At 69.4% G+C, this 55,056-nt stretch carries 54 protein-coding genes and 1 tRNA gene (1 of these 55 only partly in view); 28 read left to right on the top strand and 27 right to left on the bottom strand.

The window, feature by feature from the left end; genetic code table 11:
- From ACFW16_RS27400 to ACFW16_RS27385, 4 genes are all read left to right on the top strand, one after another.
- A protein-coding gene (locus ACFW16_RS27400) for a type ISP restriction/modification enzyme (RefSeq protein WP_380311100.1) crosses the window boundary here: on the top strand, positions 1–2,436 show its 3' portion. 969 nt of this gene lie to the left of the window's left edge; only the last 2,436 of its 3,405 coding nucleotides appear in the window; the start codon falls outside the window, past its left edge; it ends in the stop codon at positions 2,434–2,436.
- On the top strand, positions 2,423–2,665 hold the full coding sequence (locus ACFW16_RS27395) for a hypothetical protein (protein WP_380311098.1): 243 nt from the start codon (positions 2,423–2,425) through the stop codon (positions 2,663–2,665). Before ACFW16_RS27400 ends, ACFW16_RS27395 begins: the two co-directional genes overlap by 14 nt.
- A 98-nt stretch (positions 2,666–2,763) precedes the next feature.
- Complete coding sequence (locus ACFW16_RS27390; RefSeq protein ID WP_380311096.1) at positions 2,764–3,615, top strand: restriction endonuclease; 852 nt, start codon at positions 2,764–2,766, stop codon at positions 3,613–3,615.
- Between the two features lie 139 nt (positions 3,616–3,754).
- The gene (locus ACFW16_RS27385) at positions 3,755–4,474 is read left to right on the top strand and encodes a TerC family protein (protein ID WP_380311094.1); all 720 of its coding nucleotides are present in this window, start codon (positions 3,755–3,757) and stop codon (positions 4,472–4,474) included.
- Positions 4,475–4,700: 226 nt separating this feature from the next.
- Here the strand turns inward: ACFW16_RS27385 and ACFW16_RS27380 are convergent, their stop codons facing one another.
- Positions 4,701–4,940, bottom strand: a complete 240-nt coding sequence (locus ACFW16_RS27380) for a DUF2630 family protein (RefSeq protein WP_380311092.1) — start codon at positions 4,938–4,940, stop codon at positions 4,701–4,703.
- A gap of 202 nt (positions 4,941–5,142) precedes the next feature.
- A complete protein-coding gene (locus ACFW16_RS27375) occupies positions 5,143–6,516 on the bottom strand; it encodes a serine hydrolase domain-containing protein (protein WP_380311090.1) in 1,374 nt (457 codons plus the stop codon).
- A 241-nt stretch (positions 6,517–6,757) separates the two neighbouring features.
- On the opposite strand from ACFW16_RS27375, the gene ACFW16_RS27370 reads away from it, so the two are divergent.
- The 5 genes from ACFW16_RS27370 (at position 6,758) to ACFW16_RS27350 (ending at position 12,283) form a co-directional block, all read left to right on the top strand.
- Complete coding sequence (locus tag ACFW16_RS27370; protein WP_380311088.1) at positions 6,758–8,077, top strand: ABC transporter substrate-binding protein; 1,320 nt, start codon at positions 6,758–6,760, stop codon at positions 8,075–8,077.
- Between the two features lie 95 nt (positions 8,078–8,172).
- A complete protein-coding gene (locus ACFW16_RS27365) occupies positions 8,173–9,054 on the top strand; it encodes a carbohydrate ABC transporter permease (protein ID WP_380311087.1) in 882 nt (293 codons plus the stop codon).
- 3 nt (positions 9,055–9,057) lie between these two features.
- Entirely contained in the window at positions 9,058–9,885 is an 828-nt protein-coding gene (locus tag ACFW16_RS27360) for a carbohydrate ABC transporter permease (protein ID WP_380311084.1), read from the top strand.
- 12 nt (positions 9,886–9,897) lie between these two features.
- On the top strand, positions 9,898–11,505 hold the full coding sequence (locus tag ACFW16_RS27355; protein WP_380311082.1) for a GMC family oxidoreductase: 1,608 nt from the start codon (positions 9,898–9,900) through the stop codon (positions 11,503–11,505).
- A 22-nt stretch (positions 11,506–11,527) separates the two neighbouring features.
- Positions 11,528–12,283, top strand: coding sequence for an SDR family NAD(P)-dependent oxidoreductase (locus ACFW16_RS27350; protein WP_380311080.1), 756 nt, complete (start codon positions 11,528–11,530; stop codon positions 12,281–12,283).
- A gap of 6 nt (positions 12,284–12,289) precedes the next feature.
- Here ACFW16_RS27350 and ACFW16_RS27345 read toward each other — a convergent pair whose 3' ends face one another.
- The gene (locus ACFW16_RS27345; protein ID WP_380311078.1) at positions 12,290–13,348 is read right to left on the bottom strand and encodes a citrate synthase/methylcitrate synthase; all 1,059 of its coding nucleotides are present in this window, start codon (positions 13,346–13,348) and stop codon (positions 12,290–12,292) included.
- Positions 13,349–13,548: 200 nt separating this feature from the next.
- On the opposite strand from ACFW16_RS27345, the gene ACFW16_RS27340 reads away from it, so the two are divergent.
- Positions 13,549–14,733, top strand: a complete 1,185-nt coding sequence (locus ACFW16_RS27340) for a citrate/2-methylcitrate synthase (RefSeq protein ID WP_380311076.1) — start codon at positions 13,549–13,551, stop codon at positions 14,731–14,733.
- Here the strand turns inward: ACFW16_RS27340 and ACFW16_RS27335 are convergent.
- The gene (locus tag ACFW16_RS27335; RefSeq protein WP_380311074.1) at positions 14,730–16,679 is read right to left on the bottom strand and encodes an adenylate/guanylate cyclase domain-containing protein; all 1,950 of its coding nucleotides are present in this window, start codon (positions 16,677–16,679) and stop codon (positions 14,730–14,732) included. The two genes, ACFW16_RS27340 and ACFW16_RS27335, sit on opposite strands and share 4 nt — an antisense overlap.
- Before the next feature lie 167 nt (positions 16,680–16,846).
- Here ACFW16_RS27335 and ACFW16_RS27330 point away from each other — a divergent pair, with 167 nt between their 5' ends.
- Positions 16,847–18,082, top strand: coding sequence for an MFS transporter (locus ACFW16_RS27330; protein ID WP_380311071.1), 1,236 nt, complete (start codon positions 16,847–16,849; stop codon positions 18,080–18,082).
- A gap of 217 nt (positions 18,083–18,299) precedes the next feature.
- Here the strand turns inward: ACFW16_RS27330 and ACFW16_RS27325 are convergent, their stop codons facing one another.
- Positions 18,300–18,902 carry a sigma-70 family RNA polymerase sigma factor gene (locus tag ACFW16_RS27325; RefSeq protein WP_380311069.1) on the bottom strand — a complete coding sequence of 201 codons (603 nt, stop codon included), beginning with the start codon at positions 18,900–18,902 and terminating at the stop codon, positions 18,300–18,302.
- 126 nt (positions 18,903–19,028) lie between these two features.
- On the bottom strand, positions 19,029–19,268 hold the full coding sequence (locus ACFW16_RS27320) for a NepR family anti-sigma factor (RefSeq protein ID WP_380311067.1): 240 nt from the start codon (positions 19,266–19,268) through the stop codon (positions 19,029–19,031).
- Positions 19,269–19,462: 194 nt separating this feature from the next.
- Here ACFW16_RS27320 and ACFW16_RS27315 point away from each other — a divergent pair, with 194 nt between their 5' ends.
- Entirely contained in the window at positions 19,463–20,260 is a 798-nt protein-coding gene (locus tag ACFW16_RS27315; RefSeq protein WP_380311065.1) for a response regulator, read from the top strand.
- Between the two features lie 37 nt (positions 20,261–20,297).
- Complete coding sequence (locus ACFW16_RS27310; RefSeq protein WP_380311063.1) at positions 20,298–21,482, top strand: sensor histidine kinase; 1,185 nt, start codon at positions 20,298–20,300, stop codon at positions 21,480–21,482.
- A 274-nt stretch (positions 21,483–21,756) separates the two neighbouring features.
- Here the strand turns inward: ACFW16_RS27310 and ACFW16_RS27305 are convergent, their stop codons facing one another.
- Entirely contained in the window at positions 21,757–22,398 is a 642-nt protein-coding gene (locus tag ACFW16_RS27305) for an Lrp/AsnC family transcriptional regulator (protein WP_380311061.1), read from the bottom strand.
- Between the two features lie 35 nt (positions 22,399–22,433).
- Here ACFW16_RS27305 and ACFW16_RS27300 point away from each other — a divergent pair, with 35 nt between their 5' ends.
- Positions 22,434–22,952: a cysteine dioxygenase gene (locus ACFW16_RS27300; RefSeq protein ID WP_380311059.1), complete on the top strand. Its 519-nt coding sequence runs from the start codon at positions 22,434–22,436 to the stop codon at positions 22,950–22,952.
- A 24-nt stretch (positions 22,953–22,976) separates the two neighbouring features.
- Here the strand turns inward: ACFW16_RS27300 and ACFW16_RS27295 are convergent, their stop codons facing one another.
- Genes ACFW16_RS27295 through ACFW16_RS27275 form a run of 5 tightly spaced genes read right to left on the bottom strand, consistent with a single transcriptional unit; the run spans position 22,977 to position 26,922 of the window.
- Positions 22,977–23,939 (bottom strand): isopenicillin N synthase family dioxygenase, encoded by a 963-nt coding sequence (locus ACFW16_RS27295; protein WP_380311057.1) that lies wholly within the window; start codon positions 23,937–23,939, stop codon positions 22,977–22,979.
- Position 23,940: 1 nt separating this feature from the next.
- Positions 23,941–24,756 carry an amino acid ABC transporter ATP-binding protein gene (locus ACFW16_RS27290; RefSeq protein ID WP_380311055.1) on the bottom strand — a complete coding sequence of 272 codons (816 nt, stop codon included), beginning with the start codon at positions 24,754–24,756 and terminating at the stop codon, positions 23,941–23,943.
- Complete coding sequence (locus tag ACFW16_RS27285; RefSeq protein ID WP_380311053.1) at positions 24,756–25,421, bottom strand: amino acid ABC transporter permease; 666 nt, start codon at positions 25,419–25,421, stop codon at positions 24,756–24,758. Before ACFW16_RS27285 ends, ACFW16_RS27290 begins: the two co-directional genes overlap by 1 nt.
- Positions 25,418–26,071, bottom strand: a complete 654-nt coding sequence (locus ACFW16_RS27280; protein WP_380311051.1) for an amino acid ABC transporter permease — start codon at positions 26,069–26,071, stop codon at positions 25,418–25,420. Before ACFW16_RS27280 ends, ACFW16_RS27285 begins: the two co-directional genes overlap by 4 nt.
- A gap of 23 nt (positions 26,072–26,094) precedes the next feature.
- On the bottom strand, positions 26,095–26,922 hold the full coding sequence (locus tag ACFW16_RS27275) for a transporter substrate-binding domain-containing protein (RefSeq protein WP_380311049.1): 828 nt from the start codon (positions 26,920–26,922) through the stop codon (positions 26,095–26,097).
- A 252-nt stretch (positions 26,923–27,174) separates the two neighbouring features.
- On the opposite strand from ACFW16_RS27275, the gene ACFW16_RS27270 reads away from it, so the two are divergent.
- The gene (locus ACFW16_RS27270; protein ID WP_380311047.1) at positions 27,175–28,824 is read left to right on the top strand and encodes a long-chain-fatty-acid--CoA ligase; all 1,650 of its coding nucleotides are present in this window, start codon (positions 27,175–27,177) and stop codon (positions 28,822–28,824) included.
- An 86-nt stretch (positions 28,825–28,910) separates the two neighbouring features.
- Here ACFW16_RS27270 and proB read toward each other — a convergent pair whose 3' ends face one another.
- The 5 genes from proB to rplU all read right to left on the bottom strand — a co-directional run bounded on the left by proB (position 28,911) and on the right by rplU (position 32,765).
- The gene (proB, locus tag ACFW16_RS27265) at positions 28,911–30,026 is read right to left on the bottom strand and encodes a glutamate 5-kinase (RefSeq protein ID WP_380311045.1); all 1,116 of its coding nucleotides are present in this window, start codon (positions 30,024–30,026) and stop codon (positions 28,911–28,913) included.
- A 105-nt stretch (positions 30,027–30,131) separates the two neighbouring features.
- Positions 30,132–30,938 carry a hypothetical protein gene (locus ACFW16_RS27260; RefSeq protein WP_380311043.1) on the bottom strand — a complete coding sequence of 269 codons (807 nt, stop codon included), beginning with the start codon at positions 30,936–30,938 and terminating at the stop codon, positions 30,132–30,134.
- A gap of 23 nt (positions 30,939–30,961) precedes the next feature.
- On the bottom strand, positions 30,962–32,026 hold the full coding sequence (obgE, locus tag ACFW16_RS27255) for a GTPase ObgE (RefSeq protein WP_380311041.1): 1,065 nt from the start codon (positions 32,024–32,026) through the stop codon (positions 30,962–30,964).
- A 145-nt stretch (positions 32,027–32,171) separates the two neighbouring features.
- Positions 32,172–32,435: a 50S ribosomal protein L27 gene (gene rpmA / locus ACFW16_RS27250; RefSeq protein ID WP_380311039.1), complete on the bottom strand. Its 264-nt coding sequence runs from the start codon at positions 32,433–32,435 to the stop codon at positions 32,172–32,174.
- Between the two features lie 15 nt (positions 32,436–32,450).
- Positions 32,451–32,765, bottom strand: coding sequence for a 50S ribosomal protein L21 (gene rplU / locus ACFW16_RS27245; RefSeq protein WP_380311037.1), 315 nt, complete (start codon positions 32,763–32,765; stop codon positions 32,451–32,453).
- A gap of 262 nt (positions 32,766–33,027) precedes the next feature.
- Here rplU and ACFW16_RS27240 point away from each other — a divergent pair.
- From ACFW16_RS27240 to ACFW16_RS27230, 3 genes are all read left to right on the top strand, one after another.
- Positions 33,028–33,117, top strand: a tRNA-Ser gene (locus ACFW16_RS27240).
- Between the two features lie 278 nt (positions 33,118–33,395).
- Positions 33,396–34,373 (top strand): LysR family transcriptional regulator, encoded by a 978-nt coding sequence (locus ACFW16_RS27235; RefSeq protein WP_380311035.1) that lies wholly within the window; start codon positions 33,396–33,398, stop codon positions 34,371–34,373.
- 86 nt (positions 34,374–34,459) lie between these two features.
- Complete coding sequence (locus ACFW16_RS27230) at positions 34,460–34,708, top strand: hypothetical protein (RefSeq protein WP_380311033.1); 249 nt, start codon at positions 34,460–34,462, stop codon at positions 34,706–34,708.
- 58 nt (positions 34,709–34,766) lie between these two features.
- On the opposite strand, the gene ACFW16_RS27225 is transcribed toward ACFW16_RS27230, so the two are convergent.
- A complete protein-coding gene (locus tag ACFW16_RS27225; protein ID WP_380311031.1) occupies positions 34,767–35,663 on the bottom strand; it encodes an SDR family oxidoreductase in 897 nt (298 codons plus the stop codon).
- 98 nt (positions 35,664–35,761) lie between these two features.
- On the opposite strand from ACFW16_RS27225, the gene ACFW16_RS27220 reads away from it, so the two are divergent.
- Positions 35,762–36,601, top strand: a complete 840-nt coding sequence (locus tag ACFW16_RS27220) for a helix-turn-helix transcriptional regulator (protein WP_380311029.1) — start codon at positions 35,762–35,764, stop codon at positions 36,599–36,601.
- Positions 36,602–36,610: 9 nt separating this feature from the next.
- Here ACFW16_RS27220 and ACFW16_RS27215 read toward each other — a convergent pair whose 3' ends face one another.
- Together ACFW16_RS27215 and ACFW16_RS27210 are read right to left on the bottom strand one after the other, a co-directional pair.
- Positions 36,611–38,827, bottom strand: a complete 2,217-nt coding sequence (locus tag ACFW16_RS27215; RefSeq protein WP_380311027.1) for a molybdopterin cofactor-binding domain-containing protein — start codon at positions 38,825–38,827, stop codon at positions 36,611–36,613.
- Between the two features lie 3 nt (positions 38,828–38,830).
- On the bottom strand, positions 38,831–39,283 hold the full coding sequence (locus ACFW16_RS27210; protein ID WP_380311025.1) for a (2Fe-2S)-binding protein: 453 nt from the start codon (positions 39,281–39,283) through the stop codon (positions 38,831–38,833).
- Between the two features lie 187 nt (positions 39,284–39,470).
- Here ACFW16_RS27210 and ACFW16_RS27205 point away from each other — a divergent pair, with 187 nt between their 5' ends.
- Genes ACFW16_RS27205 through ACFW16_RS27190 form a run of 4 tightly spaced genes read left to right on the top strand, consistent with a single transcriptional unit; the run spans position 39,471 to position 41,722 of the window.
- Complete coding sequence (locus ACFW16_RS27205; RefSeq protein ID WP_380311023.1) at positions 39,471–40,457, top strand: AraC family transcriptional regulator; 987 nt, start codon at positions 39,471–39,473, stop codon at positions 40,455–40,457.
- A 36-nt stretch (positions 40,458–40,493) separates the two neighbouring features.
- Positions 40,494–40,727, top strand: coding sequence for an AbrB/MazE/SpoVT family DNA-binding domain-containing protein (locus tag ACFW16_RS27200; protein WP_380311021.1), 234 nt, complete (start codon positions 40,494–40,496; stop codon positions 40,725–40,727).
- On the top strand, positions 40,728–41,150 hold the full coding sequence (locus ACFW16_RS27195) for a type II toxin-antitoxin system VapC family toxin (RefSeq protein WP_380311019.1): 423 nt from the start codon (positions 40,728–40,730) through the stop codon (positions 41,148–41,150).
- A gap of 41 nt (positions 41,151–41,191) precedes the next feature.
- Positions 41,192–41,722, top strand: a complete 531-nt coding sequence (locus tag ACFW16_RS27190; protein WP_380311017.1) for an AAA family ATPase — start codon at positions 41,192–41,194, stop codon at positions 41,720–41,722.
- Here ACFW16_RS27190 and ACFW16_RS27185 read toward each other — a convergent pair whose 3' ends face one another.
- From ACFW16_RS27185 to ACFW16_RS27155, 7 genes are all read right to left on the bottom strand, one after another.
- On the bottom strand, positions 41,723–42,052 hold the full coding sequence (locus ACFW16_RS27185; protein ID WP_380311015.1) for a TfoX/Sxy family protein: 330 nt from the start codon (positions 42,050–42,052) through the stop codon (positions 41,723–41,725).
- Positions 42,053–42,067: 15 nt separating this feature from the next.
- The gene (locus ACFW16_RS27180; protein WP_380311013.1) at positions 42,068–42,817 is read right to left on the bottom strand and encodes a FadR/GntR family transcriptional regulator; all 750 of its coding nucleotides are present in this window, start codon (positions 42,815–42,817) and stop codon (positions 42,068–42,070) included.
- 92 nt (positions 42,818–42,909) lie between these two features.
- A complete protein-coding gene (locus ACFW16_RS27175) occupies positions 42,910–44,469 on the bottom strand; it encodes a HEAT repeat domain-containing protein (RefSeq protein ID WP_380311011.1) in 1,560 nt (519 codons plus the stop codon).
- A gap of 86 nt (positions 44,470–44,555) precedes the next feature.
- Positions 44,556–45,407 (bottom strand): carbohydrate ABC transporter permease, encoded by an 852-nt coding sequence (locus ACFW16_RS27170; RefSeq protein ID WP_380311009.1) that lies wholly within the window; start codon positions 45,405–45,407, stop codon positions 44,556–44,558.
- Positions 45,397–46,338, bottom strand: a complete 942-nt coding sequence (locus ACFW16_RS27165; protein ID WP_380311007.1) for a carbohydrate ABC transporter permease — start codon at positions 46,336–46,338, stop codon at positions 45,397–45,399. Before ACFW16_RS27165 ends, ACFW16_RS27170 begins: the two co-directional genes overlap by 11 nt.
- Complete coding sequence (locus ACFW16_RS27160; protein ID WP_380311005.1) at positions 46,335–47,552, bottom strand: ABC transporter substrate-binding protein; 1,218 nt, start codon at positions 47,550–47,552, stop codon at positions 46,335–46,337. Before ACFW16_RS27160 ends, ACFW16_RS27165 begins: the two co-directional genes overlap by 4 nt.
- Positions 47,553–47,637: 85 nt before the next feature.
- On the bottom strand, positions 47,638–48,951 hold the full coding sequence (locus ACFW16_RS27155) for an L-fuconate dehydratase (RefSeq protein WP_380311003.1): 1,314 nt from the start codon (positions 48,949–48,951) through the stop codon (positions 47,638–47,640).
- A gap of 222 nt (positions 48,952–49,173) precedes the next feature.
- Here ACFW16_RS27155 and ACFW16_RS27150 point away from each other — a divergent pair, with 222 nt between their 5' ends.
- The 5 genes from ACFW16_RS27150 to garD all read left to right on the top strand — a co-directional run bounded on the left by ACFW16_RS27150 (position 49,174) and on the right by garD (position 54,890).
- Positions 49,174–49,866: a FadR/GntR family transcriptional regulator gene (locus tag ACFW16_RS27150; RefSeq protein ID WP_380311001.1), complete on the top strand. Its 693-nt coding sequence runs from the start codon at positions 49,174–49,176 to the stop codon at positions 49,864–49,866.
- Positions 49,867–49,987: 121 nt separating this feature from the next.
- Positions 49,988–51,313: an MFS transporter gene (locus ACFW16_RS27145; RefSeq protein WP_380310999.1), complete on the top strand. Its 1,326-nt coding sequence runs from the start codon at positions 49,988–49,990 to the stop codon at positions 51,311–51,313.
- An 83-nt stretch (positions 51,314–51,396) separates the two neighbouring features.
- Positions 51,397–52,347: a LysR substrate-binding domain-containing protein gene (locus ACFW16_RS27140; RefSeq protein WP_380310997.1), complete on the top strand. Its 951-nt coding sequence runs from the start codon at positions 51,397–51,399 to the stop codon at positions 52,345–52,347.
- A gap of 52 nt (positions 52,348–52,399) precedes the next feature.
- Positions 52,400–53,338, top strand: coding sequence for a 5-dehydro-4-deoxyglucarate dehydratase (gene kdgD, locus ACFW16_RS27135; RefSeq protein ID WP_380310995.1), 939 nt, complete (start codon positions 52,400–52,402; stop codon positions 53,336–53,338).
- A 13-nt stretch (positions 53,339–53,351) separates the two neighbouring features.
- Complete coding sequence (gene garD, locus ACFW16_RS27130) at positions 53,352–54,890, top strand: galactarate dehydratase (protein ID WP_380310993.1); 1,539 nt, start codon at positions 53,352–53,354, stop codon at positions 54,888–54,890.
- The last annotated feature ends 166 nt before the right edge of the window (positions 54,891–55,056 follow it).

The following is a 55,056-nucleotide window of genomic DNA, read 5'->3' as shown; positions in this document are numbered from 1 at the left end:
GCCGACGCTTGGCTCTATTTCTACGAGCACTTCCTCGAAGTCTACGACAACACGCTTCGCAAGCGCACCGGGTCGTACTACACGCCGCCGGAAGTGGTGAACGCCATGGTGCGGCTGGTGGATGAGGCGCTGCGCAGTCCGCTATTCAACCGGCCGCAGGGTCTGGCGTCACATGACGTGACCATTGCCGACCCGGCTGTGGGCACGGGCACGTTCCTGCTGGGCGTGCTGCGCAAGATTGCCCAGACCGTGGGCGACGACCTCGGCCCCGGCAGCGTACCCGGCGCACTGGAGGCGGCGGCGGAGCGGTTGATCGGCTTCGAGTTGCAATTCGGCCCCTTCGCCGTGGCGCAGCTGCGGTTGCTGGCCGAATATGGCGAGCTGATAGAAGAGGCGGGCGCGCGGGGCGACCTGCCGGAGCCGAAACTGTTCATCACCGATACGCTGGGCAACCCATTCGTCGAGGACGATTACATTCACGCGATCTTTCAGCCGATCGCGCAGTCGCGGCGAGCGGCCAACCGGATCAAGAAGAACGACAAGATCACGGTGGTGATCGGCAATCCGCCCTACAAGGAGAAGGCAGAGGGACGCGGCGGCTGGATCGAGGACGGCTCGGACGGGCGGGAGGCGCCGATGGAGCGCTGGCGGCCGCCGGCCGAATGGCACGTGGGCGCCCACGCCAAGCACCTCAAGAATCTCTATGTCTATTTCTGGCGATGGGCGAGCCTGAAGGTTTTCGGCGCCGGGTGGCACGACGCCACCGGCCTCGCCGACGGCGACGAGGAAGGCATCATCTGCTTCATCACCGTCGCAGGCTTCCTGAACGGGCCAGGCTTCCAGAAGATGCGGGCCGACCTCAGGGCCAGTTGCTCCGATATCTGGGTCATCGACTGCTCGCCCGAAGGGCATCAGCCGGAAGTGGCGACGCGCATCTTCCAAGGTGTGCAGCAGCCGGTCTGCATCGTCCTGGCCGCCCGGCGCAGGACCAAGGACACCGGCACGCCGGGGCGGGTGCATTTCCGGGCACTGGCGGAAGGGCGGCGGGAGGAGAAATTCGCGGCACTGGCCGAGATTGGGCTCGGCGACGCGGGCTGGGTGGACGGCCCCGACGACTGGGCCGGCCCCTTCCTGCCCGAGGCGAGCGGCGAATGGGCCGATTTCCCGGCGCTCAAGAGCCTGTTCGTCTACAACGGATCGGGCGTCATGCCGGGCCGGACCTGGGTGATCGCGCCCGACAAGGAGTCGCTGGCGCGGCGCTGGACACGGCTGACCGCGGAAGCCGATGCCGCCGAGAAGGAGCGGCTATTCCACCCGCACCTGCGGAATGACCAACCGGGCGACAAGCATATTCGGAAGATCGTGCGCTCGGCCCTTGCAAACCATCCTACTCCGTCACGACCGATCCTCAACGAGGATGGACCGCTCTTCGAGCCGACGCGCTATGCATTCCGCAGCTTTGACCGGCAATGGATCATTCCCGATGCCCGCCTGATCAATCAGCCAAATCCCACATTGTGGGAAGCGTTTTCGGGCAGTCAGGTGTATCTGACGGCGCTTGATGCACATTCGCCAGATGCCGGTCCGGCAGTCTCATTTGCAGGTCAGATTCCGGACCTTCACCACTATAAAGGCTCTTTTGGCGGTCGCGTCTTTCCGCTGTGGGCCGATGCCGACGCCACCCGATTCAATATCGTGCCCGCGATCCTTGCCCATCTTGCCGAAACCTACGGCCACGATGTCAGCCCGCCCGACCTCATGGCTTATCTTGCCGCGGTGATGGCGCATCCGGCCTTCATCGCCCGCTTCGCCAAGGATCTGAAGCAGCCCGGCCTGCACGTGCCACTGACGGCGGATGCCGGGCTGTTCGTCCAGGCCGTGGCGCTGGGGCGCGAGGTGATCTGGCTGCACACCTATGGCGAACGCTTCGACGACCCGGCGGCGGGGCGGCCGAAACAGGCGCCGCGCCTCGACAAGGCCCGGGCGCCTGTAATCCCAGTCGGCGGAGCTATTCCCGGTACGCCTGAGCCCTTGCCCGGGAGCATCGACTATGACCCGACGACGCGCCGATTGACCGTGGGCAAGGGCCACATCGACAACGTGATGTCGGAAATCTGGGCCTATGAGGTGTCGGGCAAGCCGGTGGTCAGGCAATGGTTCAGCTACCGTAAGCGCGACCGGTCACGGCCGGTGATCGGGGACCGCCGACAACCCTCGCCGCTCGACGCCATCCAGCCCGACCATTGGCTCAACGAATACACCACGGACCTGATGAACCTGCTCCACGTCCTGGGCCGGCTGGTGCTGCTGGAACCGCGTCAGGCGGAGCTTCTGGAGCAGATCCTCGGACACCCCCTGCTGGGTATTGCCGATCTAGGCCTTGGACCCGACAATGACGGTGAATCGGACAAGGTCGGCAGCGATGGATCAACTTGACATGTTTGCCGGCGAGGCGCCGGCTCAGGCCAGCTCGGCGGCCGATCCGGATCGTGTGCGCCGCAAGCTTGACGCCCTTCTGTCCGAAGCCCGCGAGGCCGGTACGCATGGCCTGCCGCAAGCGCGGCGCCGGCTGATAGAGACGGTGGTGCCGCAGATGACCCGCTGGCTGCCGGAGGATGAGGCCGAGCGCTTGAAGCGGGCCTTCGGGGAAGCGCTGGCGGCTTGAATGAATTTGGCCGGAACCTGATCCATTTTTCAGAAAGAAGAATTTAAACCGCAACGATATGCGTCAGCAGTTGCTTGCGATATTGGGGTGATAAATCGATGTCAGAAATCTCAGTCCCCACATATCAGGATCTGCTCTGGCCCACGCTCAAAGCACTTGAGGAGAAGGGTGGCTCCGCATCGAATGAGGAACTGTCGGAAAGCATCGCACGGATCATGAACCTGCCGGATGCCATTCTCGAAGTGCCCCACAATGATGGACCTCTTACCAAGCTGGATTATCGCGCGGCATGGGCGCGCACGCATTTAAAGTTCATCGACGCCATTCAGAACAGTGAGCGAGGTGTATGGACACTCACTGATTTCGGACGTCAGATCGCCTCGGACGGAGAAGTTCGACGCCTGGTCAAGGATAAGCGATCTCAACGCCGGAAAGAACGTGATCAAGCGAGACCGTCGATCGACGACGGTACCGAAGATCCGATTGAGGAACTGAGCTGGGAGGAAACCCTCCTCGATCTCCTGCAAAAGCTGGCACCCGCTGCTTTTGAGCGACTTTGTCAGAGAATCTTGCGCGAATCCGGCTTTACCAAAGTTGAGGTCACCGGCAGGTCGGGAGATGGCGGGATTGATGGTTCGGGCGTACTTCGCCTGAATTTGCTCTCGTTCCATGTCCGTTTTCAGTGCAAGCGATACTCTGGTTCTGTGGGCGCGGGCGAAATCAGAGATTTCCGCGGCGCGGTGATTGGACGAGCGGACAAGGGACTATTCCTGACGACAGGACGCTTCACCAAGGATGCCGAACGGGAAGCAGTCAGGGACGGAGCGCCTGCGATCGATCTCATCAATGGGGCAGAGCTTTGTCATCTTCTGAAAAACCTCAAACTTGGCGTTCTGACGGCAACTGTCGAACGCGTGGAGGTTCAACCGGACTTTTTTGCTTCGGTCTGAAGTAGTTAAGTCCGTGATCGTGAGACTCTGCTCTACACGAGGGAAGAGCCGACGCCCCGGGGTTCCCTCCCCCTCCATCCTGCGCTAAACCGGCACCGCCTTCCGGACGCTCCGGACTTCCGCTGCATCGGACCTCGCCATGCCCGACTGGTTCTCGCTCGCCGAGCTCACCGCCCTCGTCCAGGTCGTGATCATCGACGTGGCGCTGGCCGGCGACAACGCCATCGTCGTCGGCATGGCCGCGGCCGGGCTGGCGGCCGAGGAGCGGCGCCGCGCCATCTTCTGGGGCATCGTCGCCGCCACCGTGCTGCGCATCGTCTTCGCCCTGTTCACCACCCAGCTGCTGCAGATCGTCGGCCTGCTGTTCGCCGGCGGCATCCTGCTGCTGTGGGTGTGCTGGAAGCTGTGGCGCGAGATCCGCGCCGACCACGCCGCCGAGGCCGCGGCGCTGAGGGATGTGGAGGCGGCCGGGGCCGAGACCGGGGCCGGCTCGGACGGCGGGAACCCCCTCCCCCTAACCCCCTCCCGCGAGGGGAGGGGGGACTCGAAGGGGAACGGGAGGGGGGCGACCAAGACCTTCCGCCAGGCCGTCACCCAGATCGTGGTGGCCGACGTGTCGATGTCGCTGGACAACGTGCTGGCCGTGGCCGGCACCGCGCGCGACCACATCGAGGTGCTGATCGTCGGCCTCGCCCTCTCCGTCGCGCTGATGGGCCTGGCCGCCAACTTCGTCGCCCGGCTGCTGCACCGCCACCGCTGGATCGCCTATGTCGGGCTGCTGATCATCCTGTATGTGGCGATCAAGATGATGTGGGATGGCGGGCACGAGATCTGGAATGCTACTGGCGTGGCCGGCTGACGGCGGTTTCTGCGCTTCCGGTGCTCACGGACCCAAACGTCCGCTGCGCGCCGGTTCTCGAAACCACCGCCATCCGACTCACGCCAGCGCATTCCAGCCGCTCTGATCGTCTCGCGGCGGCCCCCTCCCCCTGCCCCCTCCCGCGAGGGGAGGGGGAGAGTGGAAGGCTGGGCCGGCGCGGTGACGGACGGGCCGGGATTCGAACCGGGAGCCGATGACCGCCCGCTCACTCGTCGCGGTAGGTGCGGACGATGCCGGCGGGGCGGAGATGGGCGTCGTCGGGGTCCTGGCCGTATTCGCGGCGGGCGCGGCGCTGGCGCAACAGGTCCCAGGCGCGGTCGAGCTCCACCTCGATCTCCTTCAGCCGCTTCAGCTCGGCGTCGCTCGGCCGGCCGCGGGCCCACAGCGCCTCCTCCTCCGCCACCAGCTTCTCGATCCGGTTGAGCACGGTCTGGTCGGTCGTCATCCCTCCCCCTCCTCGGGTCCGTCCGCACCGAGGATAGCGCAAAGCCGCGCGGAGGCCAGGGCGGGTCAGCCGGGGGCGCGCCCCTTCGGCACCAGCGCCACCTGCACGAAGCGGCCGCCGCGCACGACGTGCAGCGCGGTCACCGCGGCGCGGTTGTCGCCGCGGGCGTCCCAGCGCACCGGGTCGGGGGAGAGAGTTCCAGCTATCCGCCGTAGCGCCGCTTCAGCTCCGCCGCCAGCCTGGCCTCGGGCAGCAGGCGGCTGCCGGCGTAGCGGATCTCGGCCACCGCGCCCTTGCGGTCGCGCTTCAGCTCCACCGCCTCGCCATAGCTGTTGTAGCCCTGGGCGCGGGTGATGCGGCCGCGGTCCGGCCCGGAGGCCTCCGGCGTGATCTCCGGCGCATCCAGGAAGGGCGTCGGCAGCGCCGGGTCGGCGACCAGGACCTTGCCGCCGGCCGGCACCAGGTCGATGGCGCGCCAGGTGCTGCACCAGCGGCCGGTCCAGTGCTTCGTCTTCGCCGTCGGCGCGCCGTGCCGGGCGAAGGTGGAGAGGATGTGGACGATGCCCTCGGCCCATGGGTTGGCCGGGCCGTCCACCGCGTTGGTCACGACCGAGGCGGCGATCCCCTGCCCCGGCAGCACCACGGTGCGGGTGATGTAGCCCAGGAAGGCGCCGCCATGGCCGAACCAGGCGAGGTCGCCGGTGCGGCCGATCATGGTGCCGAGGCCGTAATGCCGCTCGGCCTCCGCGTCCGGGTTGCGCCATTGCGGCCGCACCAGCTCGCGCCGGCTGGCGGGGGACAGGAGGCCGTCCTTCGCCTCGGGGTCGAGCCGGCCGAAGAACAGGGCCAGGTCGCGGGCGGTGGAGACGAAGCCGGTGGCGGCGGCCAGCGCGTGGGTCGGGGTGGTGCCGGGGATCGGCACCCGCTTGCCGAGCGGCAGCCGGCCGCTGTGGCCGGTGGCGAGCGGGGTCGCACCGGGAGACGGCAGGTCGGGCACCGTCTCCTCGAGCCCGGAGGCGGCGACGACCTCGCGGTGGATCCAGTCGGCATAGGCCTCGCCGGTCACCGACTCGATCACCAGGCCGAGCAGGCCGAAGCCGAGATTGGAATACTTGAACCGGGTGCTGGCCGGGACCGGCGCCGGGGCGGACAGCGCGTCGCGCAGCTCCTTCTCGTGCGGGAAGGGCTTGCGGTCCATCCAGTGGCCGGTGTCGTCGCCGTCGCGGCCGAGGCCGGCGGAGTGCGACAGCAGCTGGCCGAGGGTGGCGGCGGCCGCCGCCGGGGGCAGCCCGTCGACATGGCGGCCGGCCGGGTCGTCGAGGCCGAGCCGGCCCTGCTCCCGCAGCTTCAGGATCCCGACGGCGGTGAAGGTCTTCGAATGCGAGGCGACGCGGAAGCGGTGGCGCGGCGTCAAGGGCGCGCGGCGGCCGAGCTCGGCGGTGCCGAAGGCCTGCTCCAGCACGATCTTGCCGTGCTCGGCGACGGCGACGACGCAGCCCGGCTGCCCGGTCAGCCGCATCTGGAAATCGAGCCAGCGCGGGATGTAGTCGAGGGCGGCGGGCAGCCACTTCGCCATGGGAACCGAATCCGTTCCTGAGTCGCGAGGGCGACAGGCTCGCATGAAGCGCAGCGCCCCGCACCTCTCCGCTTGACTCCCGCCGGCTGCGGGATGAACATCTGTTCATCGGTTGAGCAGAATCACACCCTCAGCCGATCGACCGTCAGGCGCCGCCGCCCGCATCGGCGTAGGCTTCCGGCCGGAAGAGAGCGAGACCGCGACAGACGCGGCTGTGGAGGAACAACCCGAGGAGGCCCCCATGCCCTGGAAGATGTGCAAGGCCCTGGCCGGCGCCGGCGCGCTGGCGCTGCTGCTGTCGTCCGGTTCGGCGATGGCGCAGCAGAAGCTGACCATCGCCACGGTCAACAACGCCGACATGATCATCATGCAGCGCCTGTCGAAGGACTTCGAGAAGGAGAGCGGCATCGCGCTGAACTGGGTGGTGCTGGAGGAGAACGTGCTGCGCCAGCGCGTCACCACCGACATCGCCACCAATGGCGGCCAGTTCGACGTGCTGACCATCGGCACCTACGAGGTGCCGATCTGGGGCGCGCAGGACTGGCTGCTGCCGATGGACGACGTGCCGGCCGACTACGACCTCGAAGATGTGCTGAAGCCGGTGCGCGACGGGCTTTCGCATGACGGCAAGCTGTACGCCCTGCCGTTCTATGCCGAAAGCTCGATGACCTTCTACCGCAAGGACCTGTTCGACAAGGCCGGGCTGAAGATGCCCGACCAGCCGACCTACGACCAGATCAAGGAATTCGCGTCCAAGCTGCACGACCCGTCGCACGAGATCTACGGCATGTGCCTGCGCGGCAAGCCGGGCTGGGGCGAGAACATGGCCTTCGTCGGCCCGCTGGTGAACACCTATGGCGGCCGCTGGTTCGACGAGAGCTGGAACCCGACCATCGACACGCCGGCGTGGAAGGAGGCCATCACCTACTATGTCGACCTGTTGAAGAACTACGGCCCCCCGGGCGCGCCGTCGAACGGCCACAACGAGAACCGGGCGCTGTTCGCCAGCGGCAAATGCGCGATGTGGATCGACGCCACCTCGGCCGCCGGCTACCTGTACAACCCGAAGGACTCGACGGTGGCCGACAAGGTCGCCTTCGCCCAGGCGCCGGTCGCCAAGTCGCCGAAGGGCAACCACTGGCTGTGGTCCTGGGCGCTGGCCGTGCCGAAGTCGACCAAGTCGCCGGACGCCGCCAAGAAGTTCATCACCTGGGCCACGTCCAAGCCCTATATCGAGAAGGTGGCGAAGAGCGACGGCTGGACCGTGGTCCCGCCCGGCACCCGCAGCTCGACCTACGCCAACCCCGAGTACCAGAAGGCCGCACCCTTCGCGTCCTTCGTGCTGAAGGCGATCGAGACCGCGGACCCGAACGACGCCACGGTCGAGAAGGTGCCCTACACCGGGGTGCAGTTCGTCGGCATCCCCGAGTTCCAGGCCATCGGCACCGAGGTCGGCCAGCAGATCGCCGCCGCCCTCGCCGGCTCGGTCACGGTCGACGCGGCGCTGAAGGCCGCGCAGGACGCCGCCGACCGGGCCGTGACCCAGGGCGGCTACAAGTAACCGGTCCCTGCTGCCCGTGACGCCTCCCCCTCCCCTTGCGGGAGGGGGAAAGCGGCCCCGCGCCATCTGCGCATCGTCAGGAAAGGATGCACGCCATGGCCGCCATCGCCTCGACCCGGCGCAAGGCGACGCTGCTCCTCGCCCCCTCGGTCACGGTCCTGGCCCTCTGGGCCTTCGTGCCGCTGGCGGCGACCATCTACTTCTCGACCCTGCGCTACAACCTGATGAACCCGCTGCGGCGCGGCTTCGCGGGGCTGAACAACTACATCTACCTGGTCAACGACCCGGCCTTCTGGGACGCGATCCAGAACACGCTGGTCCTGGTCGGCGCCGTGCTGGCGATCACCGTGGTGCTGGGCACCCTGATCGCGCTGCTGCTGGACCAGCCCTTCCCCGGCCGCGGCATCGTCCGCGTGCTGGTGATCGCGCCGTTCTTCGTGATGCCGACAGTCAGTGCGCTGGTCTGGAAGAACATGATGCTGCACCCGGTCTCCGGCGTGCTGACCTGGGTGGCGCGCTCGGTCGGGCTGGAGCCGATCGACTGGCTGAGCCAGGCGCCGCTGGCCGCCATCATCATCATCGTCGCCTGGCAGTGGCTGCCCTTCGCCGTGCTGATCCTGCTGACCGCGCTGCAGTCGCTGGACCATGAGCAGCGCGAGGCGGCGCGGATCGACGGCGCCGGGCCGATCGCGATGTTCTTCTTCATCGTGCTGCCGCATCTGATGCACGCCATCGGCGTGGTCATCATGGTGCAGACCATCTTCCTGCTGTCGATCTTCGCCGAGATCCTGGTCACCACCAATGGCGGGCCGGGCACGGCCAGCACCAACCTGACCTATCTCGTCTACCGGAACGGGCTGCAGCAGTTCAATGTCGGCGGCGCCTCGGCCGGCGGCGTGGTCGCCGTGATCCTGGCCAACATCGTCGCCTTCTTCCTGGTGCGCGCTTTGGCCCGCACCCTGCGCAAGGGGGGCTGAGCCATGGCCATGCAACGCAGCGCGCGGCAGGCGGTCGGCGTCACCATCCTGGGCTGGGCGGTCGGGCTGGTCCTGTTCTTCCCGATCGGCTGGATGGTGCTGACCAGCTTCAAGACCGAGGTCGAGGCCTTCGCCACCCCGCCGTCGATCTTCTTCACCCCGACTTTGGAGAACTACGCCGCCGTCAACTCGCGGATCGACTACGTCCACTACGCGCTGAACTCGGTCTATATCGCCTTCGGCTCGACCCTGCTGTGCCTGATCATCGGCGGCATGGCGGCCTATTCGATGGCCTTCTTCCCGACCAGGCGGACCGAGGGCACGCTCTTGTGGATGCTGTCGACCAAGATGATGCCCGCGGTCGGCGTGCTGGTGCCGATGTATATGGGCTTCCGCGATGTCGGCCTGCTGAACACGGTCATCGGCATGGTGCTGCTGATGACCCTGGTCAACCTGCCGATCGTGGTGTGGATGCTGTACACCTATTTCCGCGACTATCCGCGCGAGATCCTGGAGGCGGCGCGGGTGGACGGCGCCGGGTCCTGGCAGGAGATGCTGTACATCCTCTTGCCCACCACCCTGCCGGGCATCGTCTCGACCTCGCTGCTGACCATCATCCTGAGCTGGAACGAGGCGTTCTGGAGCATCAACCTGACCGGGCCGGATTCCGGACCGCTGACCGCCTTCATCGCCTCGTTCTCCAGCCCCGAGGGGCTGTTCTGGGCCAAGCTCTCCGCCGCCTCGACGCTGGCGATCGCGCCGATCCTGGTGCTGGGCTGGCTGTCGCAGCGCCAGCTGGTGCGCGGCCTGACCTTCGGGGCGGTGAAGTGAGCGCTGCCCACCATGGCTGACGGCTACGACTTCATCATCGTCGGCGGCGGCAGCGCCGGGTGCGTCGTCGCCAGCCGGCTGGTGACCGAACGGCGGGCCCGGGTGCTGCTGCTGGAGGCCGGGGGGCGGCGCGGCAGCCGGCTCCTGGACATGCCGGCCGGCTACATGAAGTTCCTGAACCAGGACACCTATCTGACGCTGAACGAGACCGTGCCGCAGGCCCAGCTGGGCGGGCGGGCGCCGATCATCCCGACCGGCAAGCTCTTGGGCGGCGGCAGCGCGGTCAACGCCATGGTCTATATGCGCGGCCGGCCGCAGGACTATGACGGCTGGGACGCCGAGCTCGGCGGCGGCTCCGGCTGGGGCTGGGCCGACCTGCTGCCCTATTTCGTCAAGCAGGAGGGCAACGACCATCTCGGCGCGCCCTTCCACGGCACCGAGGGGCCGCTGAAGGTCTCGCATCTCGGCCAGCACTGCGCGATGAGCCGCGCCTTCGTGCAGGCGCTGCAGGGAATGGGCGTGCCCTACCGGCCGGACTTCAACGGCGGCGAGCAGGCCGGCGTCGGCTTCATGCAGCACACCATCGACGCCCGAACCCGTACCCGCTGCAGCGCCGTCGCCGCCTTCCTGGCCCCGGTGCTGCGCGACCCGAAGCTGACGGTCGAGACCGGCGCCGTCGTCACCCGCATCCTGGTCGAGCGCGGCCGCGCCACCGGCGTCGACTACGTCCAGGACGGCCAGAGCCGCCGCGCCACCGGGGCCGAGGTGATCCTGGCCGCCGGCGCCTATGCCTCGCCCAAGCTGCTGATGCTCAGCGGCATCGGCCCGGCCGCGGCGCTGGGCCGGCACGGCATCCAGGTCAAGGCCGACCTGCCGGGCGTCGGCGCCAATCTGCAGGACCATCACGAGGTGCCGGTGGTGGCCGCCACCAACGGCGCCTATGGCTATTTCGGCCAGGACCGCGGCCTGCCGATGATCCTGGCCGGGCTGCAATACCTGCTGTTCAAGTCCGGGCCGGTGACCACCACCGGCGTCGAGGCCTGCGCCTTCATCGACCCGGACGGCGAGGACCAGAGCGACCCGAAGCTGCAGCTGTACTGCGTGCCCACCGTCTATCTCGACCGCGACGTCACCGGCGTGGCGCCGACCGACGGGGTGACGCTGAACGCCTGCCTGATGCGGCCGAAGGCGCGCGGATCGGTGGCGCTGCGCTCGGCCGACCCCGGCGACCCGCCGCTGATCGACTGCGCCTTCTTCGGCGACCCGGAGGATCTGCGCCTGTCGGTCGCCGGGCTGCGCTACGCCCGCCGGGTGCTGGCGGCCGACCCGGTGCGGCGGATGGTGACCGGCGAGATCTTCCCCGGCGACGCCGCCACCGGCGACGAGGACCTGGCGGCGCATTGCCGGCGCACGGTCAAGACCAACTATCACCCGGTAGGCACCTGCCGCATGGGGCGGGACGACGACCCGATGGCCGTGGTCGACCGCGCGCTGAATGTCCGCGGGGTGGAGCGGCTGCGCGTCATCGACGCCTCGATCCTGCCGCGGGTGACCAGCGGCAACACCAACGCCCCGGTGCTGGCGGTCGCCGACCGGGCGGTCGACCTGATTCCGAACTGATATCGACGTGATGGAGAGGACCATGTACCGCGAGAAATTCGACCTTTCCGGCCGCGTGGCGGTGGTGACCGGCGGCGGCCGCGGCATCGGCCGGGCGACCTGCGAGGCGCTGGCCGAGGCCGGCGCCAAGGTGGTGGTGGCCGAGATCCTGGCGGATATCGGCGCCGACACCGCCAAGGCCGTGGGCGGCGAGTTCATCAGGCTGGACGTCACCGATCCCGACGCCGTGACCAAGGCGGCCGACGACGTCCGGTCGCGGCTCGGCCGCGTGGACATCCTGGTGAACAACGCCGGCATGGCCCGCAACAGCGACGCGCTGGAGACCAGCGACGAGGAATGGCGCAAGGTCATGGACCTGAACGTCAACGCCGTCTTCTGGTGCGCCCGCGCCTTCGGCAGGCACATGGTGGCGGCCGGGCGCGGCAGCGTGGTCAACATCGGCTCGATGTCCGGCATCATCGTCAACAAGCCGCAGGGCCAGGCGCATTACAACGCCAGCAAGGCCGCGGTGCACCTCTTGACCAAGTCGCTGGCCTGCGAATGGGCGCCGCACGGGGTGCGGGTCAACGCCATCGCCCCGGGCTACATCGCCACCGACATGACGCTCGCCGGCCGCACCAAGAAGGAGTGGTACGACCAGTGGATCGAGATGACGCCGATGGCCCGCTGCGGCGAGCCCTGGGAGATCGCCGCCACCGCCCTGTTCCTGGCGGCCGACGCCTCCGGCTTCTTCACCGGCGCCATCCTGGGGCCGGACGGGGGCTATACGGCCTGGTGATCGGGCCTACGCCGCCAGGCTGGGCTGCGGGCCGACATAGCGGCTGTCGGGCCGCAGCAGCCGGCCGGACTGCTCCTGCTCCAGGATATGGGCGGTCCAGCCGGCGACGCGGCCGACGGCGAAGGCCGGGGTGAACAGCGACCGGTCGAGCCCGACGGCGTCGAGCAGCAGCGCGGTGTAGAACTCGACATTGGTCTCGAGCGGCCGGTCCGGCTTGTGCCGGTGCAGCGCGACGAGCGCCGCCTTCTCCACCGTCTCGGCCATGGCGATGCGCGGGCTGGACAGGCCCGCCACCACCGATTTCAGCACGTCGGCGCGCGGGTCGCGGGTGCGGTAGATGCGGTGGCCGAAGCCCATCAGCCGGCGGCCGGCCGCAAGCTCCGCCTTGATCCAGCCGGGCGCGGCCGCGCCGATGCCGATCGCGTCGAGCATATCCAGCACCGGCCCCGGCGCGCCGCCATGCAGCGGGCCCTTGAGCGCGCAGAGCGCGGCGGTGACCGAGGCCACGGTGCCGGCCAGGGTCGAGGCCACGACGCGGGCGGCGAAGGTGGAGGCGTTCAGGCCGTGGTCGGACACGGTGACGAGATAGGCGTCGAGCGCCCGCGCCAGCTTGGGGTCGGCCGGCTTGCCCGCCAGCATGCGCAGCAGGTCGGCGGCATGGCCGGCCTTCGGGTCGGGCGCCACCAGGGGTTTGCCCTGGGCGTGGCGCACCAGCGCCGCCAGGAACACCGGCATGGCCGCGACCAGGCCGAGCGGCGAGCCGTCGGCATCATCGGCGAGGCCGGCGATCATCGCCCGCAGCCCGTCGATCGGCGGCAGCCCGGCGGCGGCCGGCAGCAGCCGCGGCACATGGCGGAAGGCCGCGGCGCGGGCGGCACCCAGCCGGGGCTTGAGGTCGGCGGTGTCGGCGAAACCGTCCCACAGCAGCGCCAGAACGCCCTCGAAATCGAGCGTCCGCGCCGCCTCCTCGACCGGCAGGCCGCGGATCACCAGCACGCCGCGCTGTCCGTCCACCAGGCTCATCACCGTCTCGGCGGCGACGATTCCGTCCAGTCCTGTCGTCATCTCGACCTCCTTCTTCGCAGTGCACAAAAGGTCGAGCCAAGAGGATAGATTGTCAATCTTGATAGATGCGATCAATCTATCTGGATGATGCGCCACCTCGTAGGTCGGGTTCGCCCACGGCGAACCCGACAATGTCGCCGGATGTCGGGGTGTTGGGTTCGCGTGCCCGCGAACCCAACCTATGTAGGCGTCGATCTGCCATGATCCAGGAACCCACACTGTCGGCGAGCGAGGCGGCGGCGGAGCTGGGGGTCAGCCTGGCCACGCTCTACGCCTATGTCAGCCGCGGCATGATCCGCTCGATCGCCGAGCCCGGCCGCCGCCAGCGCCGCTACGCCGCCGCCGACATCCGCCGTCTGGCCCGGAAATCCGAACCCGAGACGGCGCCGCCGCCGCTCTACTGGGGCCAGCCGGTGCTGGAATCGGCGATCACCCTGGTCGCCGGCGGGCGGCTCTACTACCGCGGCCGCGACGCGGTGCGGCTGGCCGAGAGCGCAACGCTCGAGAGTGTCGCCGGGCTGCTCTGGTCCGTCGCCGCCGACGATCCCTTCGCCGCATCGGCGGCGCCGCTGCCGCCGGCCGCCGCACAGATCGCAGCCGAAGCCGGCGGGCTGCCGCCGCTGGAACGGGCCATGGCGGTGCTGCCGGCGCTGAGCGTCGAGGACGACCGCGCCCTCGCCCGCTCCGCCGCCGGGCTGCAGCGCACCGGGGCGCGCCTGCTGCGCTGGCTGACCGCGGTGATGCTGCGGCGCCCGGCCTCGGCCGCACCGGCGCATGAGGGTCTGGCCGAGGCCTGGGGGGCACCCGCCGGCGCCGACCTGCTGCGCCGGGCCCTGGTGCTGTGCGCCGACCACGAGCTGACCGCCTCGACCTTCGCCGCCCGCATCGCCGCCTCGACCGGCGCCTCGCCGCATGCCGCGGTCGCCGCCGGCCTGGCGGCGCTGAACGGACCGCTGCACGGCGGCCTGAGCGCCCGCACCGGCGCCTTCCTGGAGCTGGTGCTCAGCGCCGCCGACGCCCGCCGCATGGTGGTGGAGCGGCTGCAGCGCGGCGAGGACCTGCCCGGCTTCGGCCATCCCCTCTATCCCGACGGCGATCCGCGCGGCCAGCACCTCCTGGACCGCATCGTCGCCACCGTGCCGGACGCGCCGGAGCTGGCGGTCGCCGAGACCCTGGTCGAAACCGTGTTCGACCTGACCGGCGAGCGCCCGACCATGGACTTCGCCCTGGTGCTGGCGACCCGGCTGACCGGCCTGCCGCCGGAGGCGCCGCTGGCGGTCTTCGCCCTCGGCCGCAGCGTCGGCTGGATGGCGCATGTGATGGAGCAGTACGCCGCGGCCCGGCTGATCCGACCCCGCGCCCGCTATATCGGCCCTCAACCCTAGGCTGCGGGCTGCGGCCGGCGTTCCGTCTCCTCGCGCAGCCCGACCAGGCTGTAGATCGGCACCGGTTCGCGGGCGCCGCGCGGCACCTCGTTGCCGACGAAGCGGAACTCGAACTCTTCCCCCACCCCCTGCCGGACCGCCTCGCTGACCAGGATGGTGGTGCCGTGGATCTTGTTCAGCGCCTCCAGCCGCGCCGCCACGTTCACCGTATGCCCGAGCGCCGTGTAGTTCATGCGGTCGACCGAGCCGACATTGCCGACCACCGCCTCGCCGGTGTGCAGGCCGAAACGGGTCGGCATCGGGATGCGGCCCTCGGCCTCGAACTCGGCGTTCAGCCGGTCGACCCGCGCCGCGGCCCTGAGCGCGCCGAGACAGGCCAGGCGGACATGGTCCGGCTGTTCCTCGGGGGCGTTCCAAAACGCCATGACGCTGTCGCCGATGTATTTGTCTATCGTGGCGCCGCCGGCGATCAGCTCCTCCCCCACCGCGCCGAAATAGCGCGAGGTGCGCTCCATCAGCTCCTCCGGCGGCAGGCCTTCGGCCAGCGCAGTAAAGCCGGCCACGTCCGAGAACAGGACCGTGACCGGCTGGCGCCGCCCGCCCAGCGCGGGCACCAGCGTCCGACCGAGGATGCCGCGGACGATCTGGCCCGGAACATAGGCGGCGAAGCTGCGCAGGGTGAGGCCGAGCACGTCGATGGCCGAGGAGAGCGACCGGATCTCCTCGATCCGCGACCCCGTCGTGCCGCTGCCGTGGAAGTCGAACCGCATGATCTGTCCGAGCTCCGTCGTCACCCGGCGCAGCGGCCGGGCCAGGGCGCGCGAAGCGGCCAGGACGATGCCGAGCGCCAGGATGGTGGCGCCGACGCCGATCAGCAGCGAGGTGAAGCGGATGCGGTCGGCCGGGCCGACCACCAGGTCATAGGGATAGGCGAGGCCGAGCACCACGTCCGGCATGCCCGGCCCGACCGGCTCGAAGCGTTCGAGATAGGTCCGGTCGCCGAGCGTGCCGGTCAGGTTTCGGCCGGTATGGGTGGCCTGGAAGCTGCGGTACAGCTCCGCCAGGATCGGCGAGCCCAGATCGGCCAGGCGCGGCAGATGGTCGGCCCGGCGCTCGCGGAAGGCGGTGCGGAAGCGGACGCCGTCGGGATGGGCGATCAGGGCGCCCGAAGCCCGGTCGAAGATCACCAGCTCGAGTTCGGGCGCCCGGCGCAGCTCCGCCAGGGTGCGGTCGAGCCCGGCCAGGCTGATGTCGACCCCGAACACCACGTCATCGGCCAGGCGCGACCGCCGCGCCAGGGTGACCCCGACCTCGTCGATATTGCTGAAGCGATAGGGCTGGGTCATGACCGGCCCGGCCGCCGCCATCGCCTGCGTGTACCAGGGCCGGACGCGCGGATCGTAGTCGGTGGGCAGGGTTCTCGGCTCGCCCAGCGGATGCCCGGCCGCGTCGGTCACCACCCAGCGGGCAACGGTCCCGGCCCCGGCGCGCTCGACGAATTGCAGCGCATAGGCGGCGCCCGGCAGCGATGCCGCCGGCACCTCGGGCAGGGCGGCATCCGCCAGCGACTGCACCAGCACGAAGCGGCCGTCGACCCAGGCGACGTAGAAGGCGGTGGCGGCCGGCAGCGCCTGCTCCAGGTCGCGCAGCGTGCCGCCCAGGACCATGCCCAGACGGTCCTCCGGGACGTCGTCGGTCTCGATCGTCAGCGTCGCCGTGTCCAGCACCACATCGGCCAGGTGCAGCGCGTTCCGGAAGGTGTTGTGGACGCGCTCGACCACGCGGTCGAAGCGAGCCGCCGCATCGGCGCGGACCAGCTTCGTCACCTCACCGTGGTTGAACCAGATCAGCCCGCCCGCGATCGCCAGGACGATGACGGCGAACACCGCCGCCACCACGACCTGCAGCTTCCACGGCCCGAGCCTGGTTGCAACCACCCCCCGCATGCCCCTTCTCATGGTTGTGCCCGCCACCCTAGCCCGATGTCGGGCGGGCCGGAACCCGTCCGATCAGGCCATGCCGGACCAATCGGGGCTGCCCTTCGATCACGCCGTTTGACACGCCTCGCCGGGCCGCGCTTGGCTGCCGGGAAACGCCCGACGCCGCCCGGACCATGCCTGCCCTCTACCTGCCCGTCGCCGCCATCATCCTCGGCATCTCCGTCCTGCAGATCGCCAACGGCATCCTGGTCACCATCCTGCCGATCTCGCTGACCCAGGCCGGATATTCGATCCAGGCCTTCAGCGCGGTGGCCACGGCGCATTCGCTGAGCTTCCTGCTGGGCTGCGTGCTGTCGACCCGGATCATCGGCGCGGTCGGCCACATCCGCGCCTTCGCCGCCTATGCCGCCGCCACCTCGGTGACGGCGCTGAGCTTCACACTCGCCCCCGACCCGGCCTGGTGGATGGCGCTGCGGCTGGTCACCGGCTTCTGCTCCGCCGGGCTGTTCACCGTGGCCGAGAGCTGGCTGAACGAGATGACGCCCAACGCCCATCGCGGCCGGGTGTTCTCGGTCTACACCATCGTCCAGAAGGTGGCGCTGGTCGGCGGCCAGTTCGTGCTGCTGGTCACCGGCGGCCCGGTGGTGCTGGGGCTGTTCATGATCGCCTCGGCCTTCTATTCGATGTCGCTGATCCCGGTGGCGATGACCCGGGCGCCGACCCCGTCGATCGCCGCCATCCGCACCCTGCCGCTGCGCCAGTTGTACCGGATCGCGCCGGCCGCGGTGATCGGCTGCGTCTCCAGCGGGCTGATCAACAGCGCCGTCGCCTCGATCGGCCCGATCTGGGGGCTGCAGGTCGGGCTCACCGTCGGCCTCGCCGGCGCCATCCCGGCCATGTCCCAGGTCGGCAACCTGCTGGCCCAGTGGCCGCTGGGCCGGCTGTCCGACCGGGTCGACCGGCGCAGCGTCATGCTCGGCGCCAGCGTCGTGACCATCCTGGTGTCGCTGGCGCTGGCCCTGGCGCGGCCGGAGTCGGACTGGCTGCTGGGGGTGCTGTTCGGCCTGTGGGGCGCGGCCTCGATCTCGACCTACGGCATCTGCGTCGCCCATGCCAACGACCTGGCGCCGCGCGGCACCGCCGTGGCGCTGTCCAGCAGCCTGCTGCTGTGCTGGGGCGTCGGCGCCTGCGCCGGGCCGCTGGTGGCATCGACCGTGATGGGCTGGGTCGGGCCGCAGGGGCTGTTCCTGCACGGCGCCGCCATCGCCACCGTCACCGCGATCTTCACCGCCTGGCGCATGACCCGCCGCCAGGCCCTGCCGGCGCAGGCGCGCGAGCCCTTCGTCAACCGCCCGGCGACCAGCCCGATCGTCAGCGAGATGACCACGCGCGAGTCGGGGAAGCGGTAGGCACTGGAGGAGCGCGGTTTCCCTTCTGCTGTCATTGCCGGGCTTGACCCGGCAATCCAGGGGCCACCCAGAGCGGCATCGACAGTCTCTGGATGCCCGGGTCAAGCCCGGGCATGACAACGAGGGGAAGGGCCGCCCTTCAACCGCACACCTGAAACGGATCGGGCGGCCCGGAGGCCGCCCGCTTCACCGCAACAGGACAATCAAGCGACGGCCGCTACGCCGTCCGCCGCGACGCGGGCTGCCCGGCGAGACGAGGGCGCGTCATTTTCGCCGGCGCCGCGGCGGCTCCGCGTCCGCGCCGCTCGCCTGCGAAGTCGCCTCGTCTCGCCAATCCTCGCCCCGCGCTGAGCAGCCTCGACAGCTCGCGCCGGGCCCGGGACAGGCGGCTCTTCACCGTGCCGACGGCGCAGTTGCAGATCTCCGCCGCCTCCTCGTAGCTGAAGCCCGAGGCGCCGACCATCAGCAGGATCTCGCGCTGATCGGGCGTCAGCATCATCAGCGCCCGGCGGAAATCCTGGAACTCCAGCTTCGAATCCTGCGACGGCGGCACCCAGAGCAGGTCGAGATCGACCCCATCCTTCGGCTCGGCCACGAATTTGCGGCGCCGCAGCTGGTTGACGTACTGGTTGCGCAGGATGGTGAAGATCCAGGCCCGGAAGTTGGTGCCCGGCGTGAACTGGCTCTCGGCCCGGAGCGCGCGAAGGATCGCGTCCTGGACCAGATCATCGGCGCGATCCGCATCACCGCTGAGCGAACGGGCGAAGGCCCGCAGATGCGGGATCGCCTTGGTCAGCTCGGCGTGAAAGTCGAATGGCACATTCCCCTCCTTGTTGACGCCGACGGCGGTGCCGCCCACGCGGGATCCATGGCGGTGCGGTCGGAACTGTCGGCACCGAATAAGGCAGAAATTCGGCCCATCCGCGATCCGCCCGGCCTGTCTCGGTCAGCGATCCTCGTCCTCCTCCGGTTTGTCGGCGCCCTCGGCGCCCTTTTCGAGCATCCGCACCAGATCGTCCGGCAACGGCTCCTCCAGCACCGGATCGTACAACGTCCGGAGCTGCTGCGAGAGCCAGTTGTCGAATTGCGGCGGCCGCTTCAGGCGGTCCGGTGCCGGCCGGCCGGGTTCGGTCGGCCGCGCCCCCGCATCCCGCCTCCGCGTTCGCTCGCCCCGCCGTCGGTTCATCAACACTCGATCCCGCTCTGCTTCGGCCAGTGGTGGTGCGCTACATTACCAATCCTCGACCGGGATGGAAGTTCCTGTGCCACCCCTTGTCCACGGACAGGTTCTGCGGCATTGGAACGGATTGCGATCCGGGGCGACGGCCGTTAAGCATAGCGCTCGACGGGCAAGCCCTTCCGAATTCGAAGGTGGACGCGATGACCGGCACTTCGCAGGAGATCCTGAAGCACCTGCCCTACCTGCGGCGCTATGCCCGGGCCCTGGTCGGGTCGCAGGAGCGGGGCGACCAGTACATGCGGGTGTTCCTGGAGGCGATCCTGGCCGATCCGCAGCGGGTCCCGGCGGACGGCAACCTGCGGGTCCAGCTGTTCGCCGTGTTCCACGACGTCTGCACCCTGCTGCACGCCACCGACGACGAGGGCGCCGCAGCGCCGCTGGAAGGGCTGGTGCCGGTCGAGACCCGGCTGTCGCAGCTGACGCCGACGCAGCGCCAGGTGCTGCTGCTGGTGTCGCTGGAAGGTTTCTCCTTCGAGGATGTCGGCTTCATCCTGCACCTGCCGGAAGCGGAGGTGCGCGACCAGCTGGACGCCGCCCGGCGCGAGATGCAGCGCCAGCACCCGGCCCGCATCCTGATCGTCGAGGACGAGCCGCTGATCGCCATGGACATCGCCCGCATCGTCGAGGAGATGGGCCACACCGTCTGCGGCACCGCCGCCGACCATGCGGCGGCGGTCGCCCTGTTCAGGCGCGAGTCGCCGCACATCGTGCTGGCCGACATCCAGCTCAAGGGCGGCGACAGCGGCATCGAGGCGGTGCAGGAGATCCTGAACGACATCTCGGTGCCGGTGGTCTTCGTCACCGGATTCCCCGAGCGGCTGCTGACCGGCGAGCGGCTGGAGCCGACCTTCGTCGTCACCAAGCCGTTCCGGCCGGAAGCGCTGGTCTCGGTGATCGGCCAGGCCCTGGCGATGCATCCCCCGCTCGCGCCGGCGTGACCGCGGCGCGGCGACCGGGCTGAACGGCGCCCACGCCATGGCCAGCGCGCTGATCACAGCCATCGACACCCGCGAGGAACGCGACGTGATCGCGGCCCGGCAGCGCGTCCGGCTGGTGGCGACCGAGCTGGGCTTCGACGGCCGCGACCGGGTGCGGATCGTCGCCGCCGCATCGGCCATGACGCGCAGCTTCCTGGCCCGGTTCGAGCAGGCCAACCTGTCGCTGCTGGTCACCGACGGCCCGCCGACGGCGCTGGAGATCGTTCTGGCCGCGCCGCGCCGGACGCCGGGCCAGGGACAGCCCCAGCGGCCGCGCCTGGACACCGCGGCGGTGCGGGCCCTGATGGATTCGGTCGAGCTGCGCCACGCCCGCGGAGTCGTCCGGCTGGTGATGCGCAAGGAGTTGCCCGCCGCCGCCGGCAGCGAGCCGACGGCGCTGGCGCACCGGACCATGGCGGCGCTGGCGGGCGAGACCGGCGTCGACCCGTTCGAGGAGGTGCACCGGCAGACCGTGGAGCAGATCGCGAGCCTGACCGAGCTGCGCCAGCGCGAGGAGCAGCTGATCGCCGCCAACGCCCAGCTGCGCGAGGTGGAGCGGGCGCTGCGGGCCAGCCTGGAGGAGAAGGACGTGCTGATGCGGGAGGTGCATCACCGCGTCAACAACAACCTGCAGATCATCTCCAGCCTGCTCAACCTGCAGGCCTCGCGCGCCACCGACGCGGCGGTGCGGGAGGAGCTGGCGGTGGTCGGCCACCGCATCCAGTCGCTGAGCCTGGTGCATCAGAAGCTGTACCGGTCGGACGACCTGTCCCACATCGATGCCGGCGACTATGTCCAGGATCTGTGCGCCCATCTGCAATCCGCCTTCGCCGCCAGCACCGGCCCGGTGGCGCTGACGGTCGAGGCGCCGCGGCAGCAGATCCCGCTGGACAGCGCCATCCATCTCGGCCTGATCGTGAACGAGCTGGTCACCAACAGCCTGAAGCACGGTTTCCGTGACGGCCGCGGCGGCCGCATCGCCGTGTCGCTGCACCGCACCGACGCGGACGGCCTGGCCCTGGTGATCATCGATGACGGCCGGCCGGACGACGGCAACCGGCGTGGCTTCGGCATGACCCTGGTCGAGGCCATGGTCCGCCGCCTGGACGGCACCCTGACCATTGTCCGGAACGGCGGCACGCGGACCACGCTGACCGTGCCGCTGCCGAAGCCCGCCGCCTAAAATCTTTCCGAATCAGAGATATAGAGAACAACTTCGCATCTTGGCGTCAAGATCGGCCTCTATAGTATTGATGATGAAATGCAAGCCGAATTGTATGGCAATTTTTCTTTGTCCGATCAATCACCTCGCGTCGATCCTTTAGAAAAACACTCCACACTTGCTGAATTTATGGTATAGTTCCTCGTGCAGTACCTTCTGCACCCTTCCGCTTCCTAACGACCTCAACCAAGCCGCGGTCCCCCGCGGCTTGTTTTTGTGCGGATGCCAGCCGGGTTCAAGGGACGACGAAGGTGAGCGGGACCTCGGTCGTCGACTTGATCTCCTCCATGGCGAACATGGAGGTGACGTCGGCGAGCTCGATCCGCGCGATGATCTTCCTGTAGAGCGCGTCGTAGCTGCCGATGTCGGCGACATGGGCCTTGAGCAGGTAGTCGATCTCACCGCTCATGCGATAGACGTCGACGATCTCCGGAAGGTCGCGCACGGCACGGCTGAAACGTTCGAGCCATTCGACCGTGTGCTGGTTCGTCCGCACCGCGATGAACACCGTCACGCCGACATTGAGGGCCGTCCTGTCGAGCAATGCCACGCGCTTGCGGACGATGCCCGCCTGTTCGAGCTTCTGCACCCGGCGCCAGCACGGCGTGGCGGAGACGCCGGCCTGCGCCGCGAGATCGGCCAGCGCGATCGTCGCATCGGCCTGCAGGGCCTTGAGGATCCTGAGATCGATCTCGTCGAGCTTGGGCGTCGGCGGAGCCATGGCATGGGGCTTCCTTCTGTGCGGCGCATGGGCGGCGTCGCCCGAGAAGCCGATCATGGAACCAACTTCTATCAGAATGGCGAATCCCGAAAAACATTTTCCACGGAACGGCCAATCTCCGGCAACAACGCAAGCCGATTCCCGCCGGCCCGGCATACGCTGTCCCCATATTTGGAGAGGCAGGCCGGACCATGACCCACGCAGCTGCAGCAGAGGCCTTCCGCGCCACCGCCCGGTGGCAGGGCGCGATGCTGAAGACCCTGCCGGATTTCGGCGGCTCGCCCGAGGCGATGCTGGAGCATTTCGCGGCCCACCCCGAGCTGATCTGCGATCTCGACCTGGAGCGCCGGCCCGGCAGCTACGCCCGCAACCTGCTGTGGAGCGATGCGGGGACCAGCATCTGGGCCATGGTGTGGGATCGGGGCGCGAGGACCGCAATCCACGACCATCACTGCGCCTGCGCCTTCGGCATCGTCGCCGGCAGCCTGACCGAGATCCGCTTCCGGGCCTTCGACGGGATCCGGGTGGCGAAAACCTGGGAAACCGTCCACCAGCCGGGCGACATGGCGAGCCTGGCGACGTCACAGCCCAACATCCACCAGATGGTCAATGACAGCGACGCGGTCGCGGTCTCGCTGCACATCTACGGCTACGACCCCCGGGTGCACGACTCCTCCGTCGACCGGGAATACCTGGCCACCCGGGTCTGACCAACCTGCCTGCTGCCCGTACCGTCACGCCTTCTGGCGGTATTTGAAGGAATCGTTGATCCGGCCGACGATGTAGTCGCCGGCTGCGACCGGCGGGTAGTGCGCCTCCTCCCCCTGCCCCAGGTTCAGGTCGCGCGGATCGACCGTGGCCGTATAGGTCGGGTCGTAGAAGGTGGCGATCGACAGGCGCTTGCGGCCGCTGCGGTTGACCACCCGGTGCGGGGTCGAGGCGAAACGGTCGTTCGACCAGCGCGCCAGGAGGTCGCCGACATTGATCACGAAGGTGCCCTCGACCGGCACGGCGTCGATCCACGGCCCGTCCTTGCGCTGGACCTCCAGCCCGCCGGTCTGGTCCTGCCACAGGAGGGTGATGCAGCCATAGTCGGTATGCGGCGCCACGCCGAACTGCTCGGCGCCGAGATCGGGCGGCTGCGGCGGGTAGAACACCGCCTGGGTGCGCTGCATGCGCTTGGCGTAGCGCGCAGCGAAGAAGTCCGGCGCGATGCCGAGGCTGAGGGCCACGGCCCGCAGCAGATGGGCGCCGCAGACCCCGATCGCCTCGTAGTAGCGGTAGAAGTCGCGCTGCACCTCGGGCATGAAGGACGGCCAGTTGTTCGGGCCGCGCAGCGCCTGGCCGGCCAGCACGTCGGGGTCGTCCTCCGGCAGCTCCAGCCCGGCCGAGAAGAACTCCTTGTAGTCGGGCTTCTTGGCCCCGTACATCAGCGCGCCGCCGATCTCGTGGAAGCCGCGGTGGCGCTGGTTCACCTTGACCTGGCGCTTGGTCTCGACCGGCAGGTCGAAGAAGCGCCGCATGGTGGCGACCGCCGCGTCGATCACATCCTGCTCCACGCCATGGTTGCGGATGTAGAAGAAGCCGACCCGGGTGCAGGCGTCGTGGATCTGCCGCGCCGCCTCCGCCGTGCCCGCCGGGTCGCCGGCGACCACCGGCGCGAAGTCGACGATCGGAAGGCCCAGCGTCTCGGTCATCTCATCCTCCCACTGCTTCGATCGGTGCATCCTGCCAGAAGGCGTTGCGCTGGCGGTAATTGTCCAGGAACTGGCGGATCCGGGGATGCCCGTCCTCCAGGAAGATCTGCCGCGGCGGCCCCTTGGCCAGGATCCGGCCCTCATCGACGAACACGACGGAGGTCGCGACCTGGGCGGCGAAGCCCATCTCATGCGTGACCACCACCATGGTCATGCCGTCGCGGGCCAAAGCGCGCATCACCTCCAGCACCTCGCCGACCAGCTCCGGGTCGAGCGAGGAGGTCGGCTCGTCGAACAGCATGATCTCCGGCTCCATCGCCAGCGCCCGGGCGATCGCCACGCGCTGCTGCTGGCCGCCGGAAAGCTGCGACGGGTAGGAGCCGCCCTTGCCGGCCAGCCCGACCCGGTCGAGCGCTGCCTGGGCCTTCCGCTGCGCCTCGACCCGGGGCAGCCGGCGGACGCGGATCAGCGCCTCGGCGACATTGCCCAGCGCGGTCATGTGCGGCCACAGGTTGAACTGCTGGAACACCATGCCGACATTGCGCCGCGCCTTGCGGATCCCGGCCTCGCCCATGCGTTGGCGCTTGCCGTTCTTCGTGACGAAGCCGATCGGCTCGCCGTCGATGCGGATCTCGCCGGCATCGTGCTCCTCGAGGAAGACCATGCAGCGCAAGAGCGTGCTTTTGCCCGAGCCGGAGGGGCCGACGATGCAGACGACCTCCGACTGGTCGATCTCGAGATCGACGCCCTTGAGCACCCGGGTCGCCCCGAACTGCTTGGTGACACCGCTGAGCTGGATCAGGGCCCGCTGGGTCATCACGCCGGCACCAGGAAGCGGCCGACCCGGCGCTCGGCCCAGCGGCCGAAGCCGGCGGCGACCTCGACCAGGCCCCAGTAGATCAGCGCCAGGGCCAGCGTCGTCTCGACGAAGGCGAAGGTCTCCGCGCCGATGCCGCGGATGACGAAGGTCAGCTCGGGAATGGTGACGATCGACAGGATCGCAGTCTCCTTGCTGAGGAGGATGACCATATTGACCAGCGCCGGCAGGATCACCACCAGCATCTGCGGCAGCACGATCCGCACCAGGATGGTGGCGCGGCCCATGCCCAGGCAGGCGGCGGCCTCGGCCTGGCCTTTCGGCACGGATTCGAACCCGGCGCGGAAGATCTCGGCGAAATAGGCGCCGGCATAGAGGCCGAGGCCGAGCAGCCCGGCCTCGATCGGGTCGAGCACCAGGCCGAAGCTGGGCCCGCCGTAATAAAGGATGAAGAGCTGCACCAGGAAGGGCGTGCCGCGGACCACCTCGATCACCACCCGCACCGCGGCGCGGACGACCCGGCCGAGCCCGCGCTGCATCAGCGCCAGGACGAAGCCGAGGACGAGGCCGATGGCCACGCCCACGATCCAGGTGCCGAGGGTGACGCCGAGGCCGGACAGCACCTCGTCCCGGCGGTCGAGGATGACGGCGGGATCGAAGCTCATCGCCCGGCCCCCAGCCGCCGCTGCAGCCACAGGCCGAGGCCGGACAGAGCGAGGTTCAGGACAAGGTAGAGCACACCGCCGGCGAGATAGATCTCGAGCGGCCGGTAGCTGGTGGCGACGATGTTCTGGCTGACCCGCGTCAGCTCCGCCACCCCGACCACCGAGATCAGCGACGAGGCCTTCAGGATCATGGTGCACTCGTTGACCAGCGCCGGCATGGTCAGGCGCAGCGCCAGCGGCACCCGGATGCGCCAGAGCACCTGGGACGGCCGGAAGCCGAGCAGCCGCGCCGCCTCCAGCTGGCCCCCGGGCACGCCGAGGAAGCCGCCGCGCAGGATCTCCGCCATATAGGCCGCGGTGCAGAGCGCGAGCGCCGCGATCGCCGCCACCAGCGGCGGCACGTCGATGCCGATGAAGGGCAGCAGGTAGAAGACCAGCAGCAGCTGGACCAGCAGCGGCACGCCACGGAAGAAGCTGATGTAGAGCGTGCCGGCCCGGCGCGGCCCGGGCCGGTGCGACAGCTGCAGCAGGCAGATGCCGACGGCGAGCAGGAAGCCGAGCCCGAGCGACGCGGCCGAGACCCAGAGGGTCGTGCCCGCGCCCTTCACGAGCAGCGGCAGGCTCTTCAGGATGACAGCCGTGCTGAACACCGGACCCTCTCAGGCAACCGGTCTCAGACGTTCGGGTCGGTCACCGTGGCGGGCACATCCATCTCGACGCCGAACCACTTCTTCTGGATCGCGGCGAGGCGACCGTCGGCCTTCATCTTGGCCAGGGCGGCGTCGATCGCGTCGAGCAGCGGCGCGGTGTCGGCATCCTTGCGGCCGAGATAGCCGAAATAGACCTTCTTGCCGAAGGGAGGCATGACGACTTCGAAGGTCTCGGACCGCTGCTGCGCCACATAGGCGATGTTCGGCAGCGAGTTGCCGACGGCGACGATGCGGCCGGCCGCAAGATCGGCATAGGCCTGGTTGTTGTCGACATATTCGCGGATCTCGGCGCCGCCCGGCAGGGTCGCGGCATAGGCCTTGAGCTGCTCGAGCTGCGAGGAGGCCTTGCCGGCGCCGACCATCTTGCCGGCGATGTCCTCGGGCTTCGCCACCGAGGTGTCGCCGGCCCGCTTGAGCAGGGCGACCGAGGCGTCGGCGATCGGCGAGGTGAAGCGGTAGCGCTCCATCCGCGCCCTGGTGATCGTCACCGGCCCGGCGACGACCTGGAACTTGCCGGCTTCCAGCCCCGGCAGGACGCTGTCCCAGGGCAGGTCGACGAAGGTGATCTTGACCCCGAGCTCCTTGGCGATCTCGTCGAACACCTCGACGTTCAGCCCCTTGTGCTCGCCGTCCTCGGAGAAGTCGAACGGCGCGAACTGCATCTCGGTGCCGACGACCAGCTCTCCGGACGACTTCACCTGGCTCAGCAGGTCGGCCGCGTGCCCCTGCGGCGCGGCGGCCAGGCTTCCCACGGCCATCAGGCCGGCAACGAACGCTCCCAGAACCCGCATCATATGCCTCCACATCCCTGATCTTTGTCGACCGCACGGCGTTGCAGTGCCGCGCGGCTGTTGCGGTTCTTAGACTCTGCCCTCCCCGGAGACAACCGCGCGGTCCGTGCCGCCGCGATTTCGGCAACGGTGTCCGGACCTGTCCATGCCTGTCAAGCGGCTGCTTTCCCCCGGTTTTCCCTGTGGCTTCGGCCGGCTTTCCCCTTATCCTCTGTGAAAGGCGGCGCGCCGCTGCAATGAGGGGAGGATTCGATGCTCGGCCGGATGCAGCGCGAACCCTTGCAGATCGGATCGATGCTCGACCACGCGGCCCGGCTGCACCGGCACTCTCGGATCGTTACCCAGCGCCGCGACGGCAGCACGGTCACGCACTCCTATCCCGAGATCGCCGTCCGCACCGCCCGGCTGGCGCACGCCCTGACCGGGCGCGGCGTGACCCGGGGCGAGCGACTGGCGACGCTGGCCTGGAACGACCACCGGCATCTCGAGCTCTACTACGGCGTCAGCGGCATCGGAGCGGTGTGCCACACGGTCAATCCGCGGCTGTTCCCGGACCAGATCGCCTACATCCTCGGCGATGCCGGCGACACGCATCTGTTCCTCGACCCGATGTTCCTGCCCATCCTGGCCGGGCTCGGCGACCGGCTGCCCTCGGCGTTGAAGACCCTGGTGCTGCTGGAACCGCCGGCCGAGCCGGTAGCGCCCGCTTTGGCCGCCCTCGCCGCCCGCTTCGAGATCCTGGATTACGAGGCGCTGATCGCCGGCCATCCGGACGCCTTCGATTGGCCGGTGCTGGACGAGAACACGGCCGCCTTCCTCTGCTATTCCTCCGGCACCACCGGCGAGCCGAAGGGCGTGCTGTCCTCGCACCGCTCGACCCTGCTGCACGCCTATGCGGCGAACCAGCCGGACGCCTTCGGGCTGCGCGCCACCGACACCGCCATGCCGGTGGTGCCGATGTTCCACGTCAACGCCTGGGGCATCCCCTTCGTCGCGCCGCTGGCCGGGGCGTCGCTGGTGCTGCCCGGGCCGCGGCTGGACGGCGCCTCGCTGTTCCGGCTGATCGAGGCGACCGGCGTGACCTTCTCGGCCGGCGTGCCGACGATCTGGCTCGGCCTCCTGGCCCATCTGCGCGAGAGCGGCGGCCGCTTCGCCCGCCCGCCGCGGCTGGTGATCGGCGGCTCGGCCTGTCCCCTGCCGATGATCGAGGCGTTCGAGCGCGACTATGGCGTCGAGATCGGCCATGCCTGGGGCATGACCGAGACCAGCCCGATCGGCCTGTTCAACGCGCCCAAGCCGGAGACCCTGGGCCGGGACGAGGCGGAACAGCGCGCGCTGAAGCGCAAGCAGGGCCGGCCGATCCCAGGGATCCGGCTGCGCATTGCCGACGCCGAGGGCCGCGACGTGCCGGCAGACGGCATCGCCTTCGGCGAGATCCTGGTGCGCGGCCCCTGGGTCGCCGCCGCCTATTTCGGCCGCGACGACGATCCCGCCTTCACCCCGGACGGCTGGTTCCGCACCGGCGACGTCGCCACCATCGACGGCAGCGGCTATGTCGAGATCGTCGACCGCGCCAAGGACGTGATCAAGTCGGGCGGCGAATGGATCAGCTCGATCGCGCTGGAGAACATCGCCGTCGGCCACCCGAAGCTGCGCGAGGCCGCGGTGATCGGCGCCCGCCACCCGAAATGGGACGAGCGGCCGGTGCTGATCGCGGTGCCGGAAGAGGGCGCTGCTCCGACCAAGGAAGAGATCCTGGCCTGGTTCGACGGCAAGGTCGCGAAATGGTGGCGGCCGGACGACGTGGTGTTCGTCGACGAGCTGCCGCACACTGCCACCGGCAAGCTGCTGAAGTCCGAGCTGCGGAAACGGTACCGGGATCATCTGACGAAGGATGCGTAGGTTGGGTTCGCTCTCGGGCGAACCCAACATCGGGCGCCGGCTCATTTCCTGTTGGGTTCGCGTGGCCGCGAACCCAACCTACGGCCCTACCCCAGCACCAGGTCGTCGCGGTGGATCATCTCGTCCCGGCCGCGATAGCCGAGGATGGCCTCGATCTCGCGGCTCTTGTGGCCGCGGATGCGGTCGGCATCGTCGGAATCATAGGCCGAGAGGCCGCGCGCCAGCACCCGGCCGTCGCCGTCCTTGACCGCGATCGCGTCGCCGCGGCGGAAGCTGCCCTCGACCGCGGTGATCCCGGCCGGCAGCAGGCTGCGCCCGTCCGCGAGCGCCCTGGCCGCGCCGGCGTCGATCACCACCGACCCGACCGGCTTCAGCGACCCGGCGATCCAGCGCTTGCGGGCGGTGCGCGGCTCCGCCCCCGGCACGAACCAGGTACAGGGCGCGCCGGATTCGATGCGCTGCAGCGGCGCCGCTTCCTTCCCCATGGCGATGACCATGCGGCAGCCGGCGCCCATGGCGATGCGGGCGGCCACCAGCTTCGTCACCATGCCGCCGGAGGAATAGCCGGGCAGCGCCTCGCCGGCCATCGCCTCGATCTCCGGCGTCAGCTCGCCCACTTCCGGGATCAGCGTCGCGGTCGGATCGCGCTTCGGGTCGGCGGTGTACAGCCCGTCGATGTCGGACAGCAGCACCAGCGTGTCGGCCGAGATCATCTGCGACACCCGCGCCGCCAGCCGGTCGTTGTCGCCGAAGCGGATCTCGGCCGTGGCCACCGTGTCGTTCTCGTTGATCACCGGCACCGCGCCGAGCCGCAGCAGCGTCTCGATCGTCGCCCGGCCGTTCAGGTGGCGGCGGCGGTCCTCGGTGTCCTGCAGGGTCAGCAGGATCTGCGCCACGGTGATGTCGTGCCGGGCCAGCGTCTCCTGATAGGCGTGGGCCAGCCGGATCTGGCCGGTGGCGGCGGCCGCCTGCTTCTCCTCCAGCCTGAGCGCACGGCCCTTGAGGCCGAGATGCTCACGCCCCGCCGCGATCGAGCCGGAGGAGACGATCACCACCTCCTGCCCGCGGGCGCGGCAGCGGGCGACGTCGTCGGCCAGCGCATCGAGCCAGGCGCGGCGCAGCTGCCCCGTGCGCGGGTCGACCAGCAGGGCGGAACCGACCTTGACGACGATGCGGCGGGCCTGGGCGAGGGAAGCGGTCATGGCGGCATTCGACGGACGAAAAGAGAGGCTTCTTCCTAGCCTCTCGGCCCGCCGCGGGCAAAGCCGTTCCGCGACCCGCCCTCCCCTCGCCGCGGCACGGCGCCCTCAGGCCCGGCCGAGCGCCCGGCGGATCGCGGTCTCGACCGGGGAATAGGTGCCGTCCGGCCGCTCCAGCCGATAGGGCTCGGCCAGGCCGAGCGAGGGCTGCGCCAGGAAGCGCGGCTCCGCCCCGCGGTGCTTCTGTGCCGCGTGGATCATGAAGGGGTGGCACAGATAGACGGTGCCGGCCTCGCCCGTCGCCAGAACCTCCGGCCGGCCTGCGCCGACCCGGTCGACCCGCGGGCTGGCGAGGCCCGCCTCCCCCGCCGGCTCGAGGAACCGGGCCATGTCGATATGGGAGCCGACCCTGAGCCGCGTCGGCGCGTCGTCCGGGCCGATATCGGAGAACAGGAACAGCATCACCAGCGCACGGCCGCGCGAGCTGACATTCACCCGCCAGGACGAGAAGTCCTGGCGTTCGTTGGGGTCGCTGCTGTCACCGGGAAAGCTGACATCGACATGCCAGCCGTCGTCGTTCGGCGCCTTACGGGCCGGGAAGCGGACCGGAAAGGTGCCGAGATCCGCGCGCGGCTGCCACCGCCCTTCGCCGACCAGCCGGTCCAGCGCGGCATGGAGGACCGGTGTGTTCGCCGCCTGCCGGAACGGCTCCTGCCCGTACCAGCCGAGCCGGACGACCGGCTGCGCCCAGGTCTTCGGGTCCTGCGGGTCGCCGGGCAGGTCCCGCCACAGGATGGCGCGCCCCTGCTCGGCCAGATCCCGGGAGAATGCGCGGTCGATCCGGACGAATCCGTCCTCGATGAACCGCTCCACCTGCGCGTCGTCGAGCGTGTGCGAAGGAGCATCGAAGGCCATCGGCTTCTCCGGGCCCCGGCCGCTCAGTCGGAGTCGGTCGGTGCCCATGGGGTGATGTCCGCCGGCGCCGCCTCCTCCTCGGCCGGGGCCGGGCGGCTTTCGGCGATGCGGGCCCAGAGCAGGCGCAGCACGTCCTGCACGCCGCCGCCGGTCGCGCCGGACAGGGTCACGACCTTCGCCTTGCGGCCGGCCGCGGCCTTCAGCGCCTTCAGCCGCGCCGCGATCGTCTCCTTGTCCAGCGCGTCGGTCTTGTTCAGCCCGACGATCTCCGGCTTGCCGGCCAGGCCGCCGCCATAGGCCGCAAGCTCCTCGCGGACCACGCGATAGGCCTCGGCCACATCCTCCTGGGTGCCGTCGACCAGGTGCAACAGGACGTTGCAGCGCTCGACATGGCCGAGGAAGCGGTCGCCCAGCCCGGCGCCCTCATGCGCGCCCTCGATCAGGCCGGGGATGTCGGCCAGCACGAACTCGTGGTCGTCGCTGCGGACCACGCCGAGATTCGGGTGCAGCGTGGTGAAGGGGTAGTCGGCGATCTTCGGCTTCGCCGCGGTGGTGGCGGCCAGGAAGGTGGACTTGCCGGCATTGGGCAGGCCGACCAGCCCGGCATCGGCGATCAGCTTCAGCCGCAGCCAGACCCAGCGCTCCTCCCCCGGCCAGCCGGGATCGAAACGGCGCGGGGCGCGGTTGGTCGAGGTCTTGAAGTGGGCGTTGCCGAAGCCGCCGTCGCCGCCCTTGAGCAGCCGGAGGCGCTGCCCGACCTCGGTCAGGTCGGCCAGCACCTCCTCCTTGTCCTCGTCCAGCACCTGGGTGCCGACCGGCACCCGCAGCACGGCATCGGCCCCAGCGGCGCCGAACCGGTCGGAGCCCATGCCGTGATGGCCGCGCTCGGCCTTGAAATGCTGCTGGTAGCGGTAATCGATCAGGGTGTTGAGCCCGTCCACCGCCTCGATCCAGACGTCGCCGCCGCGGCCGCCATCGCCGCCGCTGGGGCCGCCGAACTCGATGAACTTCTCACGCCGGAAGGCGACGCAGCCATTCCCGCCGTCGCCGCTCTTCAGGAAGATCTTGGCTTCGTCGAGGAACTTCATGGCCGAATCGCCCCGTGCCGCCGGCCCGGGGCCGGCCCTCTTCTTGTCGCATCAAACAGGAAGCGGGGGAATGGTCGCCCATTCCCCCGCTTCACCAGATCGGTGCCTGCGAGCCCCCAACCTCTTCAGGTGTGGGGGCGAGGCGTTACTCGGCGGCGTCCGCCTGGGCGATCGTCACCGTGGTGCGGCCGCCGGCCGCCTTGAACTGGACATTGCCGGGGACCAGCGCGAACAGCGTGTGGTCCTTGCCCATGCCGACATTCACGCCGGGATGGAACTTGGTGCCGCGCTGACGCACGATGATGTTGCCCGGGACGACGGCTTCGCCGCCGAACTTCTTCACGCCGAGGCGCTGACCCGCCGAATCGCGGCCGTTGCGCGACGAACCACCGGCCTTCTTATGTGCCATCTGTCGATCTCCTCTTTACGCGCCGGCGATGGCGGTGATCTTGAGCACCGTCAGGTCCTGGCGGTGGCCCTTCTTCCGCCGGTAGTTCTGGCGGCGCTTCTTCTTGAAGATGATGATCTTCGGGCCACGGGTCTGCTCGACCACCTCGGCGGTGACCGAGGCGCCGACCAGCACCGGGGTGCCGATCTGGACAGCGCCTTCGCCGCCGAGCATCAGCACCTGGTCCAGGGTGACGGACGAGCCCGGCTCGGCGTCGAGACGCTCGACCGTGACAAGCTGGTCCTGGGCGACCCGGTACTGTTTCCCGCCCGTGCGGATGACTGCGAACATGGTCAAGCTGCCGTCGACTAGGAGGAGGCCCCTTGCGGGTCCATCCTCAGGTGATCAAAAACGAGCACGGGTGCCAGCCGGAACCAGCACCCGTGTCCGTGAACGCGGCACTATAGTCAGGCGCGCCGGCGTGTCAACGATGGAGTGGAACGAGACCTCCGGAATGACGTCGCAATCGACGCTTGCATGGTGGAACGCTCTCCACTATGGTCCGCGCCGGCCACGCGGAGGGGGTCCTGGAGACCGCCCGCCATGCCTCTGCGGAGAGGTGCTAGAGTGGTTGAATAGGACGGTCTCGAAAACCGTTGTGTCCGCAAGGGCACCGAGGGTTCGAATCCCTCCCTCTCCGCCAAACACCGCCGTACGCCGCCTTACATGCGATGTCCGCAGCGCTACGCTGCCGAACGAGCCATCTGACCGGCTGCTTGTGGCAAACCCCCGGGAAGCCCCCACAAGCAGGATCGTGCGGCCGGCATCGCTTTGCGGAGCGTGGGTCATACGGGAAGCCTTTCGTCGGGTGTCGGCGACGAAGGTGGGGCCTTCGGCATATCCGCGCCAGACGCATCGAAGGCAAACTATAGTTGCGCCAGACGCCTATGCCCGATCCATCCGATCGGATAGCGTCGCCTGATGGACGAGGTCGATCTCAATCTTCTCAGGGCGCTGGACGTGCTCCTCGCCGAAGGCAGCGTGACCGGCGCTGCCCGCCGGCTTGGCCTCAGCTCGTCGGCCATGAGCCGGACGCTGACGCGACTTCGATCGGCGACGGGCGATCCGCTGCTGGTTCGCGCCGGCCGGCGCCTCGTGCCGACCCCCCGAGCGGCGGAGATCCGCGATCACGTCCACGCCCTTGCCCGGGATGTCCGGATCGTTCTCAGTCCGCAGTCCGGAGACATCGATATCGCCACGCTCGAGCGAACCTTCACGATTCGCGCCAGCGAGGGGTTCGTCGAATCGTTTTCCGCGCCTCTGGTCGCCGCCGTCACATCGGCCGCGCCGCGCGTGCGCCTTCGGTTCGCGCCAAAGCCGGAAAAGGATCCGGGTCCGCTACGCGAGGGGCAGGTCGATCTCGAAATCGGCGTGCTGGGCGCATTCGCGCCGGAGATACGCGCGCAGAGCATCTTCCGCGACCGTTTCGTCGGCGCTGCGCGGGCCGGACATCCCCTGCTGACGAAGCCGGTAACGCCCGAACGCTACGCCGCCTGCAAGCATATCGTGGCATCGCGCAAAGGCGCGGTTGCGGGCCCGGTCGACGATGCGCTCGAGGAACTCGGGCTCAAGCGGGAGATCGTCGTCGTCGTGCCCGCTTTCTCCGATGCGCTGCGGATAGCACGCCAATCGGACCTGATCGCGCTCGTGCCGAGTGCGTGCCTGGTCAACGCCGATCCCTCTGTGGAGGGCCTGACCGTCTTCGACCTTCCCGTTCGCACCCCGGAGATCGTCATTTCGACGATGTGGCACCCTCGCATGGATGCCGATCCCGGCCACCGCTGGCTCCGCGAGATCGTCTTGCAGACGTGTCGCAACATGGCGACGGACCACAGGGACGGGTGCATCGGGAACAGCAGGTTTCAGGCCGGCGTTATTGGACCCTTTCCACGATCGTGATGCTCCTTCCACGATCGCCGGCGCGGCGGTTCGCCGTGATGCGGCCCCTTTTGGAACCTGCGCCCGGCGCATGCGGTTTTCCGGGCATGACGAAGTGCCAAGATCCGCAGGACTGGACCATCCTCCCTTCCGGCCAGGGCGGAGGATCGGTGAGCTGCGGCGCCTATCGCGGCTGGTACAAGAAGAACAGCCAGGGCGCCATCCAGATCACCTGGACCGGCGGCCCCGATGAGGGGCCGCCCACCGACGTCCAGCGCGCCGCCAACGAGGCGTGCGCCCGGGCCGATGACGGGCGCCAGGCGAGCAAATCCGGCCGCCTGGACGCGGGGGGATGAGGACCCGCCCCTCCCCGCCGCGGACGTTCGAGCGCGGCCCGTGCGGCCGCGCTGCCCGTCAGCCCCCGAAATAGGCCGGCCGGTCGATATCGGCGATCAGGCCGGGCTGCTCCGGCGCCCAGCCCAGCAGGGTCCGGGTCCGCTCGCTCGAGGTCGGGACGTCCATCCCGGCGAACATCGCGAACCAGCCGAAATGGTCCGCCGCCTCCTCCGCGGACTTGCCGACGACCGGCACGCCCAGGCGGCGGCCGATCACGCCGGCAATGTCCCGGAACGGCACGCCCTCCTCCGCGACGGCGTGATAGCGGGCCCCGGCGACAGGGCCGCGCTCGAGCGCCAGTCGATAGACGCGGGCGGCATCCAGCCGGTGCACGGCGGGCCAGCGGTTGAGCCCGTCACCGACCGTGGCCGATACGCCCTTCTCCCGGGCCAACCGGATCAGGATCGGGACGAAGCCGTGGTCGCCGTCGCCGTGGACCGAGGGCGGCAGGCGCACCACCGCCGCGCGCACGCCCCGCGCCGCCACTGCGGCGGCCGCCGCCTCGGACATCCGGTGATAGGTGTCGGAGGTGGGGACTGGCCCGTCCTCCTCGGTCCCGACCGGGCCCCGCGCCACGATCGCGGCCCCGGAGGTGACCAGCAAGGGACGGTCCGAGCCGGCAAGCTCGGCGCCGATCGCCTCGATGGCGCGGCGGTCGATTTCGCAGTTCTCCCGGAACTTCGAGAAGTCGTGGATGAAGGCGGTGTGGATCACGGCGGCCGCCTGCGCGGCGCCGCTGCGCAGGCTGTCCGGATCCTCGAGATGGCCCCGGTGCGGCTGGGCGCCCGCGGCCAGAAGAGATTCGGCGCCCGCGTCGGAGCGGGTCAGGCCGAGAACCTGATGGCCCGCGCCGATCAGCTCGCGTACGACGGCCGAGCCGACGAAACCGGTGGCTCCGGTAACAAAGACACGCATGAGGACGTCTCCGATTGAGGACGGAGGCGACTGTCCCGCTCTGTGCTATCCTGGTAAATGAGTGACGTTATAGGGGTATAATCACTAACGGGGTCGGCATGCCGGTCGCGAGCCACAATCCGCTGGGGACCTATCTGAAGGATCGCCGCGCCAAGCTCGATCCGACGGCCTTCGGCCTGTCCGGTCCGCGCCGGCGCACGCCCGGACTGCGCCGGGAAGAGGTGGCCCAGCGCGCCAACATCAGCGCGACCTGGTACACATGGCTGGAGCAGGGCCGGGGCGGCGCGCCCTCGGCCGATGTGCTCGACCGGATCGCCCGCGCCCTGATGCTGACCGATGTCGAGCGCGAGCACCTCTTCCTGCTCGGCCTCGGCCGCCCGCCCGCGGTCCGTTACCAGACCACCGAGGGCGTCACGCCGCGGCTGCAGCGCGTGCTCGACGCGCTGGAGCTCAGCCCCGCCCTGGTGAAGACCGCCACCTGGGATGTCGTTGCCTGGAACCGCGCCGCGGCGACGGTGCTGACCGACTACGGATCGCTCCCGCCCGAGCAGCGCAACATCCTGCGCCTCGTCTTCCTGGATCCCCGCGTCCGTGCAGCGCAGTTCGACTGGGACGGCGTGGCCCGGTTCGTGGTGGCCGCGTTCCGGGCGGATGCGGCGCGTGCCGGGGCCACGGCCAAGGTGGAGGCCCTGGTGGAGGAGCTCTGCCGGCTCAGCCCCGAATTCGAGGCGATGTGGCGCGACAACGACGTGCGCAGCTACGGCGAGGGCGTCAAGCGCCTGCGCCACCCGCTCGCCGGGCCGATCGCCTTCGAATTCTCGGCCTTCGGCGTCGACGGCCGGCCCGATCTCGGCATGATCGTCTACAATCCGGCGACGCCGGACGATGCCGACCGGATCAGGTCTCTCATCGAAGCGCAGCACTCCACGTCGGCCTGATCGCCCAATTCAGGCGTCGAGCGCTGCCTTCACCCGCTCCGGCAGGAACGGATAATGCCGAAGCCGCACGCCGCCGGTGAGCCGCGCCACCGCATTGGCGATCGCGGGGCCGATCGGCGGGAGGCCGACTTCGCCGACGCCGGAGGGCGGATGGTCCGGCGTCGAGATCACCGTCACGTGGATCTCCGGCGCCTCGGACATCCGCATCACCCGATAGGTGTCGAAATTCGCCTCCTGCGCCTCGCCGTCGACGATGTTGATCCGCTCGAACAGAGCGTGGCTGGCGCCATGCGTGATCGCGCCGATCATCTGCGCCTCGATGTTGCGCGGCTGGACAGCCACGCCCGCATCGACCGCGCACCACACCGTGTGCACGCGGATCTCGCCGGTCTCCCGGTCGAGCGACACCTCGGCGATCTGGGCGCAGTGGGACCAGGCGTCGGAATAGGCGAGGCCGAGCGCCCGGCCGTCGCGCCGGCGGTCCCATTCCGCCATCCCCGCGACGGTCTCGATCACCTTGCGCGCCCGCGGCTGGTCCTTCAGAAGCTCCAGCCGAAGCGCCAGGGGATCGGCGCCCTTGGCCGCCGCGATCTCGTCGATGACACATTCGATGCAGAACTTGGTGTAGCCCGCCCCCACCCCGCGCCAGAACCCGACGTCCCGGCCGCTGTCCTGGCGGATGTAGTCGATCCGATGCGCCGGGACGGCATAGTTGAAATGCGCACCTTCGATCACGACGCCGTCCACGCCCCCCTCGCTTTCGAACAGCCCGGGCAACGTCCGGGCGAAGATCGAATCCGCCACGATGCGGTGCCGCCAGCCGACGATGCCGCCGCCGGCGTCGAGCCCGACCTGCACGTGCTGCGCCGCCAGGGGCCGGTACTTGTCGTGCCGGAGGTCGTCCTCGCGGCTCCAGACGACCTTGACCGGGCGGCCCTGCACCGCCCTGGCCAGCGATACCGCATCGACGATGAAGTCGGCCTCCGCCTTGCGGCCGAAGCCGCCGCCGAGCAGCATCGTGTTCACCTTGACCTTGTCGGGGGTGGTGCCGGCCACCGCCGCGGCGAAGCGCTGGGTGCCGGTCGGCCCCTGCGTCGGCGCCCAGATCTCGACCCTATCGCCGGTCACGAGCGCCGTGGCGTTCATCGGCTCCATGGTCGCATGGCAGACATGGTCGACCAGGTAATCGGCCGAGACGACCCTGTCGGCCCCGGCGATCGCCGCCGCCGCGTCGCCTGCCGCATGGGCGGCGACGCCCGCCTGGGAGAGGTCGCGGCCGACTTTCCGGTACTGGTCCAGCAGCCGATCGCTGGTGTAGCGGCGGACCCGCGACGACGTGCTCCAGGTGACGTCGAGCAGGTCCTTGGCCCGCATCGTCGCCTCGACCGTCTCGCCGATGATACCGACGCCATAAGGCAGGGGAACGATGTGGGTGATGCCCGGCACGGCCCTGGCCGCGCCGTCGTCGATGACGTCCGGCCGCTCGCCCTGGACGGGCGCCCGCAGCACCGCCCCGTACAGCATGTCCGGACGCTGCACGTCGATGCCGAATATCGCGCTGCCGTCGACCTTCGCGGCCATGTCGACCCGGTTGATGGCCGGATTGCCGATGTAGCAGCACCGGGCGATCGGCTTCAGATCGGCGCCGGTCACCTGCGGCAGCGGATCGGGAAGCTCGCCGGCCTCCGCGATCGCGCCGTAGTCGAGCGAGCGGCCCGACGGCGCGTGCACGACCCGGTTGGGCTCGGTCGCGAGCTCGCCCGCCGGAACCTTCAGCAGGCCGGCGGCGCTCGCCAGGATGATCTTGCGGGTCTGGGCGCCGACCAGCCGCAGCATCTCGTAGTAGCCCCGCGTGGATTCGCTGCCGCCGGTCAGCTGGATGCCGTAGAAGCCGGGGTTGCCGTAAGTCTCCGCGTCGGACGGAGCCTGGACGATGCGCACCTTGTCCCAGTCGGCATCCATGTCCTCGGCGATCAGCAGCGGCAGCGTCGTCATGATCCCCTGCCCCATCTCGGAGGCGGGCGACATGATGGTCACCGTGCCATCGGCCGCGATGGTCACCCAGGCGTTCGGCCGGTAACCGCCCTCGACCGCGGGAACCGCGACGGCGCCCGAGGCGTCCCGAGACGGGCCGCCGAACGCGACCGCGATGCCGATGCCGCCGGCCGAGACGAGGAAGCTGCGCCGCGACAGCGCGCGGCTGTGAAGCCGCAAGGTCCCGGTCATGGCTCAGGCCTCCCTTGCGGCGCGCTGGATGGCGCTGATGATCTTCTGATAGGTCCCGCAGCGGCAGATGTTGCCGTCCATGTGCTCGACGATCTGATCGCGGGTCGGATCGGGGGTGTCGGCAAGGAGGGCGGCCGCCTGCATGATCTGCCCGGACTGGCAGTAGCCGCATTGCAGCACCTGCTCGGCGATCCAGGCCTTCTGCAGCGGATGGCTGGCGTCCGGCGACAGGCCTTCGATCGTCGTCACCTCCCGGCCGGCCACGCTCTCGAGCGGGGTCACGCAGGAGCGCGCGGGCGCGCCGTCGACGTGAACGGTGCAGGCGCCGCATTGCGCGATGCCGCAGCCGAATTTGGTGCCGGTGAGCTTCAGATGCTCCCGGATCACCCACAGCAGCGGCGTATCGGGCCCGGCGGCGACCTCCACCGCTCGCCCGTTGATCGTGAACGCTGTCATGAGGGCTGCTCTCCTGTCTGGCTACAGGCTTCCGGCGGCGCCGAGAGCCGCCACGGAGGCGGCTTGGTCATGAGACGAGGAGCGGCTCATGACGATCACCTTCGCTGGATGACCCACGATAGGAATTCGAGGACGTACGATCTATGCTGGAACGTCCGCGTTATCTTCTCGAACGTCCGGAATTGCCATGGATCCGCTCTCCGACGTGCTGTCGCTGCTGAAGCCGCGCAGCTATGTGTCCGCCGGCTTCGACGCGGGTGGAGACTGGTCGATCCGGTTCTCCAGGCAGCACGACCGCATCAAGTGCTACGCCGTGGTGTCCGGCGCGTGCTGGCTGTCGGTGGAGGGTGTTCCCGATCCGGTGCGCCTGAAGGCCGGGGACTGTTTCGTGCTGCCGAGCGGACGGCCGTTCCGCCTGGCCAGCGACATGGCCTTGACGCCCGTGGACGCCGGCACCGTCTTCCCGCCCGCGCGGGATGGCGGCGTCGTCACGGTCAACGGCGGCGGCGGCTTTTTTCTGGTCGGCAGCCGCTTCGCCGTCAGCGGCGATCATGCCGGCATCCTGCTGGGAATGCTGCCGCCCATCGTGCATATCCGAAAGGAAGCGGAGCAAGCGGCGCTGCGCTGGTCGGTGGAGCGGATGATGCAGGAGCTGCATGAGCGCCAGCCCGGCGGCTTTCTGGTCGCGCAGCACCTCGCCCATATGATGCTGGTTCAGGCCCTGCGGCTGCACCTGGAAGGTGCGGGCGGCGGCGTCGGATGGTTCTTCGCCCTGGCGGACAGGCAGATCGGCGCGGCGATCAACGCCATGCACGCCGATCCGGCGCATCGCTGGACCCTGCAGGAACTGGCGCAGCGGGCCGGCATGTCGCGATCGAGCTTCGCCCTGAGATTCAAGGAGAAGGTCGGCGAGGCCCCGATGGAGTACCTGACGCGCTGGCGGATGCTGCTGGCCGGGGACAGGCTGGCGACTTCCGGCGATCCCGTCTCCGCCATCGCCCCGTCGCTCGGCTATGAATCCGAAAGCGCCTTCAGCACCGCCTTCAAGCGGGTGATGGGCTGCTCACCGCGGCAATACGGCCGCGGTCGGGCCGGGACGCCTCCGTCGCGAGACGAAGGAGAGGCGGCCCGCGCCGATTCAGCCGACAGGAACATCTTGTCGTTGGATGCCTAGATCCTTACTCTTACAGGTAAGAGTAAGGAGTTGACCATGCGCATCACTTCCAAGGGTCAGGTTACCATCCCGGCCGAGATCCGCGAACGCGCGGGCCTGCTGCCGCACACCGAGGTCGAGTTCGAGTTCGACGGCAAGGTCGTGCGAATCGTGCGCGCTGGCCGCCGTAAAGGCAGCAGTCGCGGCAGCCGCCTGGTCGCCCATCTGCGCGGACGCGGTGACGTGGCGATCAGCACGGACGAGATCATGGCGCTTACCCGTGACGACTGAATGACCGCCATCCTGATCGACAGCAACGTCCTCCTCGATGTGATGACAGAGGACGTACGCTGGTCCCCGTGGTCGGCGGCGTCGCTCGAACAGGCCGCCGACCGATATCGCCTCGTCATCAACCCGATCATCTACGCCGAAGTCTCGGTTCGCTACTCACGGATCGAGGACCTCGAGGCCGCATTGCCCAAGGCGATGTTCGACCGCGAGGCCGTTCCCTACGAAGCGGCGTTCCTGGCCGGCAAATCCTTCGCCGCTTACCGGCAACGAGGAGGAGAAAAGCGGTCGCCGCTGCCGGACTTTTTCATCGGCGCACACGCCGCCGTCGCCGGATACCGGCTGATGACGCGCGACGCGGCACGCTACCGGACCTATTTCCCCAAGTTGTCCCTGATCGCCCCCGAGCAGCCCCTCCAAAGCTGATCGGCACAGCGTTCCGATGCGAATAGGCGAGACATATCGAGATGAACCGTTTCGTCGTCATCTCCGGCTGTTCGGGCGGCGGCAAGTCGACGCTGCTGGCGGAGCTCGCCCGGCGCGGGCATGCGGTGGTGGAGGAGCCCGGGCGGCGCATCGTCAAGGAGGAGCTGGAGAGCGGCGGTTCGGCCCTGCCCTGGGTCGACGGAGCCGCCTTCGCTCGCCGCGCCATCGCCATGGCGCTGGCCGACCGCGCCGCGGCCGAAGCCCGGCCCGGCTGGGTGTTCTTCGACCGCGGCCTGGTCGATGCCGCCTCCGCCTTGCAGCACATGACCGGCGAGCCGGCGCTGGAGATGCTGGCCCGGCCCTACCCCTATCACCGGCGCATGTTCCTGACCCCGCCCTGGCCGGAGATCTACGGCACAGACCCTGAGCGCCGCCACGGCCTCGACGCCGCGATGGAGGAGTATGAGCGGCTGCTCAAGGACTATCCGGCGCTGGGCTACGAGGTCGTCATCCTGCCGAAGGTCAGCGTGGCCAAGCGGGCCAGCTTCGTGTTGGCCACGCTCGCGGAATAGCTATTTCGGCGGCAGGGTGCGGACGAAGGCGAGTGCGGCCTCCAACAACCGCCGGCGCAGCGCGTCGTCGCCATAGGCCGCGGCGCCGGCCCGGACCCAGCCCGGCATGGGACGGCCCTGCATGATCATCGGCGCGACGTCCTGCTGCCCCAGCGCCCAGCCGTCGTTCCCTTTGCCGAGGCGGACCAGCATGCTGTCGACGCGGGCGCCGCACAGCAGGTTGCCATGCAGCAGCCAGGCGAGGCCGCCGAACATCCGCTTCTCGTCCAGGCCGGACTCCGCGCCCAGCGCTTCCCGCACCAGCTCCTCCAGCCCCGGATCGCGCGCCATGCCGCCCTCCCCGCCTCAGCTCGGCCCAGCCACCTTCTCGGCGATGCCGCGGTTGCGGGTCAGCATCGCCATCACCGCCTCCCGCGCCTTCTGCGGGTCGCGGCCGCGGATGCCCTCGGCGATCGCCATATGGTAGTCCGCCGAAGGGCTGTAGGCATATTCCGGCGCGATGCCGTGCGCCGAGACCAGGAACTGCACCCGCAGCAGCACGTCGAGCGGCCGGGCGAAGCCGGACAGCAGCCGGTTGTGCGAGGCGTTCAGCACCGCCAGGTGGAAGGCCACGTCGGTGTCCAGCACCTGCGGCATGGTCTCCACCGCCAGCCGCGCGGCCAGGGCGACGATCACCTCCGCCTCCTCATCCGTGGCGCGCAGCGCCGCCAGCTCGGCCGCCTGCGGCTCGACGATCTCGCGCAGCTCGGAGATCTCGACCAGAAAACGGCCGATGCCGTCCGGCTCGCGCAGATGCCAGGCCAGCACGTCGGGGTCGAGGATCGACCATTCCTCGCGCGGCCGGACGCGCGAGCCGTAGCGCCGGGCGGTGCGGATCAGCCCCTTGCCGGCCAGGACCTTGATCGCCTCGCGCATGGCGTTGCGGCCGACGGCGTATTCGGCGGCCAGCTCGGTCTCGGTCGGCAGCGGCCCGTCGCCGTCGTAGCGGCCGGCGACGATGGCGCGGCCCAGCGTCTGCACCGTCTGGCGCACCGCACCGCCCGCGAGCGAGCGGCCGGAGGCGCCGGACAGGGTGCGCTCCAGCAGGGCGGCCAATGCTTCCGGATCCTGGGCCGCCGAACCCTGGGATGAATGTCCGCTGGTGGGAGAGAGCCGCCGATCCGCCAATGCCGCGCCGTGGAAACAGGTCAGAAAATGCTCGCCGACGTCGTCATCGGACACCAGCGGGAGAGCTTGAGATAGGGTAGCAGCACCCGGTGCGCCGCGTCATCCCCGATGCGGGACAAGGCCTCGACCGCATAGCCGCGGACATAGCGGTTCGCGTCCCCGGTCAGCACCCGGCCGAGCGCCGGCACCGCCGCGGCGGCCGCCTGCCCCATCCGCGCCAGGCCGAGCACGGCGTCGAAGCGAACCTCCTCGTCGGCATCGTCCAGGGCGCGGGCGAGCGCGGCGACAATGGCATCGTCGGCCGGCTTCAGCCCCAGCGCCTCGACCGCGGCGATGCGCAGATGCGGGTCGGGATCGCCGGCGGCGGCGATCAGCGCGTCGCGCACCTCCGGCCCGGTGCCGGCGATCTCGCCGAGGGCGAAGGCGGCGAATTTGCGCGACCGGCCGGCGCCGTTTCGCAGCAGGCGCAGCAGCTCCGGCACCGCCGGCGCGCCGACCTCGACCAGGCCGTAGATGGACGACAGGGCAATGCAGTCCTTCGGCGTCAGCCGGCCGGAATCGCTCTTGTTCGAGCCGTCCTCCGGATCGCGCCTCGTGTCGGCCTCGACCCGCTGCAGCAGCGCCGGCAGAGCCGCCTCGCCGATCGCGCCCAGGGCGTAGGCGGCGTCGAGCTGCAACGCCTCGTCATCGCCGTCGAGATGGGGCAGCAGCGCCGGCACCAGCGCCGCGGCGGCCGGGCCGAGGTCAGAGATAGTCGACATCGCCGCCGCGGCTTCCGCCGGCGTGCCGGCCAGGGCTGCGCGCAAAGCGTCGGGATCCGCCGTGCCGCCGGCCGGGGTGCCGCCGGTCAGCCAGCGCCACTGCGCCTTCCAGGCCGCCTCCATCGGGAAGAACGGAGCCTGTTCCGGCGCCCGCCAGGCCGGGTCGCTGTGCGGCCAGGCCGGCGCTGCGACCGGCGCCATGCGGATGAACTCGAACTTCATCATGAACCGCTTGTCGGCGGTCAGGTTCTTCATCTTCCGGTGCCAGATGTCGTAGTGGATCATCAGCACCGAGCCGGCCGGGCCGGAGCCGTTGCGCTCCAGCGCGTCCGGGTCCTGGATCCCGGCGGCGAGCAGATGGCTGCCCGGCACCACCCCGGTCGGGCCCAGCTCGGCCGGCGTGTCCTGCGGGTAGTACATGATCATGACCCAGCGCGGCCGGTGGTTCCGCACCCGGCGCATGTAGCCCCAGTAGCTGTCCTTGTGCCAGTTCTGGATCGGCGAGCCCGGCGGGTTCTTATGCAGCGCCCGGTGCGGGTGCATGATGTAGTCCGGCCCCAGCACGCTGGTCAGCGCGCCCTTCACCACCGGATCCTCGAACACGGCGTTGATCTCCGGCACCAGCGGCAGCAGGTTGTTGCCCGGGTTCTCGTGCCGGTCGGCGCCGATCAGGTCGTCGAAGCGCTGGAAGATCTGGTCGTGGAACGACTTCGGCAGCGCCGTCTGCAGCACCAGATAGCCGTTCGCCAGGAATTGCCGGATCTGCGCGTCGGTGAGGAGGCGCGGCGCCTCTTCCTGCGCCGGAACATGCATGTCCATGGTCGTTCCCTTCCCGCCCCTTCTGGTTGGCTCGTTCGAGGATAGTCTCTAGATGGGATTTAGCAAGTCTAAATCCCATCTAAGCCTCACCGCCCTCCGAACCCCGAATTCATGGCGATGCCGCTGAAGATGTAGCGCTGCAGCAGGATGGTCAGGCACAGGCCCGGGATCATCGAGATCGCGGCGCCGGCCATCAGGTAGTTCCACTGCGTGCCCTGCTGGGTCTGGAACATGGTGAGGCCGAGCGGGATGGTCGCGTGCTCGGTGCCGTTCACGATGATCAGCGGCCACAGGAAGCTGTTCCACTGCGCCGTGAAGGTGAACAGGGCCAGGAGGCCGAGCACCGGCAGCGACATCGGCAGGATGATGCTGACCAGGATGCGCAGCCGCGAGGCACCGTCGCATAAGGCCGCCTCCTCCAGTTCGCGCGGGATGGACTTGAAGAACTGGCGCAGCATGAAGGTGCCGAAGGAGCCGAAGGCGACCGGCAGGATCAGCGCCTGGAAGGTGTTGACCCAGTCCAGCCTGCTGATCAGCAGGAACAGCGGGATCACCAGCACCACCTGCGGGATCATCAGCGTCGAGAGATAGGTCAGGAACAGCGCGTCGCGGCCGACGAAGCGCAGCCGGGCGAAGGCGTAGGCGGCGAGGCTGGAGACGGTCAGCACGATCACGGTGACGGCACAGGAGACCAGCGCGCTGTTCAGGAAGAAGCGGCCGAAGGGCAGGTAGACCCAGGCGTCGAGGAAGTTGCCCCATTGCCAGTCGCTGGGCAGCAGCCGCGGCGGCACGGCCAGCACCTCGCCGTTCGGCCGGATGGCGTTGGTCAGCATCCAGAAGAACGGGAACAGGAACGCCAGCGCCACCAGCGCCATCGCCCCCTGCGAGACCAGCGTGCCGGCGGTGATGGCACCGGCGTCCTTCCGCCTAGTCGTCATAATGCACCCATTTCCGCTGCAGCCGGAATTGCAGCGCCGTCAGCGCCATGATGATGACGAACATCACCCAGGCGATCGAGGAGGCGTAGCCCATCCGGTAGGTGGTGAAGCCGTTCTGGTAGATGAAGAAGCCGAGCGTCGCGGTGGCGGCGCCGGGCCCGCCGCGGGTCATGGAGTAGACCTGGTCGAACACCTGCAGCGCGGTGATCGCGGTCATCACCGTGCCGAAGAACAGGGTCGGCGAGATCAGCGGCAGCTTGATCCGCCAGAAGCGCTGCCAGGCGTTGGCGCCGTCGATCTGGGCGGCGTCGAGATAGGTCTGCGGGATCGATTCCAGCGCCGCCCCGAACAGCAGCAGGTTGTAGCCGAAGCCCGACCACAGCGAGACGATGACGATGGCCTGCATCGCCCAGGCAGGGTCGACCAGCAGGTTCGGGATCGGCAGGCCCAGCGACTGCACCAGCCAGTCCATCAGCCCGCCGGGGGTGAAGATCAGCACCCAGACCAGCGAGGCGCCGATCATCGGGGTGAAGGTCGGCAGGAAGAAGATCAGCCGGAAGAAGCGCTTGCCCCAGCGCAGGCTGGAGATCCAGACGGCCATGCCGACCGCCAGCACGATGTTCAGCACCAGGTATTCGGCGGTATAGAAGAAGGTGTTGGCCAGCGCCCGCCAGAAGCTGGGATCGACCTTGAACAGCCGGATGTAGTTGGCCACGCCGACGAATTTCGGCTCGGCCAGCAGCTGCCAGTTGGTGAAGCTGAGCGCCAGCGACGCCAGCAGCGGGAACAGCAGGAAGGCGAGGAAGCCGAGCAGGCTGGGCAGCAGGAACCAGAAGGCCGCCCGCCCCTCCGCCCGGAAAGCGCGGCGCCGCCGCCGGGCCCGGGGAACACCCGCCACCCGCGCTCCGAGATCCTGGGCCTGCACGGTCATTCGACGGCCAGCCCCTGCACGGTGTCCAGCACCTCGGCGCCGGTCTGCGACCCGCCATAGGCCAGCGGCGCATACTGCTCCAGCAGCTCCGACACCGTGTTCCAGTTGGCCGTGGTGCGGTAGGGCTGGGCGGTCTTCAGCGCGTAGTCGATGGTCTCGCGGGCATCGGCGACGCCCTGCGCCGCGACGTCGTACCAGTAGCCCTGCTGCGCGGTCCGGGCCGGGAAGGCACGGCCCTGCGAGGCCAGGTACTGCTCCGCCTCCGGCCCGGTCAGCACCTGGATCGCCTTCCAGGCCAGGTCCTTGTGCGGGCCGGCCTTGTTGATGCCGAAGCCCGAGCCGGCGCTGAAGGTGATGCTGCCGGCCTTGCCGGCGGGCAGCGGCGCCAGCCCGACCGGGAAGCTGGAGGATTTGCGGATGTTGATCATCTCCCACGGGCCGGTGACGTACATGGCGGCGTTGCCGGCCAGGAAGCGGCCGCGGGCGATGTCGCCGGAGGGCTGGCCGCTGGCCGCGATCACCGGCGCCACCTTCTCCTTGGTCACCAGGTCGACATAGGACTGGAAGGCGGCCTGCAGCTCGGGGTCGCCGAAGTTGAGCCCGCCTTCCTCGGTCAGGTACCTGGCCCCATCGGACAGCGCGAATTCCAGCCAGTCGCTGGCGGTGACGGAAAAGCCGTAATTGCCGTCCTGGGTCAGCGCCTTGGCGGCGGCCAGGAAGTCGGCCCGGGTCCATCCGGCCTTGGGCGGCTCGACCTTGTATTTCGCGAACAGGTCGCGGTTGTAGTAGACGACCAGCGGCCCGAAATCATAAGGCAGCGCATAGAGATGGCCGCCATAGCTGAGGCCGTCGAGGATCGATTTGTCGAACTGGCCGAGGTCGAAGCCGTCCTTCACATGCTCGTCCAGAGGCTCGAACAGGGTGGTGAAGTTGGAGAGGCGCAGCGACTGAATGCTGACGATGTCGGGCAGCGTGTTCGATGCCGCCAGGGTCGGCAGCTTGGTCCAGTAATCGCGCCAGGGAGAGGTCTGCAGCTCGACCTTGATGTCGGGATACTGTGCGTTGACCAGCCCGGCGACGTGCTGCCAGGCCGCGGTCTCGGCGTCGGTGCTGCTCCACATCTGCCAGGTCAGGGTCACCGGCTCGGCCCGGGCCGGTGCAGCGGACAGCAGCGCGGCGGCGGCCACCGTCAGAATGGTCGTCAGCGTCTTCATGGCGTTCGTCCTCCTGCTGCGACCGCCTTCTGCCGGGCGGGCGCTTGATGGGTGGTGCGGACCGAAGCTCAGCCGTCCGCGGTGCTCATGGGCGGGTCTCCTGGTCGTCGCGCCAGGCGCTGCCGTCGGGGAAGCGATGGGCCTGGAGCGAGGCGGGCTTCATGGCGATGGAGTAGCCGGGCGCGGTCGGCGCGGCGTAGCAGCCGTCCACGATCCGCACCGGGTCGACGAAATGCTCGTGCAGATGGTCGACATATTCGATGAAGCGGCCGTCCTTGCTGCCGCTGACCGACACGAAATCCCACATCGACAGGTGTTGCACGTATTCGCACAGGCCGACGCCGCCGGCATGGGGGCAGACCGGCACGCCGAACTTGGCCGCCATCAGGATGATGGCCAGGTTCTCGTTCACGCCGCCGACCCGGGCCGCGTCGATCTGGCAGAAGCCCATGGCCGCGGCCTGCAGGTACTGCTTGAACATCACCCGGTTGTGGACGTGCTCGCCGGTCGCGACCCGGGTGCCGTGGCGCCGCAGCACCCGGTCGATCGCGGCATGACCGAGGATGTCGTCGGGGCTGGTCGGCTCCTCCACCCACAGCGGCTTGAAGGGCAAGAGGGCGGTCGACCATTCGATCGCCTGGCCGACATCCCAGACCTGGTTGGCGTCGACCATGAAGGTCAGATCGTCGCCGATCTCGGCCCGCACCAGGGCGGCGCGCGCCAGGTCGGCCCCGCGGTCGGCGCCGACCTTGATCTTGAACGCCTTGAAGCCCTGGGCCAGCGCCTCGCGCACCAGGCGGCGGATCTTGTCGTCGCTGTAGCCGAGCCAGCCGGCGCTCGTGGTGTAGGCCGGATAGCCCTCGGCCAGCAGCTGCCCGATCCGCGCCGCCTTGCCGGCCTCCTGCTGGCGCAGCAGCTCCACCGCCTCGACCGGGGTCAGGGCGTCGGTGATGTAGCGGAAATCGATGCAGCGCACCGTCTCCTCGGGCGTCATGTCGGCCAAGAGGCGCCACAGCGGCTTGCCCTCGGCCTTGGCCCAGAGGTCCCAGATCGCGTTCAGCATCGCCGCGGTGGCGAGCTGCATCACCCCCTTTTCCGGCCCCAGCCAGCGCAGCTGGCTGTCGCCGGTGAGGTGGCGGTAGGTCGCGCCCATGTCGCGGGTGAACTCGGCCAGGTCGCGGCCCAGCACCGCCGGCTTCAGCGCTTCGATCGCGGCGCAGACGATGTCGTTGCCGCGGCCGATGGTGAAGGTCAGGCCGTGGCCTTCCAGACCATCGTCGGTCGACAGGATCACATAGGCGGCGGAATAGTCGGGGTCGGGATTCATGGCGTCCGACCCGTCCAGCCTTTTCGCGGTCGGGAAACGGATGTCGAGGACGCTGATCCGATTGATGTTCAAGGGTGTCTCCGTCCCAGGACGGCGCGCCATGACGGCGGCGCCGAGCGACGTTCCACAACCGCTTCTCCGGCGGCTTCCCTGCCGTTCGGCGGCAGGCCCTGGCATTAGGGGCCGGGTGCGGCTAGGGTGTCAAGCGGTCAGGCCAGCTCAAATGGGATTTAGAAGAAAGATTCTTCTGGGCGTCGGCCGACCGATGGTGAGGCCTTCGAGCGGCAGGGCAGGATGCCCCTTCAAGCGGTCGTCAATCGCAAGCTCTACATCCAGATCGCCGAGCAGATCACGGCGCTGATCGAGTCGGGCGAGTTCAAGCCGGGGCAGCAGCTGCCCTCCGAGCGCGACCTGGCGCAGGAGCTGGGCGTCAGCCGCCCGACCGTGCGCGAAGCGCTGATCGCGCTGGAGGTGGCGGGGCTGGTCGAGGTCAAGGTCGGGGTCGGCGCCTTCGTCCGCGCCGCGGCCAGGCCCGGCAGCGCCCTGCCCGAGGCCGATCATTCGGCGCTGGAGATCATGCAGGCCCGGGCGCTGGTGGAGCCGGAGCTGGCGGCGCTGGCGGCCCGGCACATCACGGCCGAGGGCCGGGCCGAGCTGGCCGGCATCGTCGCCGCCATGCGCGGCCAGACGGCGCGGCGGGAATGGTCGCAGGAGTCGGACCGGGCCCTGCACCTGCTGATCGCCGAGCATTGCGGCAACCAGGCGCTGCGCGAGATCGCCCTGACCCTGTGGCGCGGCCGCGAGGAGGGGCTGAGCGCCGCCTTCCACCAGCACCTGTCACGCCGGCCGGCGCTCCTGGACCGGATCATGGCCGACCATGACGGCATCGCCACGGCGATCACCGCCGGCGACCCGGACCGGGCCCGGTCGGCGATGGCCGCGCATCTGGACTATGTGCAGAAGGAGATGCTGGCGGTCTGGGACTGACGCGGCTTCGATGCCATTCCTGGATCGATCGATGCCCATTCGGAAATAGAACTGGATCGAACCCGCTCCTACGGTTCCGCCCGAGATCAAGGCTCGCAGAGCCGAAACCGGGAGGAACCCGATGGCCGTCACCGCTGCCGTCGACCGTGTCGCCAGGAGTCGCGTCCGCTATCAGATCCTTCTGATGCTGTTCGCGGTGACGGTGCTGAACTACGCCGACCGCGCCATCATCTCCGTCGCCGGCGCGCCGCTGTCGAAGGAGTTCGGGATCGACCCGGTGGCCATGGGCTACATCTTCTCCGCCTTCAGCTGGTCCTATGTCGCGGCGCAGATCCCGGGCGGCTGGCTGCTGGACCGCTACGAGACCAAGCGGGTCTATGCGATCGGCATCCTGTTCTGGTCGCTGTTCACCTTCCTGCAGGGCTGGGCCGGCTTCTTCGGCGGCGGGGCCGCGGTGGTCCTGCTGTTCGTGTTCCGCCTCCTGGTCGGCGTGGCCGAGGCGCCGTCCTTCCCCGGCAACGCGCGGATCGTCGCCGCCTGGTTCCCGGGCGCCGAGCGCGGCACGGCGTCGGCGATCTTCAACTCGGCCCAGTATTTCGCGCCGGTGATCTTCGCCCCGATGACCAGCTGGATCGTGCAGGAATACGGCTGGCGCTGGGCCTTCTTCATCATGGGCGTGCTCGGCCTCGCCGTCGTCGCGCTGTGGAACCGCACCATCCACGGGCCGAAGGAGCATCCGTCGGTCAACCGGGCGGAGCTCGACCACATCGAGCAGGGCGGCGGCACGCTGTCGATCAGCGGCGCCGGGACCGGCGCCTCCGCCGCGCGCTGGAGCGACGTCAGGCAGCTGCTGGGCAACCGCATGCTGCTCGGCGTCTACGTCGCGCAGCACTGCATCAACGTGATCACCTACTTCTTCCTGACCTGGTTCCCGATCTACCTGGTCAACGACCGCGGCATGTCGATCCTGAAGGCCGGATTCGTCGCCTCCCTGCCCGCCCTGTGCGGCTTCATCGGCGGCGTGCTGGGCGGCGTCATCTCCGACCACCTGTACAAGCGCACCGGGTCGCTGACCCTGGCGCGGAAGCTGCCGATCGTCGGCGGCATGCTGCTGTCGATGACGATCATCGGCTGCAACTACGTCGACGACCCGGTGCTGGTGGTCGGGCTGATGGCGCTGGCCTTCTTCGGCAAGGGCATCGGCGCCCTGGGCTGGGCCGTCGTCTCCGACACCTCGCCGAAGGAGATCGCGGGGCTGAGCGGCGGGCTGTTCAACATGTTCGGCAACACCGCCGGCATCACCACCCCGATCATCATCGGCTACATCCTGCACGCCACCGGGTCGTTCAACGGCGCGCTGGTCTTCGTCGGCCTCAACGCCTTCATCGCCATGGCGGCCTATCTCTTCGTCGTCGGCGAGATCCGCCGGGTCGAGCTGAAGCGGTGAGGGGGCCGATCCGGCCCTTCCCCTTTCGCCACCCGCGGCAGACGGGGCACACTCCGCCCCTGACTGACGCGGGACGCCCACCGATGTTCGACCTGAACCAGCTGCGCTGCTTCGTCGCCGTCGCCGAGGAGCTGCATTTCGGCCGCGCCGCCGCCCGGCTGAACATGACCCAGCCGCCCCTGAGCCGGCAGGTGCAGATCCTCGAGCGCATCCTCGACGTCGCACTGTTCGAGCGCACCAGCCGGTCGGTCCGGCTGACCCCGGCCGGGCAGAGCTTCCTGGTCGAGGCCCGGCGGTTGCTGAAGCAGGCGGAAGGCGCGGCGCTGCTGGCCCGCCGCGTCGCCGCCGGCCGGGCCGGCGCGATCGGCATCGGCTTCACCGCCACCTCGGCCCATAGCTGCCTGCCCGACCTGGTCGCCGCGTGCCGGCGGCAGTTGCCCGACGTCACCCTGGTGCTGCGCGAGATGGTCTCCGGCGACCAGATCGAGGCGCTCGGCAACGGCCAGATCGACGCCGGGCTGCTGCGGCCGCCGGTGGTGCAGGCCGGCACCGCCAGCTTCCGCGTCGCCGAGGAGCGGCTGATGGCCGCCCTGCCGGAGGACCATCCCCTCGCCCGGGCGCCCAGCCTGTCGCTGCGCGATTTCGCGGGAGAGCCCTTCATCATGTACGCGCCCTATGAGGCGCGATACTTCCACGACCTGGTGATCGAGCTGTTCGCCCGCTCCGGCCTGCTGCCCGACTATGTCCAGCATCTCAGCCAGATCCATTCGATCCTGGCCCTGGTGCGGTCCGGCCTCGGCGTCTCGATCGTGCCGGAGGCGGCGCTGCACCTGTACAGCCGGGGCGTGGTGCTGCGGCCGCTCGACCTCGCGGCGCCGCGGTCGGCCGAGCTGTACATCGCCTGGCGCCAGGACAACGACAATCCGCTGCTGCCGGCGATCCTCGACATCGCCCGCGGCCTGGCGGAGCAGCATCGCCCGTCCGATACCGATGACGCATCGATCGATCCAGCAATCGGGTTGGAACGGAATTGATCCGGACGCTAGAACGAGGGCGACCTTGATTTCGATGCCGGGAGGACGATGGATGGCCAGGATGACCCCGAACGAGATGGCGCAGCAGCTCGGCTCCGGCCTGCTGTCCTTCCCCGTCACCCCCTTCGACCGTGACAACGGCTTCGACGCGGAGCGCTACCGCTCCAACCTCGACTGGCTGTGCGGCTATGACGTCGCCGGGCTGTTCGCCGCCGGCGGCACCGGGGAGTTCTTCTCGCTGGCCCCGTCCGAGGTCGAGACCGTGGTCAGGACGGCGGTCGAGGAGACCCGCGGCCGGGTGCCGGTGCTCGCCGGGGCCGGCTACGGCACCGAGATCGCCAAGCAGATGGCGGTCGCGGCGGAGCGTGCCGGCGCCGACGGCATCCTGCTGCTGCCGCCCTACCTCGTGCACTCCGAGCAGGAGGGCCTGGCCGCCCATGTCGAGGCGGTCTGCGCCGCCACCAAGCTCGGCGTCATCGTCTACAACCGCGACAACGCGATCGTGACCGAGGACACCCTGGCCGGGCTGTGCGAGCGCTGCCCGAACCTGGTCGGCTACAAGGACGGCATCGGCGACATCGAGCTGATGACGCGGGTCCATCTGCGCATGGGCGACCGGCTGACCTATATCGGCGGGCTGCCGACGGCCGAGACCTACGCCCTGCCCTATCTGGAGATGGGCGTGACCACCTACTCCTCCGCCGTGTTCAACTTCGTGCCGGAGTTCGCGACCAAGTTCTACGCCGCGGTGCGCCGCCGCGACCGCAAGACGGTGCAGGCGGGCCTGCGCGACTTCATCCTGCCGCTGCTGACGATCCGCAATCGCCGGAAGGGCTATGCGGTCTCGATCATCAAGGCCGGGATGCGGGTGATCGGCCGGGATTCCGGCCCGGTGCGGGCGCCGCTGCACGACCTGACCGAGGCGGAGACCGAGCAACTGGCGGCCCTGGTGCAGGGCCTGGCGCGGAGCAGCTTCGCCGCCGCGGCGTAACGGGAGAGCGACGATGCCGGAGCCAGGAACGGCCGACGCCGAAACACCCCGCACCATCCGGCTGCACGAGGCCGACAACGTCGCCATCGTCGTCAACTCCTTCGGCCTGCCGGAGGGCACGCGTCTTGCGGACGGCCCGACGCTCAGGCAGTTCGTGCCGCAGGGGCACAAGGTGGCGCTGTCCGACATCGCCGAGGGCGCCGGGATCCGGCGCTACGGCGAGGTGATCGGCCACGCCGCCCGGCCGCTCCTGGCCGGCGACTGGGTCGAGGAGGCGGCGGTGCTGGTCCCCGCCGCACCGGATCTCGACCGGCTGGAGCTCGCCACCCGGCCGGCGGCGCCGCTGCCGCCGCTCGACGGCTACAGCTTCGAGGGCTTCCGCAACCCGGACGGGTCGGTCGGCACCAAGAACGTTCTGGCGATCAGCACCAGCGTGCAATGCGTGGCCGGGACGCTGGATTTCGCGGTGAAGCGGATCAAGGAGCAGCTGCTGCCCCGCTTCCCCAATGTCGACGATGTGGTGGCGCTGAACCACAGCTACGGTTGTGGCGTGGCGATCAACGCGCCGGAGGCGGTGGTGCCGATCCGCACCCTGCAGAACCTGGCGCTGAACCCGAATTTCGGCGGCGAGGTGATGATCGTCGGCCTGGGCTGCGAGAAGCTGCAGCCCGAGCGGCTGATGCCTGACGGCATGCCCCCGGGCATCGTGCGGCTGCAGGAGGAGGCGGGCTTCGGCGCCATGGTCTCTTCGATCCTGGCGATGGCCGAGGCGCGGCTGGAGGTGCTGAACCGGCGCCGCCGCGAGACCTGCCCGGCCTCCGACCTGGTGGTCGGGGTGCAGTGCGGCGGCAGCGACGCCTTCTCCGGCGTCACCGCCAACCCGGCGGTGGGATTCGCCGCCGACCTGCTGGTCCGCGCCGGCGCCACGGTGATGTTCTCCGAGGTCACCGAGGTGCGCGACGCCATCCACCTGCTGACGCCGCGGGCGGCGACCGAGGAGGTCGGCCGCGCCCTGATCCGGGAGATGGCCTGGTACGACGCCTATCTCGCCCGCGGCGAGGCCGACCGCAGCGCCAACCCGTCGCCCGGCAACAAGAAGGGTGGCCTCGCCAATGTCGTCGAGAAGGCCCTGGGCTCCGTCGTCAAATCGGGGTCGAGTCCGATCGTCGACGTGCTCTCACCCGGCGAGCGGGTGCGCAGGAAGGGTCTGGTCTTCGCCGCGACGCCGGCCAGCGACTTCGTCTGCGGCACGCTGCAGCTGGCCTCCGGCATGACGCTGCAGGTCTTCACCACCGGCCGCGGCACGCCCTACGGCCTGGCCGCGGCGCCGGTGATCAAGATGTCGACCCGGACCGACCTGGCCCAGCGCTGGTCCGATCTGATCGATCTCGACGCCGGCCGGATCGCCAGCGGTGAGGCGACGATCGAAGAGGTCGGCTGGGACCTGTTCCGCCTGATCCTCGACGTCGCCAGCGGCCGCACCAAGCCCTGGTCCGACCGCTGGGGCCTGTTCAATGCGCTGACATTGTTCAACCCGGCGCCGGTGACGTAGGGGCCGTCTTGAAACTCGCTGCGGCGGCCGTCTGACACGGTTTTCTGCGCTTCCGGTGCTCACGGACTTTAACGTCCGCTGCGCGCCGGTTCTCGAAAACCACGCCAGCCGACTCGCCACCCGGAGTTTCAAGACGGCCCCAGAGCGGCTGCCGCCCGTCAGACCA

Origin of the sequence: Inquilinus sp. NPDC058860, from assembly GCF_042743185.1 — a bacterium.
Lineage (GTDB): Bacteria > Pseudomonadota > Alphaproteobacteria > DSM-16000 > Inquilinaceae > Inquilinus.
The sequence above is the reverse complement of the archived record's forward strand: the minus strand, read 5'-3'. Positions and strand labels throughout refer to the sequence as shown.

Bases quoted from the DNA above. Each gene is read 5' to 3' on its own strand.
- ACFW16_RS27395 (WP_380311098.1), top strand. From the start codon at position 2,423: ATGGATCAACTTGACATGTTTGCCGGCGAGGCGCCGGCTCAGGCCAGC.
- ACFW16_RS27390 (WP_380311096.1), top strand. From the start codon at position 2,764: ATGTCAGAAATCTCAGTCCCCACATATCAGGATCTGCTCTGGCCCACG.
- ACFW16_RS27385 (WP_380311094.1), top strand. From the start codon at position 3,755: ATGCCCGACTGGTTCTCGCTCGCCGAGCTCACCGCCCTCGTCCAGGTC.
- ACFW16_RS27380 (WP_380311092.1), bottom strand. From the start codon at position 4,940: ATGACGACCGACCAGACCGTGCTCAACCGGATCGAGAAGCTGGTGGCG.
- ACFW16_RS27375 (WP_380311090.1), bottom strand. From the start codon at position 6,516: ATGGCGAAGTGGCTGCCCGCCGCCCTCGACTACATCCCGCGCTGGCTC.
- ACFW16_RS27370 (WP_380311088.1), top strand. From the start codon at position 6,758: ATGCCCTGGAAGATGTGCAAGGCCCTGGCCGGCGCCGGCGCGCTGGCG.
- ACFW16_RS27365 (WP_380311087.1), top strand. From the start codon at position 8,173: ATGGCCGCCATCGCCTCGACCCGGCGCAAGGCGACGCTGCTCCTCGCC.
- ACFW16_RS27360 (WP_380311084.1), top strand. From the start codon at position 9,058: ATGGCCATGCAACGCAGCGCGCGGCAGGCGGTCGGCGTCACCATCCTG.
- ACFW16_RS27355 (WP_380311082.1), top strand. From the start codon at position 9,898: ATGGCTGACGGCTACGACTTCATCATCGTCGGCGGCGGCAGCGCCGGG.
- ACFW16_RS27350 (WP_380311080.1), top strand. From the start codon at position 11,528: ATGTACCGCGAGAAATTCGACCTTTCCGGCCGCGTGGCGGTGGTGACC.
- ACFW16_RS27345 (WP_380311078.1), bottom strand. From the start codon at position 13,348: ATGACGACAGGACTGGACGGAATCGTCGCCGCCGAGACGGTGATGAGC.
- ACFW16_RS27340 (WP_380311076.1), top strand. From the start codon at position 13,549: ATGATCCAGGAACCCACACTGTCGGCGAGCGAGGCGGCGGCGGAGCTG.
- ACFW16_RS27335 (WP_380311074.1), bottom strand. From the start codon at position 16,679: ATGCGGGGGGTGGTTGCAACCAGGCTCGGGCCGTGGAAGCTGCAGGTC.
- ACFW16_RS27330 (WP_380311071.1), top strand. From the start codon at position 16,847: ATGCCTGCCCTCTACCTGCCCGTCGCCGCCATCATCCTCGGCATCTCC.
- ACFW16_RS27320 (WP_380311067.1), bottom strand. From the start codon at position 19,268: ATGAACCGACGGCGGGGCGAGCGAACGCGGAGGCGGGATGCGGGGGCG.
- ACFW16_RS27315 (WP_380311065.1), top strand. From the start codon at position 19,463: ATGACCGGCACTTCGCAGGAGATCCTGAAGCACCTGCCCTACCTGCGG.
- ACFW16_RS27310 (WP_380311063.1), top strand. From the start codon at position 20,298: ATGGCCAGCGCGCTGATCACAGCCATCGACACCCGCGAGGAACGCGAC.
- ACFW16_RS27305 (WP_380311061.1), bottom strand. From the start codon at position 22,398: ATGCCGGGCCGGCGGGAATCGGCTTGCGTTGTTGCCGGAGATTGGCCG.
- ACFW16_RS27300 (WP_380311059.1), top strand. From the start codon at position 22,434: ATGACCCACGCAGCTGCAGCAGAGGCCTTCCGCGCCACCGCCCGGTGG.
- ACFW16_RS27295 (WP_380311057.1), bottom strand. From the start codon at position 23,939: ATGACCGAGACGCTGGGCCTTCCGATCGTCGACTTCGCGCCGGTGGTC.
- ACFW16_RS27290 (WP_380311055.1), bottom strand. From the start codon at position 24,756: ATGACCCAGCGGGCCCTGATCCAGCTCAGCGGTGTCACCAAGCAGTTC.
- ACFW16_RS27285 (WP_380311053.1), bottom strand. From the start codon at position 25,421: ATGAGCTTCGATCCCGCCGTCATCCTCGACCGCCGGGACGAGGTGCTG.
- ACFW16_RS27275 (WP_380311049.1), bottom strand. From the start codon at position 26,922: ATGCGGGTTCTGGGAGCGTTCGTTGCCGGCCTGATGGCCGTGGGAAGC.
- ACFW16_RS27270 (WP_380311047.1), top strand. From the start codon at position 27,175: ATGCTCGGCCGGATGCAGCGCGAACCCTTGCAGATCGGATCGATGCTC.
- proB (WP_380311045.1), bottom strand. From the start codon at position 30,026: ATGACCGCTTCCCTCGCCCAGGCCCGCCGCATCGTCGTCAAGGTCGGT.
- ACFW16_RS27260 (WP_380311043.1), bottom strand. From the start codon at position 30,938: ATGGCCTTCGATGCTCCTTCGCACACGCTCGACGACGCGCAGGTGGAG.
- obgE (WP_380311041.1), bottom strand. From the start codon at position 32,026: ATGAAGTTCCTCGACGAAGCCAAGATCTTCCTGAAGAGCGGCGACGGC.
- rpmA (WP_380311039.1), bottom strand. From the start codon at position 32,435: ATGGCACATAAGAAGGCCGGTGGTTCGTCGCGCAACGGCCGCGATTCG.
- rplU (WP_380311037.1), bottom strand. From the start codon at position 32,765: ATGTTCGCAGTCATCCGCACGGGCGGGAAACAGTACCGGGTCGCCCAG.
- ACFW16_RS27235 (WP_380311035.1), top strand. From the start codon at position 33,396: ATGGACGAGGTCGATCTCAATCTTCTCAGGGCGCTGGACGTGCTCCTC.
- ACFW16_RS27230 (WP_380311033.1), top strand. From the start codon at position 34,460: ATGACGAAGTGCCAAGATCCGCAGGACTGGACCATCCTCCCTTCCGGC.
- ACFW16_RS27225 (WP_380311031.1), bottom strand. From the start codon at position 35,663: ATGCGTGTCTTTGTTACCGGAGCCACCGGTTTCGTCGGCTCGGCCGTC.
- ACFW16_RS27220 (WP_380311029.1), top strand. From the start codon at position 35,762: ATGCCGGTCGCGAGCCACAATCCGCTGGGGACCTATCTGAAGGATCGC.
- ACFW16_RS27215 (WP_380311027.1), bottom strand. From the start codon at position 38,827: ATGACCGGGACCTTGCGGCTTCACAGCCGCGCGCTGTCGCGGCGCAGC.
- ACFW16_RS27210 (WP_380311025.1), bottom strand. From the start codon at position 39,283: ATGACAGCGTTCACGATCAACGGGCGAGCGGTGGAGGTCGCCGCCGGG.
- ACFW16_RS27205 (WP_380311023.1), top strand. From the start codon at position 39,471: ATGGATCCGCTCTCCGACGTGCTGTCGCTGCTGAAGCCGCGCAGCTAT.
- ACFW16_RS27200 (WP_380311021.1), top strand. From the start codon at position 40,494: ATGCGCATCACTTCCAAGGGTCAGGTTACCATCCCGGCCGAGATCCGC.
- ACFW16_RS27195 (WP_380311019.1), top strand. From the start codon at position 40,728: ATGACCGCCATCCTGATCGACAGCAACGTCCTCCTCGATGTGATGACA.
- ACFW16_RS27190 (WP_380311017.1), top strand. From the start codon at position 41,192: ATGAACCGTTTCGTCGTCATCTCCGGCTGTTCGGGCGGCGGCAAGTCG.
- ACFW16_RS27185 (WP_380311015.1), bottom strand. From the start codon at position 42,052: ATGGCGCGCGATCCGGGGCTGGAGGAGCTGGTGCGGGAAGCGCTGGGC.
- ACFW16_RS27175 (WP_380311011.1), bottom strand. From the start codon at position 44,469: ATGGACATGCATGTTCCGGCGCAGGAAGAGGCGCCGCGCCTCCTCACC.
- ACFW16_RS27170 (WP_380311009.1), bottom strand. From the start codon at position 45,407: ATGACGACTAGGCGGAAGGACGCCGGTGCCATCACCGCCGGCACGCTG.
- ACFW16_RS27165 (WP_380311007.1), bottom strand. From the start codon at position 46,338: ATGACCGTGCAGGCCCAGGATCTCGGAGCGCGGGTGGCGGGTGTTCCC.
- ACFW16_RS27160 (WP_380311005.1), bottom strand. From the start codon at position 47,552: ATGAAGACGCTGACGACCATTCTGACGGTGGCCGCCGCCGCGCTGCTG.
- ACFW16_RS27150 (WP_380311001.1), top strand. From the start codon at position 49,174: ATGCCCCTTCAAGCGGTCGTCAATCGCAAGCTCTACATCCAGATCGCC.
- ACFW16_RS27145 (WP_380310999.1), top strand. From the start codon at position 49,988: ATGGCCGTCACCGCTGCCGTCGACCGTGTCGCCAGGAGTCGCGTCCGC.
- ACFW16_RS27140 (WP_380310997.1), top strand. From the start codon at position 51,397: ATGTTCGACCTGAACCAGCTGCGCTGCTTCGTCGCCGTCGCCGAGGAG.
- kdgD (WP_380310995.1), top strand. From the start codon at position 52,400: ATGGCCAGGATGACCCCGAACGAGATGGCGCAGCAGCTCGGCTCCGGC.
- garD (WP_380310993.1), top strand. From the start codon at position 53,352: ATGCCGGAGCCAGGAACGGCCGACGCCGAAACACCCCGCACCATCCGG.